We start from the raw sequence: 57,671 nt of genomic DNA on the forward strand, positions 1-57,671 counted from the left end.
ACGCGGTGGAACTCGCCCAGCCAGTCGACAAGGTCCTGCACTCGCGGCCGCTCGTGCAGGGGGCGGGCGACGTACAACTCGACACGGTTGCAGGTCGACAGCAGCAGGAACTCTGCCGCCGGCCATCGTTGGGCAAGCTGCGCTAGTGCGAGGGAGGCTTTGGCGCAGTCAAAGCTGAGCCGCTCTCGCATTGAGACAGCGGCGGTCTTGTGACTGGCGCCCACGCACAGAATTCGCATCACGTCCTCGATTGCGGATTGGGGATTTCGGATTGCGGATTACGTCCCGCCGTCTCAACCCTTCCGCATCAACTTATACGTACTGAACGCACTAAACCCGGCATAGTTCCAGGCATCGCTGACGAAGCGACTTTGCGCCTCCCGCCATGAACAGCTGGTAGCCCCCCTCGCCAGCCAATTGCTTCATGACCGCCTGGCGACGCTGTGGCGGCAGCGGACGGTGTCGAAGCATATGCCGGATGCGTTCCAGGGCGGCGGCAAATCCGGCGATTTTCTGCGGCATCGCGGTGGCCATATGCTTCTTGAGCAGTTTTGCCAGCGCCGGGGCAGTTCCGCCGGTACCTACGGCCACCACAACCTTGCCGCGCTGCAAGACGGCCGGGGCGAGAAAGTCGCAGTCCTCGATCTGGTCTACGGCGTTGACCAGCGCGCCGGCCGCCCGGGCGTCGGCGGCGATACGGGCATTCGTGGCCCGCTCGCCCGTGCAGGCGAAGACCAGCATTGCCCCTTTAAGATCGCTCTTGCGATACGCCCGGGCGACCACCGTCGCTCCGGCGATGTTCGGCCCCGCCGGGTCTATGACGCGCACGGCAGCGCCCGCCGCGATCAGCGAACGGGCCTTTCGCCGTCCGACCGCCCCGCCGCCGACGACAACGGCGAGCTTGCCCCGCATGTCCAGCATGATCGGAAAGGTTTTCATAGTGCTGTCGCGCATGCGACGCGCGCCTCTTCGATAGCCTCGAGCATGGCCCGGGCCTTGTCGGCTGTCTCGTCCAGTTCGCCCTGGGGCTGCGAGTCGGCGACGATGCCCCCGCCGACCTGCATGTGTACGTCGCCGCCGTCGCAGACCAGCGTGCGGATGGCGATGTTCCACTGGCACGAGCCGTCCACGCCGACGTAACCGATGCATCCAGTGTATACGCCGCGGGGCACAGACTCGATCTCGTTGATGATCTCCATCGCCCGGATCTTCGGGGCCCCGGTGATCGAGCCGCCGGGAAACGTCGCCCGCAGCAAGGCCGCCGCGTCGACGCCCGCGCACAATTGCCCCTCGACCGTGCCGACCAGGTGCAGCACCGTCGGATGCACCTCGAGGCGGCGCTTCTCCGAAACGACGACGCTGCCGTAGCGGCAGACGCGCCCCAGGTCGTTGCGCAGCAGGTCGATGATCATCGCCAGTTCGGCGTTGTCCTTGGGGCTGGCCAGCAGCGCCTCGGCGGCGGCAGCGTCGGCGGCGGCGTCGCCGCGGCGCGGGCGCGTGCCCTTGATCGGCCGCGTGACCACCCGCCCGTCGCGGGCGCTGAGGAACAGCTCGGGCGAACTGCTGAGCACGGCGCAGGGCGCGCCGGCGAATTCGAACTGCAGGTACGCCGAATACCACGCCGGGTTTCGCCGCCGCAGCGCCTGGTAGATCGCCGCCGCCGGCGGCCCCTGCCGCACGCTCAGGCGGCGCGAGAGGTTCACCTGGAAGATATCGCCGGCGGCAATGTACTCGACGCACCGCGCGACCGCCTGGCGGTACTGCTCGTCGGTGAAATTGCAGACCGCGCCGGCCACGACCGGGCGGCAGGTGGGGTCGGCCCGTTCGGCCGCTTCCGGCGGCGGCGCCGTCGGAAGGTCGCGCGCCTGGTCGATCATATCCTGCAGCGCCCGCGCGGCGCAGCCGGCGCCGTCGGGCGGATGGTCGAAGACCAGTTCGACCATCTGCCACTGCCGCAGCAGCGCGTCGTAGACCAGCACCGCGTCGTGCAGCGACAGCCTCAGGTCCGGCAGGTGCGTGTCGCCGGCGCGGGGGGCGGGCAGACGCTCGACGAGATTGGCCAGTTCGTAGCCGGCGAATCCGAACCATCCGCCCAGGTACGCCGCGGGCGGGGCTGGGGCAGTCAGCTTGACGCGTCCCAGGGCGGCGCGCAGAGCGGGCCAGAAGTCGCTTCGGCGCGCGGGGGCGATCTCCCGCCCGTCGCGCCGCAGCGCGCCGCGATCAAGCGTGAGCACCTCGATGGGGCGGCAGGTGATGACGGAATAGCGTCCGTACTGGTCGTGCAGGGCGGACGAATCGAGCATGACGGCCCCAGGCTGCCCCTGCAGCAGGGGAACCACCGCCCCCGCGGGGCAGGTGAGATCGATCGGCCGCACCGTGACCCTGGCGGCCATCTCGCCGGGGGATGTATCCATCAGCGCCCGCCGTTGTCGTCAGGCAAGTTTCCCGACCCGACCTGGTTGAACTGCTCGCGCGTGAAGGCCCGGGCCGCCGATGCCGCCGCGGCCAGATACGGGTTGGGGTCCTTCATGTAGCGGTCGAGGACCGCCTCGGCCTCGACCGGGTCGCTCTTGCTGCGATACGCGTATCGCACCAGTCCCAGCGCCAGCAGCCCCTGAGCCCGCCAGGCTGAGTCGGGGTCTTTCTCGACGATGAACAGCACGTCGCCCAGGGCGGGACTGGCCGGCCAGATCGCCTGGAGTTTCCGAATGACCCGCCGCTTGGCGTCGTTGATTTTCAAGACGTACGTGTTGAGCGTCTTGAGTTCATCGTTCTCAGTAGCCGTTTCGCCGTGAATCGCCTTGAGGCCCTCGACGGCCTTGACCTGGATATCCAGCCCGACCTGGGTCATGTTGGCGATGCGTCCTTCGGAAGCCATGTGCCATCCCAGGACGAACTCGGCCTGGGCGCAGGCGATGGCGCGGTCGCGTTTGTTCTGGCGAAGGTAATAGACCCTCAGCGAGTCGAGGGCATCGGCGACATTGAGCAGCTCCGTGGCGGGGCGATATTCGATCGCCACCTGGAACGTCTTGGGCGTGTGCGTGAAGGTGTAGTCCATGGTCTGCTTGGCCGCACCGGCCTTGACGTGCGATTCGATCTGCTCCAGCAAAGCCATGACGGGCGGCGGGGGAATCGCCGCGGCAGCGCCGCTCTCATCTTCGTCCTGGACGTTCCGCACGATTCCGTAATCAAGCCGCCCGCCCGGACCGCTGGGGGCCTCGTCGCCGAGGTAGACGGCCAACTGGGCGTAATTGTCCTTGATGACCTTGACGGCCAGGGCGTAGTCGTCGCCGGCGTTTCCGGAATTGGTGGGCAGGGCGCCGACCACCAGCGCCGGGGGCGCGTCGGGCTTGATCAGAACGATCATGTCATCGGTGGTCCTCTCGCGCCCGGTGGAACATCCGCGAGTCAGCAGGAAGATCCCCGCCACTGCCACCACGGCCAGCACCATCAACCCGCCGACGATCCAACCGTTTTTAGACGCGGGCGGGGCGCCTCGGGTATAGGCGGGTCGCTGGGTGCGGGCCTGCGGCGCGGGGGCGGGCCCTGCGGCGGGGGCGGGCGCCCGCGTCGCCGGCGGCGGCGGGGGGCGTCGCGGCACGGAGGGACGGGGCGGACCACCTGATCCTGGCGTTGATGTCATGGCTGAAACTCCTACGGCTGGGGCGTCGCGCCGCCCGGCGGGCGCAGGTACATCGTACCAAGGTTGCGCGGGTCATAAAAGTGCCGCGCCGCGCCCGACCAACTCGACGACTCGCTGCCGGCGGTGGCAAACCGGGCGAAATTGACGCCCCACAGGCGAGCCGTGCCCGCCTGAGCGAAAGCCGCCAGCGGAATGGCCATCTCCACGCGCCACTGACCGTTCTCGCGCGCCACCGCCGCCTTGTACGCCACCGGCCAGGGGGAACACTTGCCCAGCGGGGGGCGGCACCCCACGCCGCGCTCGGCCACCACCACGCCGGTGGGCTTGATCAGCAGGTGATAGAGATCCTCCGCCGACTGGGCGGTTCGACCCGGGTCCAGGATGATCTCGACGAGGTCCTCGCCGCAGGCCATCAACTGCTCGTAGTGAACCGAGTTGTCGGCCCGGCTGACCAGGGAGGCGATCTGGGGCTCGTCGCAGCGGAAAGCGATGTACAGAAAGTTCTCGTCGCGCAGCACCTGCACGAGCGTCTGCCGCGCCGCCAGCGGGCTCGTGCGCCCGCGACGCCCGACCAGCGTAAACGCGCCGGCGGCGTTGGCCGGGCGGATCGGCCAGTCGCCCAATGCCCCGTCGATCGTCACCGCCGAAGCCGCCGGCAAAGCGATGACGAAGGGCACGCCGGCCGCGAAGTGCCTCTGCCGCCGCCGGTCCACCGTCACGTTCACCGGCAGCGACATCTTGCCGGTGGTTCCCGCCGGCAGCGTCGCGCCTTCGGCTGTCAGTTCGACGACCCCCCTGGTGGCCGCGGGCATGGCCAGGCGGGCGGTTGCCTTGACGTTCGTCCAGCCCGGCGGCAGATCGCCCAGGGCGGCCACGACGCTCACGTCGCGGCGGAACTCGTTGTACAGGTCCAACAGAACGCTGGCGCGCAGGCGTCCGTCGGCCAGTTCGACCACTCGGGTGCGCACCTGCTCGACGCGCACGGAGTAGACCTTCTCCTCAAACTCCTGCCAGTCCATGCGGCGCAGTTGCACGTCATGGTCGCTGGGCGGCACGGGCGCCAGCGCCGCCTCGATCTCGACGGCCATCAACCGCCGCGCCATCTCCCAGGCCGCCGGCTCAGCCACCCACCCGTCCAGTCTCACGTCCTGGTACTGATCGCCGGCGGCAGCCACCCCGGCGTATCGGGCCATCGCCCTGGCCAGCGAGTCGGCCAGGTCCTGGCGCTTGCGTTGGCGGAGCAGCCACAGGTACGCGATGTCCTGCAGCCCGCGGCGCAGTCGCTTGAGCCGCACCGAGGGCAGGACCTCGTCGCCGCGCCCGACGGCGTTTCCGGGATAGAACAGCCTTGCCTCGGCGCCGGCGGCGGTGGCGTACGGATCGGCCGGCCAGTTCATCACCTCGCCGATGAGCAGCCCCGTGCAGTCATATCGCATGGCGAACCAGGGAATCGCCCGCGCGTCGCAGGGCGTCGAGACCACCCCCAAGGCCGGCGTGTAAGGCGGTTGGCCGGGCGTGAACCACAACCCCGCCAGACGCCTGGAGCCCTGGCCCGGCGACACCGGCGCCGGGTCGAAAAACTCGCCGCTGGGACAGTGAATGTCGACCAGCGAGGCGTACTCTTTGGGCGCGGTCCATCCGGTCGGCTGGGGGGGATTGGCCGGCAGCGTCGAGAGGATCGGCAGTTCCGCGCCGGCGGCCCGGACCAGCTTCGCCAGGGAGATGAATTGGTCATAGGCCGCCGCGTCGGCGCCGCCGCGCCGCGGCCAGACGAACAGGCGCCCGCTGTCCTTGGCCAGGGCCTGGGCGTGCTTGCCGCACTGGGCCAGAATCTGCGCGGCCGTCTCGCGGTAGGTGGCGCTGTCCGCTCCGCCATAGGGGCGGCTGGGAGGCCAGGCCTCGCTGAAGGGGATCGGCCAGGCCGCAACAGCGACGCGGTCGTCGAACGCCGTGCCGCTGAGGTAAGGCAGCACCACCGCGTCGTATTCGGTCCAGTCGAGCTTGACCTTTCCGGTCAGGTCGCGCTTGAGCAGCGGCGTCATCGTCGTGTCGAACAGGTCCAGGCGGTGGGCGTGGCCGAGGCGCATCAGTTGACGCATGAGCACCAGCCCGCGCTTGACCTGCGGGTGCTGCAGGTCCATCCGCACCGGGACGAACGGCACGCCGTCGCGCTGGATGAACCGCGAGAACAGGGCCTTGTGGTCGAAGCCCCCCACCGCCGCCAGCGGACGCGCGTCGGGAAGGACGAATCCGTACACCTTAAGTTTGATCGGCCGCACCGCGTCGGCGCGACCTGCCGCCGAGACCGTCAGCGACCCGCTGTAATCGCCCGCACGGGCGCTGCCGGGCACGGCCAAATCCACCCAGACCACCAGCCGCCGCTGCGGGTCCAGCGCCGGACCGATGTCCGGGGCCTCCATCGGCACCAGCGCGTCGTAATGCGTCACCGGCTCGGGAACCTTCTCGGCCAGTCGCAGATACCATGCCGGATAGCTCGTGACGCGCACGGGCAAGGCCTGGAATGCGCTGAATCGCGCCGCAGCGATCCGCGCGCCGCCGGGACCGGACAGCTCGCCCAGGCGGACCTTGATGTCGCGCAGCTCGCCGGCGTCGGCGTCGATGACGACCTGGAAACTGACCGTCTCATTGGCCGCGGCGAATAGATTGACCGACTGCATGTCGGCGTCGACGACGATCGGATCGACGAAGGGCTTGGTCTGATCCGTCAGTGCGGCCATATCGCTGGCGACCCAGACCGCCGGCGCCGTCCCGACACGCCGCCCGCACCCGCCTGCCGCCGCCAGCGCCAAGCCGATCGCCGCCCATACCAGAATGCCCGAGCGTTCTGCTATCACGCCGGCATTGTACCGGTGAAGCCTTGGACGAACCAGTCTGTAGCGGCCGGCCATGGCGACCCGCTTCGCGTGTCGCCATGCCACCCGATACGAATGTGCTGCCCTACGGCCGCGTCGCCGGCGCCGTTGCCGTCGCCGGGCGCGTCTGGGAGTGGGGAATCTGCGGCGCCCAGGGCAGGGCGTAGATCGTCAGCGTCGGCCACTGGGTCGGGAACGGGTACGCCTGCCAGCCGCGCCTGCCTTGGGTGCTCGATGCCGCCGTTGTCGCCGGGGCGGTGGCGGTGGCAGCGGTGGCTGTCGCCGGGCGCGTGGCGCTCTCGGAGCGATATTGTTCCTGTTCCACCCGCAGACCCAGCGGCTTCAATTGGTCCAGCACCACCAGGCCGGCGGGGCGTCCTTTGGCCCAGCGTTCGAAGAGGTCCTCGCTCAAGGGCGAGGGATAGCCGATCGTGACCGCCTGCGACCAGATCTGCTCCCAGTTGACGACGATGTACGAAAGATCCTTCTGCTTCAGAGCCGCCAGCAACTGCGGCCCACTGACGCCGGCGCGGGCCTGCTCGGCCAGCCATTGCCCGTCGAAGGGCGAAGCGTACAGCGACTTCGGCGGATAGGCGAAAACCCGCGGGTCGCCCAGGATGAGCGATCGCCTGTCGGCGGGAGGACCGACCAGCACGATCAGCCCGCCGTCGGTCCGCGCGGGGGTGGGGATCACCACCTCGCTGTGGGCCTCGATCGGCGCGCCCGGACGGGCCGGCACGTCCGCGCTGACAAAGAAGAACACCCCACCTGCCGTCACGAGATTCACCAGCACCGCCATCGCCGTGACCGCCACGGCCGGCGCCATGCCCCAGGGCCCCGTCGAGGGGCGATCGGCACTCTTGTTAAACGGGCTGACCTGAACCTGCGCCAGGCGAGCCAGCACGCCGGCCGCCAGCAGCGACAGCGGCACCATGACCGGCACGATCCGCTCCATCGCCATCGACGGCGTCAGCAGCGCCCAGCAGAGCAATTGAGCCCCAGCGGTGATCGCCAGCAGCCACTCCCAGGCCGGCGATCCGGGCGTGGCGATCACGGCGCACAGCGCCGCCAGCGCCACCACCAGGGTAACCACGCCCAGCAGATCGCTGGAACTGTAAGCGACGAAATTCCTGTAAAAGAGCAGCGCCCGCGACGGGGGCTCCGGCTCGGTCCACCCCGGCGGCGAGGGCACCGGCGCCCCGGGAGGCACGCTATGAGCGCTGAGCCACCGCTGCTGCTGCTCCTGGCTCCAGTGCGATCGGCCGAAGGTCTGCGTCATGCGAGGGAAGAACGGGTTGCTCGTGTAGGCCGCCGCGCGGATCATCCACGGGGCCATCATGATCAGGATGCCCGCCACGGCCAGGCCCGCGTGCCCCGCCCGCCGGCGAACCAGCATGTAGGCCCCCGCCACCGCCAGCGCCGGCAGCACCACGGGCACGAACGCCTCGTGACCGGTCGACCACGCCGCCCCCAGCATCGCGCCGATGCAGACGGCGCCCTGCCACCGGCGTTCCAGCGACCACTGGCGCATCCACAGCACCGCCAGCGTCAGATAACACACGACCGCCAGGTCCGGTCCGCCGGCCCAGCCGAGCATCAGCAGCATCGGCGTCGAGACGATCATCGCCGACGCCAGGCGCCATCGCAGCGTCTCTTCCCCCTTAAGCGCGGCGACGATCCCCGCCACCGCCAGCACGCCGAACCCGCCCTGGATGAACTTGGCCAGGTACATGCCCTCGTGCGCCCCGCCGCGCAGCGCCATCGCCAGCAGCGAAAGCATCTGCGTCGTCAGCGGCTCGTAGCTGAAACTGTTGTGCGCCAACCCGCCGACGTGCTGGGCCAGGTAGTACTCTCGCGGAATCTCAAGGTCGCGCCACAGCGTCTCCATCGCCGCCGGGAAGTTCACCCACAGCGCGTTCTGACGGCACGCCCCGACCAACCACACGCCGCCCGCGGCCGCCAGCGCCAACCACACCATCGCCCGGCTGTCAAAGCTCGACGCCACGCGCCACGTCTCAAGATGCCGCCGCCCCTGCCACGCCGCCAGCAAAACACCCCCGGCCAGCAGCGGCCACCAGATCCACATCTTCATCAGGCCCGGTACGGCCGTCCCCGCCAGCATCATCACCGCCGCGAGCAACCACAGGCCGATCGCCGAAGCCGTCACCACCCGCAGCCCCAGCGGCGCCGATGCGTCGAGCCAGCGGCGGACGATGAGGTATCCGTACCCGCCGGCGGCGACGAACACGACCGCCGCGGCGACCCCCTCCAGCGCCGTCAGCACCACCAGCATCATCAGGGGCTTGGAGAGGCCATAGACCCACATGGGCATGACCAGGGCGGCGATGACGATCAGGGAGATCAGCATCGGCCGCGAGAGCGTCCCGAAAGGCGAAGGTTTTGTTGTCACCGCCGGTGCCCCGAGGAATCGAGAAATTGCGTTTCGTAAAGCTGGCGATAGAGCCCGCACCGCGCCAGCAGTTCTTCATGGCGTCCACTGTCGATCATGCGCCCGCCGTCCATGACGACGATGCGGTCGGCGCTGAGCACCGTGGCGAAGCGGTGGGCGACGATCAGCGTCGTGCGCCCGCGGATGACGTCCTGCATCGCCTGGTGGATGCGCCGTTCGCTGTCGCCGTCGACCTGGCTCATGGCCTCGTCGAAGATCAGGATCGCCGGGTCGCGCAGCACCGCCCGGGCGATGGCGATGCGCTGCTTCTGCCCGCCCGACAGCGTCGTGCCGTGTTCGCCCACGATGGTATCATAGCCGTCCTTCATGTCCCGCACGAACTCGTCGACGAAGGCCTTGCGCGCGGCGGCCTCGATCTGCTCGCGCGTGGCGTCGGGGCGCCCGTAGGCGATATTGTCCGCGATCGTGGCGTGAAAAAGCACCGCGTCCTGCGTGACCACGGCGATCTGTTGGCGCAGCGAGCGGATCTGGACGGCGGCAACGTCCTGTCCGTCGACCGTGATGCGCCCGCTGTCGGGGTCCAGCAACCGAGGCACCATCGACACCAGCGTCGTCTTGCCCGAGCCATTGGGCCCGACAAACGCCACCACGTGCCCGGCGGCGATGTCCAGCTTGATGTTCTCCAACGCCTGCGTGGCCGCCCCGGGATAACGGAACGAGATGTTGTCGAAGGCGAGGCTTCGACCCAGACGAGCCAGCGGTTTGGCGGAGGGAAATTCCTTTTCAACGTTCTGGTCGTGCAGCTCGAAGATGCGCTGCGCCCCGGCGTCGGCGCGGTGAAATCGCGTGGCGATCTTCGAGAGCTTGCGCATCGGGTCGAACATGCCCGTCAGCAGGGCGATCCACAGCGCCAGCTTGTCGGCCGACATCGTCTGGAGCACCAGCACCCAGTATCCCGCCAGGCAGGCGGCGCCCAGACCGGCCAGGAACCCCAGCACCTCGATCATGGGCGAGCTGGCCGAATCGATCCGCGCCATCCGGCGCTGCTGCTTGTAGACCGCCGCGTTGATGTTCTTGAACCGCCCCTCTTCCGCCGGTTCCATCGTGTAGGCCTTGACCACCCGAACGCCCGTGAGCGTTTCCTCCAGGCGACCGAGCATGCGGGACCAGCCCTCCAGCGCCTTGCGGCTGGCACGCTTCATCGCCTTGGCCAGCAGGCGGATCATGCCAAAGACCATCGGGCCGATGATCAGCGACATCAGCGTCAACTTCCAGGAAACCATGAAGGCGCCAATGATGCAGCCGATAGCCTTGAGCGGTTCGACGACGGTGATGCCCAGCAGCGTTTCCTGCCCCTGGGCCACTTCGCTGGTATCGGCGATGAACCGGCTCATGGTGTCGCTGGAGCCGTGCTGTGAGAAATAGGTCATCGGAAGGCGCAGCGTAATGCCATAGTTTTCGCAGCGGATGTCCATGCAGGCGCGAAAGACGCTCGTCTGAACCAGGTAATCCTGGAAAAACCGCAGGACGTTGCGCAGCACGGTGATGGTCAGGCTGGCCATCACCAACCACAGAAACATCTGGTAGCGCCCCTGCTGGATGTCCTGGAACGTCCCGGTCGGCTCGGGAATGGCCTTGGCCACCTCCCCCAGCAGACGCGTACTGGCCTGCTCATGCCCCAGCGTCGCGCGCAGCGTGGACGACTGCCGCCGGTATAGATCGTACACCCGCAGCGACACCGTCTGACCGGGCGGCATGGCCGCCAGTTCCCGCACCAGGCGGTCGGCCCGCATCACGCGGTGGTCGTCCCGGCGGTCTTCAATGCCCACCAACCACACGTTTTCTCTGAGCCCGGCCGCGGCGGCCGCGCCGTCCTTGTTCACCTTCACCACGTCGACGACCATCAGGACGGTCTGCCCGTCGATGGGCGGCATGTCGGGAGGGACCACGTGCTGCACGACCGTGACGCCCAGTCGGTCTTCGACCACCGAGTTCCAGGCCCAACCGTGCAGCCCCTCAGGCGTCATCAGGACCTTGATGCCCGGCGGAATCAGCGCGAACCCGCCGCTCCAGAGCAGCGCGATCAGCGCCGCGCAGAAAATGGACACGCCCACCCGCCAGCGGTAGGGTTTGAGGTAGCCCAGCGATCGAAAGAAATATCTCATGGGGAAGATTGGTTATACGCTCAAAACTCGCCGAAAGCAATCCATCCTCGTTCACCGCGGAGAACGCAGAGAACGCGGAGCAAAGAAGAGACAGGGAAAAGATGGTTCTTGTTTCTTCTTCTTTGTGTCTTCTCTGCGGCCTCTGCGATCTCCGCGGTGAATCTCCCCATCAGCGCGTTCTAGACCCGCAGCGGCGCCGCCGAGGCGCAGGTGATAACCACGTTATCCCAGACGGTCTTGTGATTGACGTTGCGCCACAGCAGTTCCTCGAACTGCGCGAAATGCTCGATGATGCGGCAGAGCTGGTCGCCGCTGAACCGCTGGGCAATCGCCCGCACCGCCTGGGCCTGGTCGGCGTTGATCAGCGGGCGGTCGCTGCCCGCCGACAGCGCCAGGGCGTCCTGGTAGACGCTGGCCGTTATCTCGAGCATCGCCCCGGTCGCCTGGCGAACCGCCAGGTTCTTGCTCATCGTGCTGCCGTCGGCACGCTTGCTGGCCGAGACCGTCGCGTTGGCCAGCTTGTCGACGATCGCCGTGAGCTCCTCGCCCAGCTCGACGTCGCCGCCGGGGCCCAGCGCGGCCAATCGGTCCAGGATGTCACGCTTGACGCCATAGAGCCCCTGGGCCGACATCGCGATCGACCGCCCCAGCGACCCGCCGGTGACGGCCGACCAGAAGCGGGCCTCGTCCGCCTCGATGCCGCTTTCGACCAGGCGCTGGGTGACGAAATCGTGCGGCAGGAGGTTAAACCGGATCAGGCGGCAGCGGCTGAGCGTCGTGGGCAGGAGCTGCTCGGTCTGGCTGGAGATGAGGATGATCGTCACGCCCGGCGGGGGTTCTTCGAGCGTCTTGAGCAGCGAGTTCTGGGCATCCTGGCTCATCAGCTCGGCTTCGAGCACGACAAAGACCTTGCCCCGCCCGCGGGCCGACGCCCGCATCGCCGGCTCAATCAGAAAGCTGTCGATCACGTCGATGCCCAGCTCCTGCATGACGCGGTTGCGAACTTGCACGTCTTCGTGAAAAGCCGCCAGCTCCTTGTAGACCAGGTTGAAGTCCGGATGAGCCCCGGCGTTCATCATCCGACAGCTTGGGCAGGCGTTGCAGGCGGAAAGACACGTCCCTTTTTCTTCGCACAGCAGGACCTTGGCCAGGGCCGTCGCGGTGGTTTGCCTGCCGACGCCCTCGGGGCCTGCAAAGATGAGCCCGTGGGGCAGGCGCTCGGCCGCCATCGCCTGGCGAAGGTCGGCCACCGCTTGTTCCTGAGCCACGATCTGGTCGAGGTCGATCATGCCCACCGCCATCTCGCGATCAGGTCGCGGAGAAGTTGCTGGGTGGCCTCGATGTCGCCCGAGGCGTCGATCATCGCGCAGTGCGCCGGGTCGTCCTGCACCTGGCGCTGGAACATCTGCCGCACCTTGCGATGAAACCCGGCGCCCTTGGATTCCATCCGGTCCAGCTTGCCCTGGCGCTCGGCCGTGCGCCGCAGACCCAGTTCCGCGTCGAGATCGAGAATAATCGTCAGGTCCGGCATGGCGTCGCCCACAGCCGCCCGGGCAACCTGGCGAATCACGTCGACGTCGGCCCCGCCTGCGCCCTGGTAGGCGATGGTCGAGGAGATGTAGCGGTCGCTCAGGACGCACTGCCCCGCCGCCAGCGCGGGGCGGATGACCTCGGCCGCCAGTTGCGCTCGGCTGGCCATGTAGAGCATCAGCTCGCACGGGACGACCATTTCGCCGTGGCGGTTGTCGAGCAGGATCTGGCGGATGCGGTCGCCCACAGCCGTGCCGCCGGGGTCCCGCACGCGACAAAGACTCACGCCCTGGTCCTGCAGGAACTGCCCCAGCAGGCCGATCTGCGTGCCCTTGCCCGCGCCGTCTGGCCCGTCGATGACGATGAAGCGGCCCAAGAGTTTGTCAGCCAACTCGCTCATGATGCTAGTAGTATCGTAAACAAAGGGAGAAAAGAAAATCCGAAATCCAGAACAACAATTCCGAAACAAAGGACAAATAACAAGAGGCAGAAGAACAGAGGAACAAAAGACCTGCTGGCCGGACCGGATTTCTTGTTGTTGTTTGCTTATTGTTGTTTGTTTATTGTTGTTTGTTTCGGATTTCGAATTTGTTGTTTCGGATTTGCTTTTCCCGAGTATCCATGGCTTCCACCGCCACAACCCGATGCCGTTTTGCCGTCACCGGTCAGGTCCAGGGCGTCGGGTTCCGCCCGTTCGTCTACCGGTTGGCCGTCGAGTGCAACCTCACAGGGTGGGTGCGTAACGACGCGCGCGGGGTGACGCTCGAGGTGCAGGGCGCCGTGGGCGATCTGGAGGAGTTCGCCTGGCGACTGGCGGGCGAGCTGCCCCCGCTGGCGGCCATCGCCACATGCGAGCGATCCGAGGCCGAGGTGATGACCGGCGAGCAGCGGTTCGAGATCCGCCCCAGCGAAGAGGGCGAACTGGCCGACGCGCAGATCACCGTCGACGTGGCCGTCTGCCCCGACTGCCTGCGCGAGATGGCCGACCCGGCTGACCCCCGCTACCGCTACCCGTTCATCAACTGCACCAACTGCGGGCCGCGGTACAGCATCGTCGCCCGCGTGCCCTACGACCGCCCCAACACCACCATGAGCGGATTCGAGATGTGCCCGCTCTGCCGGCGCCAGTACGAAGACCCGGCCGACCGGCGGTTCCACGCCCAGCCGGTGGCCTGCCCCGCATGCGGGCCCGCCGTGCGACTGATCGACAACCAGGGGCTGGCCATCGACTGCGACGACCCCATCGCCGCGGCGCGCCTGCGGCTCCAGGCTGGCGACGTCGTCGCCATCAAGGGCCTGGGCGGATACCAGCTCGCGTGCCTGGCGGCCGACGAGCACGCCGTCGGGCGCCTGCGCCGCCGCAAGCAGCGCGACGCCAAACCCTTCGCCCTGATGGTGCGGGACGTGACCGAGGCCGCCGCCCTCTGCCAGGTCAGCCCCGCGGCCGCGGCGCTGCTGGAAGGCCCGCTGCGCCCGATCGTGATCATGCCCCGCCATCCCGGGCGCCGCGTCGCCGCCGAAGTCGCCGCGGACCTGGACACCCTGGGCGTCATGCTTCCCTACACCCCCCTGCACCATCTGCTGCTGGAGCCGCCGCTGGGGGCGCTGGTGGTGACCTCGGGCAACTACTCCGATCAGCCGCTGGTCTGCGACGACGACGAGGCCCTCTCGCACCTGTGCGGTATCGCCGACGTGATGCTCGTACACGACCGCCCCATCGCCCGGCGCGTCGATGACAGCGTCGTCCGGGACGCCGGCGGCGGACGCACGCTCGTCCTGCGCCGCGCACGGGGATACGCGCCCCAACCGCTACGACTGGCCGAGCCCATCGCCCGAGCCATCGACGGCGCCCCGCCGGTGCTGGCCGTCGGCGCCGAACTCAAGAACACCTTCTGCCTGCTCGATCGCGGCCGGGCGCTCGTCAGCGAGCACGTCGGCGACCTCAAAGACGGCCGCACGTTCCGCCACTTCATCGACACCATCAACCACCTCGAGGCCCTGTTCGACATCCGCCCGGAGCTGCTGGCCGCCGACCTGCACCCGCAGTATCTCTCCAGTCAATACGCCCACCGCCGCCACCGCGGCGAGCTGGCGTCTCAGGAAGCATGGCGGCTGGAAAACGCCCGCCATGGCACCGGGAACGACAGTCAAGACGGACTGCCCATCGAGCTCGTCCAGCATCATCACGCGCACATCGTTTCATGCATGGCCGAGAACGGCTGCGCCGAGGGCGTCATCGGCATCGCGTGCGACGGGGTGGGCTATGGCGACGACGGCGCCGTCTGGGGCTGCGAGGTACTCGCCGCCGATCTGCAAAGCTACCGCCGCCTGGGTCACCTGCGCTATCTGCCGCTGATCGGCGGCGACGCGGCGGCGTCGCAGACCTGGCGACCCGCCGTGGCGGCGCTGCACGAGGCGTTTGGCGAAGGGTTCACGCGGCACCTGGGCGCTCTGCCGCTGCGGATCGATGCCGACCAGCTCGTCGCCGCCATCGAGCAGGTGACAATGGACGTCAACTGCCCGCCCAGCAGCTCGCTGGGACGATGGTTCGACGCGGCCGCCTGGCTCTGCGGCCTGACCGCCGAAAACGCCTACGAGGCCCAGGGGCCGATGATGCTCGAGGCGGCGATCACGCCGGATGTCGACGGCGTCTATCCCTTCGCCCTGACATCCACCGGACCCTTCACCATGGAGCTGCAGGCCGCTGTCGAAGGGATCGTGGCTGACCATCGCCGGCAAACCGACGGCGGCGTCATCGCCGCAAAGTTTCACAATACGCTGGCGGCGATGCTCGCCGAGGCGGCCCGGCGGGCACGGGACGAAACCGGCCGAACCATCGTCGCCCTCTCCGGCGGATGCATGGCCAACCGATATCTGTCCGCCAGGCTGCTACACTTGTTGGAGGCCGACGCCTTCACCGTGCTCCTGCACCGCGAGGTGCCCTGCAACGACGCCGGCGTGGCGCTGGGCCAGGCCATCGTCGCCGCCGCGCGCAAACGAACGTAGTAATAAGCAGGGTGCCATGGCGGCCGTTTCTCAGCCGCCATGTCCCTGACGGTTATTCGCGAAGCATGGCGGCTGAACAACGGCCGCCATGGCACCCCGGAGCTCCAGGACCTGGGTGGCATGGCGACACGCGCAGCGGGTCGCCATGGGGCGCCCGCATGAAGCCCGGGAACGCGCGGAGCAAGCTCCGCCGCTAATGTTGTTAAATTGGAAATTGAAAATCGCAAATTGGAAATCCCACTATGTGTCTCGCCGTCCCACTGAAAATTGAATCGATCGACTCCGAGGGGGCCACCGTCACCCTCGACGGCAACAGCCTCGTCGTCTCGCTGGCGGCCGTGCCCGAAGCCCGCGTGGGCGACTGGGTGCTCGTACATGCCGGCCTGGCCATCACCGTGCTCGACGAGCGGGAGGCCCGAGAGACCTTCGAGCTGCTCGCCGAGGCGCTGGGACCGGACCTGCGCGGCGAGGCGCCGCAATCATGAAGAGCGTTTCCCAACTCCGCCAGGAACTGACCGAAGTATGGCCAGCCGCGGCCGCCAGGCTCCCCGGCGGGCGCCTGGTCGTGATGGAAGTTTGCGGCACGCACACGATGGCCATCGCCGCCGGCGGGCTCAAGGGCCTGCTGCCTGAGGGCCTGGAGCTTATCAGCGGGCCCGGCTGTCCGGTCTGCGTGACGGATCAGTCGTACATGGACCAGGCGGTGTGGCTGGCGCGGCAGAGCGGGGTCGTCATCGCCACGTACGGCGACATGGTGCGCGTGCCGGGGCGCGAGGGGTCGCTCGCCCAGGCGCGGGGCCAGGGGGCGCGCGTCGAGGTCGTCTACTCCGCCCGCCAGGGCGTTGAGTTAGCCAAGACAAATCCGCAATCACACGTGGTGTTTCTGGGCGTGGGGTTCGAGACCACCACGCCCGCCACCGCTCTGGCTGTACTCGAGGCCCGCCGCGACGGGGTGAACAACTTCAGCACCTTCACCGCCCACAAGCTCATCATGCCGGCGATGAACGCTCTGATGGCCGCCGGCGACGTGCGCGTCGACGCATTCCTGTGCCCCGGCCACGTCAGCGTGATCCTCGGCTGGAAGGCCTACCAGCAGATCGCCCGCGACCACAAACGCCCGTGCGTCGTCGGCGGGTTCGAGCCGGCCAACATCCTCGCCGCGCTGGTCGAGATCTGCCGCCAGGTCGCCGCCGGCACGGCCGCCGCAGGCAGCGTCTACCCGCCCGTGCGGGCCGACGGCAACGCGGCGGCGCTGAAGCTGATCTTCGACGTCTTCGAACCTGCCGACGCCCCATGGCGGGCCATCGGAGTGATTCCTCTCAGCGGTCTGCGCCTGCGCGACGAGTTCGCCGCCTTCGACACGCAGAAGCGATTCGCCCTGCCGCCGGTCGAAAGCTACGAGATGCCCGGCTGCCGATGCGGCGACGTGATCTGCGGCCGCTGCCGCCCCGCCCAGTGCCCCCTCTTCGCCAAAGCCTGCACCCCCCGCGACCCGGTAGGCCCCTGCATGGTCTCCGCCGAAGGCGCCTGCGCCGCGGCGTTCAAGTACCAGCGGAGATAGATTCACCGCAGAGGCCGCAGAGGAAGAAGAGAGCAAAGGCGAAGAGATCAGAGGGTGCCATGGCGACCGTTGTTCAGCCGCCATGTCCCCCAACGTGAGCATCATCATCCTCGTTAACTCTCAGGGACACGCACAACGGAGTTGTGCGTGGCACCCCCGGCGCGATAGACATTTCTTGCGATTCCTGAAATTCTTCGCGTTGCCAATCGTCTATAATGCGGCCTCGTTCCCTGGCGGCATTTATGAGCACATTACTCCTGAGATTACTTTCGGCAACGGCGATTGCGCTGGCCGCGGGATGTCAGGCGCCGGCCCGCGTTGAGCGATACAATCATCCGCTGGGCGGTCAACCGCTCAACACCATCGTGCTGGAAACTGATTCGCTCTTTTGTGCGGGGCGATGGAGCTTCACTGCCGAGGACGAGGCGTGCGTCAAAGAACTGGCGGAGCAAATCCGCCAGCACTGGCCTAAGGCTCGGATCGTCGTTTTCGGCCACACCGACAGCAACCCGATCACCAAGACTCCCCGCTTCAATAGCTATGAGATGTCGCAATATCGCGCCGAGGCGGTCAAAGCAGTCTTCGTAGCCGCGGGGTTTACGGACGTGTGGGCTTTCGGCATGGGGCCTGATTTCCCGATTGCCACGAATGCGACGGTGCAAGGCAAGCGGGCAAACAGGCGCGTCGAGATTGTCGTGATACAAAAGGAATAGTTCCACCCCAAGTTCACGATCTCGCCTCCGATCTCGATGCGTTCATTACTGAAGGGCGCGTTCGGCGGCGACTGATCACTTTGCCTTCCGCGCGAACCACCCATTCATCCATCCATCCATCCTTCCTTCCATCCATCCTTCCTTCCATCCTTCCATCCTTCCATTATTCCCTCATTCCATCATTCCGTTCCGTCCCCGGTCTGTGGTATGCTCCCGGTCCTTCTTTGGAGAACGATGATGATACGCATACCGGCTGGAACGTACGACGTGGGATCGACCCCGCAGCAGCGGGAGGAGCTCTGCAAGCGGTACACCATGCACCCGAGCATGCTTGTCGACGAACTACCCGCCCAGAAGGTGGAACTTCCCGAGTTCTATATCGACGAGTTCCCCGTCACCAACGCCCAGTACGCCGCGTTCATGGCCGCTACCGGCGCGGGTGAACCGTACGATTGGCCGCTGCACGCCACGGCTGAGCGGGCGCATCATCCCGTCGTCGGCGTCGGCGGCAGCGATGCCGAGGCCTACGCCAAGTGGGCCGGCAAGCGCCTGCCCACGCCGCAGGAATGGGAGGCGGCCTTCAGCGGGTTTGAGCCGATGGCCGACCGCGTCGTGCCCGGCGGGCAGTGGCTGCCGGTGACGTATTCGATCGAGTCCGACCCCACGCAGCGCAGCAAGTTCGGCCTGCACGGGTTCGGCCAGGTGTGCGAGTGGACGTGCGTGGTCAACGCCAAGGGGCAATTCCCCTTCCGCCTGCTCAAGGGCGGCAGTTGGATGAGCCAGGAAAGCTGGGGCCTGCGGCGCCAGACGGCGTTCTACGCCTTCGCCCCCTGGTGCCGCCAGTGGACGGGTCTGCGATGCGTGTCCGACAAGCAGATGCCCGACATGCCCGAGGCCCCGCTGCCGCAGGTCGGCGCGCCCGACTATCACCATAACCCCAGCGCCGCCGGCGACAGCGTCAAGCTGCTCTATCACGGCGGACGCGGCATGGGCGTGGCTTTGCCGCATATCGGCGAGGCGCTGGGCATCGCGGCGCCGGAAGGCTACCTCATCGACGGCGCCGGCCCCAAGGAGTCTGAAGATCTCTACAGTTCCGGTCCGGAAAGCTCGGAGACTGGAACCGTCACGTATCGCTTCCGCATGGACAAGATCGAGAACCAGTTCCAGTTCCGCGCCGGGCCTGATTTCTTCGACATGGATTATTCCTTCAAGAACCTCAGCAACAAAGACGCCACGGTGCAGGCCTCGGCGTGCATGAACGCCGGGTTGATGGACGTGTTCTACGACCTCGAAGGCAGCCGCTCATTCATCTGGCTGGGCAAGGGCGAGTGGATGCCCCTGCGCTCCCTGCCGCGCGTCGAGGGGTGCGGGCGCTGGATCAGCTACGTCACGCTGCCCCAACCGCCGGCCAAGTCCGTCGTGGTGGCCGTGCTGGGCAAGAACTCGCCCATGGTCTTTGCATACTCTCGCCCCAACCTGAGCGGCCCGCTGGCCCTGGCGAATAACTTCTGCTTCTCGTGCCTGCACCTGGACCCTGCCGTCCGGGTGCCCGCCGGCGGCGAAGCCTCCACCCGCGCCCGGGTCTATTGCCTCAAGGGCGGCCTGGACGACATCCGCACGCGATTCGTCAAGGACTTCAGCCTGTAGCTAGCTTCAAGGCGGGCGGGTGGCATGGCGACACGCGTTTTTGTTTTTTGCGGGTCGCCATGGAACTGCTGCAGAACATGGCGACCCGCGTGGCGTGTCGCCATGCCACCCCCGCTATCCTACGCTGACTACCGGTTAGCGATTCAGAGCTTCTTCGGGCGGGCGGACCACGCGGAAGAATACCGGCTTGTCCTGCTGGGGCATTTCGGCCAGGATGCCCCACCGTCGGCCGTCGTGGCAGGCGGAGGCTTCATAAAGGATCAGGCGCCCCGGCCAACCTTTCACGGCCAAACCCTCGCGAGTGTAGATGTACGGCACGCGCGAGACAGGGCAGACCAAAGCCAGACCGGACGCGCCGGACGAACGTTTGTTCAGGTCGGCCAGCGTCGGCGGCAGTTGACCGTGGTCGGCGTAATACGCCAGCAGTTCTCCACAGAGATCGTGGAGCATCTCCGAGCAGGCATCGTTCTGGGGCGCCGCCGCGGCTGGCGCTGCCAGGTCGGCCGACTGGTCCGGCCAGGCGCATCCGCCGGCGGCTGCGGCGGCCAGACCCATCACGACAGTCAGGATTCTAGCGTTGGGGTTCATATCGCACCTTGGGCGCCGCGGGTTTAGCCGGGGGCAGCGGCGCAGAGCCTGCGGGCCTGGCGGCCTCGTTCAGCGGGGCCGTCGGGGGCACGACGGGCTCGGCCATTCCTCGCATGTGGTCCTGGAAGGCGCCGCCCTGGACGGCGTTAGGCAGGATCTTGGTGTTCTTGATTTCGGTGTCGGTGATGGCGTCGAGGTCCTGGGTCTGCTGGGCCACGTGCGGGGTCAGGAAGATCAGCAGTTCGGTCTTGCTCTTCCTTTCGATGGTCCGGCGGAAGAGCACGCCCAGGCCGGGAATATCGCCCAGCCAGGGCACCTTCTGCACGCTCTTGAACTTGCGGTCTTCCATCAGCCCGCCGATGACGATGGTTTGCCCGCTTTGGACGGCCACGCGGCTCTGGGCGGCGCGCTTGGAGATCGTCGGGGCGCGAACGGTGTCGGAGATCGGCACGGTCGAGTCCGTCAGCGTTGAAATCTCCGGATACACGTCCAGCGTCACCAGCCCCTGCGGGTTGATGTGCGGCGTGACATTGAGAATGATGCCGATGTCGTCGTACTCGACGGTGTTGATCGTCTGGCCGGTGTCGGTGATGCGCGTGTTGGTGATGAAGGGCACCTCCTGCCCGACCATGATGGCGGCCTGCTGATTGTCGCCGGTGAGGATGTACGGGCGCGAGAGCACGTCGAGCTTGTCGACGCCGGCGATGGCGCGGATTGTCGCGAGGATATTCTGCTCGTTGAGCTTGAACATGAAGCCGGTGGTCTCGGCGGCAATCTTGAAGTCGGTTCCGGCCGAGAAGCCCTTGCCCGAGGCGCGCAGGTTCATGCCCGAGAACTCCACGCCCAGGTCCAGCGAATTTTCGTGCGTCACTTCGGCGATCAGCACCTTGATGAGCACCTGCGGCACGGCGTGATCGAGGTTGGCGATGATCTCTCGCACGCGGTCGAAATTCTTCGACGAAGTCGTCACCAGCAGCGAGTTGGTGTCTGCCTCGGCGACAATGAACACCTGCCCGATGAGGTCGGAGGCGGCCGTGCCCGTCTGGCCGCTGCGCTGGGCCCCGCGTGCGCCGCCGCCGCGCTGGGTGCTCTGCTGCTGTTGCTGGCGGGTGAAGCTTCCGGGCATCATGCTCTGGTTCTGGCCGGTCCCGCCCGAGCGGGCGGAACTGCCCGTGCGCCCGCTGCCGCCGGTTCTCCCGCTATTGCTCATGCGGTTGGTGAAGGCGCCCGTGCCGGTGTTGCCGCCGTAGATTCGCCCGGCGCTGGTCGTGCCGGAGGCGCCGGTGGCGCCGAAGATGCTGTTGAGCACCGGTTCGAGCGTCGTCGCCCGGGCGTTCTTAAGGCGGTAGACGAACACGTCCTGTTCGAGGGAAGGATTCGAGTCGAGTTCCGTCACCACGCCCTCGATCACCTTGAGGATCTCCGGCGAGGCGCTGACGACCAGCGTGTTGGTGCGGTCGTCGGCCGAGGCGGTCACCTTCACGCCGCGCTTGTCGGCGCTGGAGTCCGCCGCCGGCGCGCCCGGCATCACAAATGCCCGCCGCCCGCGCATCATCGCCGCCAGCGGGTTCTGGCCGCCCTGGGGCTGGTCTTCCTTGAAAATCTCCCCGATGAGTTTGGCCGCGGCGGTGGCGTTGGCGTACTTGAGCTGGAAGACCTTCACCTGGGCCACTTCGGACATATGCACGTCGATGGCGCGGATGATCTCGACGATGCGTTTCACCGTCGCCTCGGTGCCGGTGATGATGATCGTGTTGCTGGAGGCATTGCTCGTCACGTCGGCCGTGGTGGGGATCAGCGCCGCCAGGTCGGCCTTGAGCTTGACGGCGTCGGCGTAGCGGATCGGGATGACCTGCGTGATGATGCGGTCGGTGGGTTGGATCACGCTGGGGTCGTTGCCCGAGCGGACGGGCACCATCTCCTTCTTGGCCTGCTCGAGGGTGACGATCTTGAGCATGCGTCCCTGGCGGATGGCGGCGAAGCCCTTTTCCTTCAGGACGGTGTCTAACAGCGAGACCGCCTCGTCGACCTGGATGTCGCGGCGGCTCATCACCGTGATGCGCCCGCTGATGGGCGCGTCCTGGACGATGACCAGTCCGGCGGCTTCGGAGAGATACTCCAGCACCGTCCGCACGGAAGCGTCGCGGAAGTTCAGCGACAGGGGCCCCTGCCCCGCCGTCGGTCGCGAGGCGGGGCGCGAGACTGCCATCTGCGTGCTCTGGGTCTGCGCGGCGGCCGCTTGCGTCGTCGCCACCGGCTGCGACTGGGCGGGCGCCTCAACCGCGGGCACGTCCACGGGCGAATCCTGTCCCCGCGCCGCCGGCGCCGCGGCCAGCAGTGCGCAGATCGTCACCGCGGCCAGGGCCGCACGAGTCACTGTACAATAGCGTGTTCGTATGTTCATCGTTGGAGATCCTGTAAGCGGCGCAGCCGCAAGCGCTGGAGCACGTCGTTATCATTGGCCGAAGAGGGCGGGGCGGCGGGCGTAGCGGCCGGCGCCGAGGCGCTCTGTGTCGATGTCGATGCCTGCAACAGGACGGCGATGCCTTCGATATCTTCACCGATGGCGATGGTTCGCTCGCGCGCTCCGTTGCGGTACGTCACGCCGTCGAAGGAGATATCGGCGACCGTTCCATGCCCGATCGCCATCCCGGCCTGGACCCAGAGGGTCTGCCCGTCGAGGCTGTCCTCGAAGAAGGCGATGGGGCTTTCGCCCTGCAAGGCCACGCCCGTCAAAACCAGGTGCCGCTGGGGCGCCGGCGGGCTGATCTCGCGCGGCGGGGTATACGCCCGGGCCGCCACCGGCCTGCGGCTTCGGTCGCGCGAGAAGATATTGCGATCGACGATCAGGCGGTAGTCGTCGAGCGACCGCTTGGGCGGCGCCGACGGCGCCGAGGCGCTCTGCGTGGCGGGGCTCTGCCCCGTCGCCGGCAGCCACAGCGCCGCGGTCAACGCCAGGACGATCCATGGGCGAGCCATTATCCACCTCCTGCGCGGGCCGGCGCGGGTTGGCCTTTGGGGGCGTACAGGGTCGAGAGGCGCATCTCGAAGTTCAGGTCATCCTGCCCTTCCTTGCGGCTGGCGATCTGCAACTTCACCACGCGGATGGGAATGCTGGCCGATTCGATCTGCCAGAGCAGTTGCGAGATGCCTCGCATCGTGCCGCTGTAGGAGGTCTGGAACTCGATCTCGCTGAAGCGTCCCTTGCCGGCGATGCGGACGGTCTGCACCTGCCCGCGTCCCAGACCGGCGTCCTGGGCCCACTTGCGCATGGCGTGAAGCACCTGCGCTTCGGCCTCGGCGGGGTCGGTCTTGAGATTGGTGCGTTTCATCTGCTCGAGCGTGGCGGCGCTGCGGTCTCGCTGGGCCATGAGGAGCTGCCCCTCGAGCGATTCGGCAGCGCAGTTCGCCTTGGCCGCGGCGGTGGCGGCGCGGGCATCGAGCAGCGGCGAGACGATCAGCCAGTTGGCCAGCAGCGCGCCGGTCACGACGATCGTGGCAATCAGGATATACCGCTCGCGTCTGGAAAGAACCATCAGTCGACTCCCGCGGCATTGAGTTTGAACGAGAAGGTCACCGCCGGCGAGGCCGACCCGCTGTTGCGCACGTAGAGCGTCTCGATGTTGCTGAGTTTGCGGTTGGCCTTGAGGCGGTCGAGCACGTCCAGCACCGCCGCCTCGGTGAGCGACTTGCCCGTCACGGTGACCTGGCGGTCCTCGCGAATCTCCAGGCTCGTCGCCCAGATGCGCCCTTCGCTGGGAAAGGCCCGCGTCACCTCGCGCATCGGGCCCAGGCAACCGGCTCGGGTGTCGAACCACTGGCGCGCCGAGCGGATATCGGCGTTGAAGATCTTCGCCTCGTCCCGCGCGGGTTTGCTGTCGGCCAGTTCCTTCACCATCGTGGTCACCGCATGCTGCTCGCTGCGCCAATCCACGAACAGAAATATCCCGATCGCCAGCAGCGCCGCGGCCACCACGCCGCCCAGCAGCGCCCGCGGACCCACGCGCGCCCTGGCAGGCTCGGACAGGCGCGAGTGCAGAAAGTCGATCTCGGGCCCCTCGCCTGCGCGGGCCAAAGCCGCGGGGGCGGCCAGCGCCGCGTCGCTGGGAATGTCCGGACCCGAAAGCCCCAGGTCCGACGCCAGGGTGCAGAACCGCACCGGCAGATGCAGCGCCTCCGCCGCGGCCGACAGCGGCGCGTGGCCGACGCCGGCGCAGTCCCAGACCAGCAGCTCGGGCGGCTCAGTGCCCGACGCGCCCAGCAGAGGCAGCAACCGCCGCAGGTGACCGTCGAGAGTCGCCCCCGAGGCGGCGTCTTGCAGCCGCACCGGCAGGTGACGCACCAGGCGCAGGCTCTGACCGCTGATGACGACGGCCTCAATGCCCGTCGCCAGCACGCACAACACGATGCGCCCGCCGGGACCGGCCGGGCCGCACGATCGGGCCAGGGCGACAGACGACGAGGTGACCGCCAAGACCTCCAGCCCCGCCGCCGCGGCAAGAGCTTGCACCTGGTCGACGATCTCCCGCGCGGCGGCGGCGATCAGCACGCTTTGCCCGCCGCCGGGGACGCTGCGGGCGCTGTAGTCGAACGCCAACTCGGCGTTGTCAGAGGCGAAATCCCGCTCGACGGCCAGCGACACGATTCCCCGCAGCGACTGCTCATCGGCCGGGGGCAGCAGCTTCTCGCGGCAGACGATCCAGGAGGCCGCAAGCCCCACCACGCAGCGCGACGCGCCCAGCCCGCCGCGGCGCAAGGCCGCCTTGAGCTCGCGCCCGAGGCGCTGCGGATCGTTGAGGTTGATCTCGGCGTTGAAGCTCACCGCCACGCTGCGCAGGGCGGTCTTGGCGCCGTTGGCGGTCACCTCGACGGCCGTAATGCGCTGCTCGTTGACGACCAGGGCAAGATGTCTGCCTCGGCTGAACATCACTTGGGTGTCTCCTGTATGACGGTCCGCGCCGCGGTCAGGTCATCGAGTGAGCCGCCGCCGCGCAGGTGCGCGAGGGTCTCGCTCGCCAGCGGCCAGCCCAGGTGCGTCAGGTCCTGGCGGTAGATCACGCGCGGCGGGCTGGCGGCGGCGTCGACGACGATCCGGCAGCGGCGCGGGCTGCGCCCGTCGGCGGCGACGCTGACGATGTCGGCGGAAAAGCAATACGTCCGCACAGTGATCAGGGCCCCGATGGCCCGGGCCTTGGCCGGCGTCAGCACCTGCGCGACCCAGGCGATGGTCTGCAGGGCCTCGCCGCCTTCGAGCCGCTTGGCCACCAAGGCCGCGGCGTCATTGTCGTCGAGCCCGGGCAGGCACGCCAGTACCTGTCGCGGCGCGGTGTTGACGTTGATCAGCCCCTGCAGCGGCGTCGCCGGGTCGCTGGTCGTCACACCGTCGGCAATGGCGGCGAACTCTTCGATCTTCAACCCGGCGCGAATGTAGAAGTCCAGGACGTTGTCGAACGGTCGGCCGCTGTACGTGCGGATGAGCACGTCGGTGGCGCGGCTGGCGTCGAGGCCCTTGGTGACGGCGTTGCGGAGCGTATCGCCGCCGGCGGTGTTGATGTTGACGCGCGCCTTGGCGTCGGAGGCGCTGTTGCTCTCGCGGCTGTAGACGGTCACCATCGACAGCAGCCCGCGGCGGAGCTGTCCGTCGCGGTTGTCCGCCGGCAGGGAGGCGTCGCCGTCGTCTTCATAGAGGTCGAGCAAACCGTTGCGGTTGCGATCTTCTCCCAGCAGCAGGTCCTCGGTAGCGCCGCAGACCAGGAACAGTTCCTCGATGGTCTCCAGCGGGGCGTTCTTGCACTGGTAGGGGTCCTTCTGCGTGAGGTAGTATTCGCTCTCGGCGCCGTTGGGCGTCACGTTGCTGTCGCCGTCGCGCCAGTCGACGATAGCCGCGGCCAGTTCGTCGGTCATCTCCGGCAGCTTGATGAGCATGGCGACGGTTGCGGTGTTGAGATTGAGCTTGGCGCACTCGTCGGCGATCCCGAAGGCCCTCTGGCGGTCGTTCTCGAAGTCGGGGCGGATGATCCAGAACATTCCCTGCCCGAGGCGCACGGCCTCGCAGGGCACCTCCGCCTCTTCGGGCATTTTGCCCTTGAGCGAATCGACTGCCGAAAGCACGTACTGGATGGCCCCGGCCTCGACGGCTTGGGCCTGCGCGGCGGAATACTCGTTGCCCGAGCAGACCAGTTCGACGCGCATCGAGTGGCACATCACCATGGCCATTGCGGCCAGCACGATCATGATCCACATCGTCACGATGAGGATGGCCCCGCGGCGGCAGGAGACTGGGTGCCGTGGCGCGAAGGGCCCAAGGCCCGCAGAGCCACGATCTCCGACCGCCGAGAGTACAGGTGCATGCGGGATCGCGCGAAGTCGTGGCTGTCGGGCTTTGCCCTCCCGCCACGGCACCCGGTGCGTCTGTGCCTGCATGGCGTTCATGGGGCGCCTCCCGAGGCCGCGGCGAGGGGCTGCTCCCGCCCGCAGGGCAGCAGCACCGTGCGCGTGAGGCGGCGGGTGGGATCCGTCTGAGCGCCTTCAAGCTCCAGCGTGATTTCGACGGCCTTGGGCAGCAGGTTGCCCATCTCGCTCGAGACCCAGCTCGTCTGCCAGGCCGCTCCGTCATGGTACCGCAGCAGCAGCGACTTGACCTCGCGGCAGATCACTTCTTCCCGGGGCAGGACCTCCGTTTCAGCCAGCAGGTTCGTCGTGATGTATCGGGTGAGGACGGCCGAACTGCTTCCGGGGGGGAGGTCGCAGGCATATTCGATCTTCTTGACGTCGCCGATGCCGGGGGCGGGCGCGATGTCCGTCGCGGCGGCGTAGAACGTCACGCTGTCCAGGCCCGACGAGATGATACCCTCGCTGTCGCCGGCGCCCGTGAAGGACTCCGCCAGGCGCCCGTCGGGCACGCGGGCCGACTGCAGATCTGCCACGATCAGGTCCATCGCGGCGGTCAGCTTGCGGATGGTCTGCGTGGCGCCCTCGGCGCTGCGGCGGGCCTTGAGGGCGACGCCCAGGCAAGTAAACAGCGCCGCGGCCACGAGGATCGTCAGCGTCGAAGCGGCCATCAGCTCCAGCAGCGTGAAGCCCGATCTGTCGCGCCGGGCGGCGGTCATGGCGTCTCCCCCGTTTCGGCGCTGTCCGTCGTTTCGGCGGTCTTCACCAGCGTCGAGAGCGTGATGCTGCGCGGGCGCGACGCGGTAGTCCACGTGACAGTCACATCCAGTTGCCGCAGCGTGCCATCCCAGTCCTGCAGTTGCCCCTGCCAGCGGTAGTCCGGCCGGTCGGGGGCGAAGTCGCCGGCCATCGTCGGCTGCTGCCACTGGTTCTCGGCGAGCAGTTGGGCCATCTTGTCCTGCGCCAGGGCGGTGGCGACCGCCTGCTCGCGGGCGATTCCACCGGCAGACAGGGCGGTGTTGATGCCCATCACCACCGCCGGCAGCATCACCGCCAGCAGGGCGATCGTCGTGAGCAGTTCGACCAGCGTGAAGCCCGGGGCGTAGCGAGTCGTGGCGGTCGGCCTGAAGGCCTCCCGCCATGGCACCGGCACGGCGGATCTCACATTCGAGATCCCGAGTTGCAGATGTGCCGCCGTCATTGCGCCCCCTCCGCCGGTGTGACAACATAAAAACCTTCCGTCGGCGAGTCGCACGTCACCAGGTACAACTCGCCCCCGCGGCCGAGGACTTCGATCGTCTCCACCGCGGACCGGCCGCTGGGCTGGAACTCGACGTAGCTCGCCCCATCGGGTCGCGCGGCCCCGCTGCCGCGAAAGCGGATCGTCACGCCATCAGAGGTGGCGATTCGCGCGCCGGGGTCGCTTTGAGCCTCGACGAACGTGCCGTTTTCGGCAGCGCTGAGCCAGAACTCGCCGGCGGTGCTATCGACATTCACCCGGCACGGTCGCCCGGCGGCGATGGCTTGGCTGCGGGCATATTTCGTCAGCGACAGAAGCTGCGAAGCCGTGTCGGCGGCGCTGCGCGAGGCGGCGAATCCGCGCATGGACGGGGCGACCGCGCCGAGCACGATCGCGATCATCGCCAGCACCAGCACCAGCTCGATCAGGGTAAATGCCCTGACAAGAGCCCTAGTTGGCCGTCCAGTTTCCAATATCGTCCGCCGTGTCAGGCTGCATGTCGGGCCCGCAGGAGAAGACGTCAAAATCCAGCCCGTGAGTGCTGGGGTTGCGGTATTCGTAGACCACGCCCCAGGGATCTATCGGGACTGCGTTGGCGTCAAGACACTTGACCCAACCGTTAAGGTTGCCCGGTTGCTGCACCAGAGCGAGCAGCCCCTCCTGCTGGCTGGGCAGTCTGCCGCAGTTGATTTCGAACGTCTTCAACCCCGTCTTGATGCTGCCGATGGTCGTCTTGGCGGCAGCGATCTGGCCTTTCTGCGTCTGGCCGACAAACCGCGGGACGACGACGGCCGCCAGCAGTCCCAGGATCACCAGCACCAGCATCAGCTCGATCAGCGTGAAGGCCCTGCCCTGCAGCGTGCGTCTCTGTCTGTGCGTATGCATCTCATATCCTCATGGGTTGATGTAATCTGAAAGCGTGAGCATCGGCAGCAGCATGCCGATGACAATGGTTCCGATCAGCGCGGCCATGACGAACAGCATCCCCGGTTCAGCCAGCGCCACGAGCATTCGCAGCTTGCGGTCGAGTTCGCTCTCGTTGGTAGCGGCCAGCCGCAGCAGTTCGTGGTCAAGCCGAGCGCTCTCTTCGGCCACGGCGATCACTTCGACAACCGAGGGCGGAAAGAGCAGCGTGCATGTGCCCAGGCTTCGCGCCAGCGAGGCGCCTCGCTGGACGTCTTCGATCGAGCCGCTGACGGCGTCGCTGAGAATCTGGTTGCCGATGGCCTCGCGAGCGACCTTGAGCGAAGCGATCAGCGGCACGCCCGATTCCAGCAGGGTCCCCAACATGCGGCAGAACCGCACCTGCGCGAACCGCGACAGCACGCCGCCCAGACCCGGGCTCTTGAGCAGCACGCGCTCGTACACCCGCCGGCCGGAAGGGGCTTTGAGCGCGCGGTGGATCAGTACCCCTGCCACCACCGCCACGATCGCCAGCACCAGGCCGTACCGCGTCACCACGTAGCTGCTGATGATGATGCCCCGCGTCAGGGCAGGGAGATTGGGGCTGACGTAGAAGTCGCCCTTGGGGACTTTGGCCGCCGCGGCGTTCTTGTGATCGAACGTGTCGAACAGCGCCGAAAACTTCGGGATAAAGTACGTCAGCAGGAAGATCAGCACGCCCGTGGCCAGCACCGCCAGGACGCTGGGGTAGATCATCGCGCCTTTGACCTTGGCCTTGAGGTCGCGTTCGCGCGTGCGGAAGTCGGCGATCTGGGCCAGCACCACGTCGAGAAACCCTCCGGTCTCGCCGGCGCGGACCATCGCCACCTGAACCGGGGAGAAGGTCCGCGGCCAGTGGCCCATCGCCTCGGCCAGCGACGTGCCCCCCACCACTTCGTCGTGGATGATCTGCCACTGCTTCTTGGCCGCCGGTTGCGAGGCCTCGCGCGCCAGGATGTGCAGCGCCCGGCTCAGCGCCACGCCGCCGGCCAGCAGGTTCGACAACTCGCGGATGAACGCCTCGGCCGCCGCCTGCGGAATGCGCCCGCCGACGGAGGCGTGGGCCTTGGGCGCCGCGGCGGCGGAAGACTGCTCCTCCACCGCCACCGGCGTGAGGCCCTGACGCGTCAGGGTTTCCGAGGCCGCCACTCGCGAGGCGGCCGGAAGGGCGCCGCTGGTGGGCTTTCCGGCAGAATCCAGCGCCGTGTACGTGAAGGTGGGCATCAGGACACAGCCTCGCCGCCCGCGTGAGCGATGCCATTGCCGTTGCCGCCAAAGCCTTCATCCTTGGTGGCCCGGAGCACTTCCTCGGGCGTGGTTCGGCCGCTACGGACCAGGCGCCACCCGTCATGGCGGAGGCTGCGCATGCCTTGCTTTGCGGCCTCCTTGCGGATGTCGCTGGCCGAGGCGCGGTCAAGGATCATCGAGCGGATGCATTCGGTGACGGGCATGAGCTCGAAGATGCCTGTTCGCCCGCGATAGCCCGTGCCTCGGCAGTGGCGACAGCCGGCGCCGTGGTAGAGCACGCCGGCCTTGTCGTCGCCGAAGGCCTCTCGCAGCACCTTGGGGTCTGGGGCGGGGGCTTCCTGGCGGCACTGGGGGCAGATCAGTCGCACCAGGCGTTGGGCGAGCACCATCTCCAGCGACGAGGCAACCAGGTACGGTTCGATGCCCATGTCGACCAGTCGCGTGACGGCCCCGGGGGCGTCGTTGGTATGCAGCGTCGAGAAGACCAGGTGCCCGGTCAGCGAGGCCTGCACGGCGATCTCGGCGGTTTCCTTGTCGCGGATTTCGCCGATGAGGATCACGTCCGGGTCGTGGCGCAGGATCGACCGCAGCCCGCGGGCGAAGGTCAGCCCCGCCTTGGAGGCGACCTGGATCTGGTTGATCCCGTGCAGGTGGTACTCGATGGGGTCTTCGATGGTGATGATCTTGCGCTCGACGTCGTTGATGCGCGAGAGGCCCGCGTAGAGCGTCGTCGTCTTGCCGCTGCCGGTGGGCCCGGTCACCAGCACGATCCCGTGCGGGCGCTCAAGGATCTGCTCCATCTCGCTCTTGTCGCGGCCGTCCATGCCCAGGTGCTCCAGGCCCAGCAGCGTCGTGCCGCGGTCGAGCAGTCGCAGCACGACGGCCTCGCCGTGGAGCATGGGGATGACCGAGACGCGCACGTCCACTTCGCGGGCGGCGACCTTGAGCTTGATTCGCCCGTCCTGGGGCAGGCGCTTTTCGGCGATGTCCAGGTGGCTGAGGATTTTCAGTCGCGAGACGATGGACGGCTGGAACTGCCGCACCTCGGGGGGGATGTTGGCCTCCTGCAGCATGCCGTCGACGCGGTAGCGCACGCGCAGGGCGTGCTCGAAGGGCTCGAAGTGTACGTCCGTCGCCCGCCGATCGATAGCCTCGGCTAGCACCTGGTTGACGAAGGTGATGATCGAGGCGTCTTCGGCCGCTTCGGAAAGGTCGACGTCGTCCTCGTCGCCGGAGTCGACGACCTGGACGCCCTGGTCCTGCGACTCGTTGACCAGCGAGGCCAGCGTGTCGGCCCCGACGCCCAGGAGGCTCTTGAGGCAGCGGTTGATCTCGGAGGCGCTGGCCAGGGCGCCGCGCACGGGGCGCCCGCAGGCCAGGCGCAATTCGTCCAGGCCCGCCGAGTCGAAGACCTTCGCGCAGGCCACCAGCACTTCGCCGCCCTGCTGCTCGATGGGCAGCAGCCCGTGCGTCATCAGGATGCGCGCGGGGAAGCCGGCCAGGAACTCCTTCGACGGCGGCTGGCGCTCCAGGTCGGCCAGCGGCATGGCGAACTCGTCCGCCAGCGCGCGCAGGACGACCTGCTCGTCGGCGCCGCACTTAAGCAGCGCCTCGTCGGGCCAGCAGCCCTGGGCGACAAGCGTCTGGGCCGACTGCAGGGCCTGATCGTCGATGAGGCCCTGGAGTTTCATTCTTGCCAACAGGTCGTTCATGGCGTTTGTTTCTGGTGGCACAGCCTTTCCAGGCTGTGGCCGTTCTCCACTACCGCACAGGCTGGAAAGCCTGTGCCACCTATTCGAGCATTCCCATCGACACGAGCTGGGCCTCTTGGCGCAGCGTCAGGACTTCCTGCAGTTCCTTCTGGGCCTTAGCCAGATCGTCGCGGGCCTTGGCGCGGGCGGCGCGCAGGGCGTCCAGGGCGGTCTTGATCTCCTGGGGTTTGGCGTCGGCGTTCTGCAGAACCTTCTGCAGATCGGCGGAGGCCTTGGCAACGTCGTTCTGGGGTTCGGCGTTGCGGGCATTGTTGTTATTGTCGCCGCCGCGGCGGTTGCCGCGGGTGCGCCCGCCGAATCCCATCGACTGCGCCCTCAGCGCCGTGACCTTCTCAAGCCGCGGCTGAAGGGCCTTCCATTCCTCGTCGTTGGCCACGCCCAGCGACTGCTTGAGGCGGTCGGTGAGCTGCTGGCGGAAGCGCTCCATGCGGGCCTGCCCCTCGTCGGCCGGACGGCTGTCCTGTGACATCACCTCCGCGACGAACCCCAACGCCACCACCGCGCCCAACGCCAGAATCGTCAATCCTTTTCGCGATGCCATGCTCATGCTCCTTTGCTGATGGCCGTGACTGGAAATACTCACTGCTCGCCTTGAACAGCGTTTTGGGTTTGTGTCGCCGCCGTGGCAGGCCGGGAGGCGCTGGTGCGCCGATGCTCCCGGGAGCGGTCCCCGCCGCGCCACTGGCGCGGGTCGCGCTGGCGCATCATCTCTTCATACGTGACCGCCTGCTCGGGCGTGAGGATCTTGCGCGTCTCCTCGACGGCCTTTTCAAACGCCGCCCGGCGCAGGGCCGACTGCTTCTCGATCTGCGCGGCGTAGTCCTTCTGAATCGCGTCGTACTGCTGGCGCTGCGCCGGCGTCAGCAAGGCCACCACCGCTTCGTCTCGCTTGCGGGCCACGTCGCTGCGCCCCGGACTCCGCCGCTCGCCCCGATACCGCAAATCCGTCCAGATCTTGCGCATCTGCTCCTGCTGGGCGGGCGTGAGATTGAGCCGGTTGGTCAGTTCCGAACGGTGGCGCGGGCGCTCCCGCACGATGTTCATCCCCACCAGCACGCCGGCCGCTATCGCCAGCAGGTACGCCACAATCAAAATCAGCTTGATCTTGCTCACGTCAATCCTTTCCCGTCAGGTCTCGCAGGACCCAGGCAGCCGTGGCGTCTTCCGTCGGGGCCTGCGCCGCCTCGGTCGTCGGCGGGGTCAGGGCGTCGGCTTCCCACGCGGCGGGCGTCTCGCCCCGGGCCCCGTTGCCCTGTGCCAGCGCCACCGTGCAGACGACGATAATGCCCGCAGCCGTCGCCGCCAACGCCTGCGCCAAGCGCCGGACGGCCCCGATCTGCGGCAGCGTGTCCACGTGGGCGTGCAGGCGCTCGATCAGTTGCTCCTCGACCGCCGGGGCCTGGACCCCCTGCAGCAGTGCCGTGAGCTGCTGCAGGCGGCCGAGCTGGCGGCTGCACGATTCGCATGCCGCCAGGTGAGCTTCGAAATCGGCTCGCGCCTGGGGCGTCATTTCGCCGTCGTGGTAAGCGCCGGCTCGCTCGCTATGGGGGCATGGGTTCATGGTCTGCACCTCACTGCAAATATTCCTTGAGCAGGTCCTGCAACTGCCGCCGGGCGCGAAACAATCGCGACTCGACCGTTCCCGGCGGAATCTCCAGCACCTGCGAAATTTCCTCGTACGACAGCCCTTCCATCTCCCGCAGCACGATCACCGTGCGGTGGTCGCCGCCGAGGCGCTCGATCGCCGCCTGTACGTCCATCCGCACGTCCGACTGCTCAGAGGCCGCCTCGGTCATCGCAGCGGCCTGGGCGTCCTGCAGCGGCACGACCGCCCGCCGCGTGCGCCGCTGGAGGGCTCGTGCGGCCTGGCGCACCAGGATCCGCGTCAGCCACGTCCGCACCGACGAGCGCTCGCCGAACGAGCCCAGCCCCCGGTGCGCCCCCGATAGCGCCTCCTGAACCGCGTCTTCGGCGTCGCAGGCATTGCCAAGCAACCGCACCGCCAGGCGGTACAGGTAAAGCCCGTGGCGGCTCACCAGTCCGTGAAACGCCGCCATGTCGCCACGGCGGGCCTTGCGGACCAACTCCAAGTCCGTCGGCTGTGCCAGACCATTCTCCGTAATGTGCCAATCTTCATGGCCGCCCATATAGTTGCTTAACGTATCCGATTTCTTCCCCCCGGTTTGACTTTTTTCATGTATTGTTAGCGGCGGAGCTTGCTCCGCGCGGTCTTTCGGAAACCAGACAACCCCTCAAGCAACGTCGGCCGCTAACAAAGCAATACGCTGTGACTTGGAGGCATCCGAACATGGCGAAAGAATCCGTTCTCAAGCACTCCGACGTGGTCTTCATGTACGGCGCCGACGACGAGTCGTATCGCGCCTACGGCACGACGTTTGTCGGCTGGGGCGGGGCCAGCACCCGCAAAGACGTCCGACGCCATCACGCCCTCGGCGTGCAGTGCTCGGGCAGCATGTGGTGCCTGACCGCCGGGGCCGAACTGCTCTACAACCGCCCCGACCTGCGCCAAGCCGTCTCGTGCGACTTCCTGGGCGAGCCCGTCATGCCCCCCTGGCTGTTCGACCACACGTACAAGGACCAGAAGCCTTACTTCGGCTGCACGAACCATCCAACGTTCCGCGCGCTGTGCCGCCAGCGCGTGGCGGAAACCATGTCCGGCGGGGCCGACAGCCTGCACGTCGACGATCATAGCGGCACGGGCGGGTCCGTCTATCATGGCGGAGGCTTCTGCGACCACTGCATGAAGGGCTTCCGCAAGTTCCTCAAGAAACACGCGACGGCGGCCGACTTGCGCGCGGCCGGAGTGAAGCGCGCGGACCTGGACACGTTCGACTATCGCGACATCGTCAAGCGCCACGCCCGCACGCGAAAGCAGTACATCAAGATTCACGCCCGCGTGCCGCTGGACAAGCTGTTCTGGCGGTTCCATTTCGAGTCCGCCGCCGCCCACGTGCGGCAACTTGGCCGCGCCGCCGCTGCGTCGGCCGGGCACGCGGTGCTGCTCTCAGCCAACGCCTGCCTGGATTATCCCTGGCAGGACATGGTGCTGGGCAGCATCACGCACGTGATCGCCGAGCTGGGCCAGCACCCCGCCCTGGGTCCGCGCGGGGCCCTCAAGGCGATCAAGGGCTACGACCTGGCCACGTCGCGCGGCGTCCCGATGGCCGCGACGGGCATGGGCTGGGACTGGACGTTCGTCAAGAATCACCGCACATACGACCTGGTGCGGGTCTGGATCGCCATGGCGTACGCCCACGGCCAGCGGTTCATGTGCCCCCACCCGACGCGCCAGTGGTGCTTCGACAAGAAGATCGGCACGCACTGGTACGCCGCGCCGGTTAAGGAATTCGCCCCGGTTTATCAATTCATCCGCAACAACGCCGACTGTTTTGACGGCCTGGAGGAGATTTCCTCTGCCGCCGTGAAAGCCCCGCCGCAGGTCCACGTGGCGCTCCGCCGCGACGGCAAGACTGGCAGGACGGTCCTGCACGTGATCAATCTGGCGTACGACCGCAACAAGCACCGCTCCAAGCCGCAGAAGAACGTCCGCATCGCCTTGCCGGCGTCGCTGCTGGCACGCGGGCAGTACGAAGTGAAACTGCTGTCATGGGAGAGCTCGGAAAAATCGCTGCCGATCAAATGCCGAGGCGGAAAAGGTTCCATTCTCCTTCCCCAGATAAAGAACTGGGCGATAGTTCTGATCTGCTAGGCCTCGGGACAAGGAAAGCCATGCCTGAAGTACGAAAGCATCCAGTTGTTACACCTGAGCAGGCTACACAAACGCCCTACCCTTACGTCTACGTCAACTATAACGGTACTGTGCGCGAACTGCATAAGGACGAGCGGGAATATCTGGAGCAAGCCTTTTCGCCCTTTGACGGGGGCCGTCCCTATGTGAAAACCAGTTTCGAGGCTAAGGACGGATGCGGCTGCATATCCGGCTTCTGCCATCGATCGGAAATTCCGCCCCACATCGCGATAGGTGACGTCATTCCTCCAATGAGTCTCAAGGGACACCTCGCCACCGCACGAAAGCCTGTCAGGCGAAAACCATGGTGGAAGTTCTGGTAGCAGACTTTTGCTGGTTGCAGCCCGCCGAAGGCTTCTGCAGGATCTTTCGTAGAGAAGAGCTTTCCTATTCTAACAAGCTCAATGATCACCCCTCGTTGTCTCCCAATCCTCCTAATCCCATCAATCTGCGTAATCCCGCTCTCCCCGTCCCCGTCTCTCCGTACTCTCTGTGATCTCTGTGGTAGAGTCTTTTCTCTAACCGGCGGTTCGGGGAAACAACCGCGTCGAGCAAGCTCGACCGCTAACTTTGCGGGCGAGACTTACTTGGGCGGCAGGGTTGCCTTGGCGGTGGTCTGGGCGGTGAATTGTTTTCCGGTCAGGTAGTCGGTGAATGCCACGCGGATGGTGAGGTCGGGGTGCTTGAGCGGGCGGTCTTTGGCCAGCGGGCAGCGGACGCGGTAGAAGTTGGCCATCAGCCCGCTCTTCCACAGCTTGGCCAGTTCGTCCACGTTCCAGTCGCAGCGGCTGACGAGATTCTCCCCCGCCGGCTGGGCCAGGTCGTAGATTTCGACCGTGAGCGATCCGGCGGCCTTGATCTTGTCGCGCTGCTGGTCGAGTGGCGAGATAAAGACGTCGATGGCGTCGTCGCCGGGCTTCTTGTCGGTGTCGACGCCGCCGGTGTAGCGGCCCAGTTCGATGGCGTTGACGTGGTAGATCTTCTCGAGCCGCTTTTCGCCCCCCAGCCCCTGGAGCGTCTGGATCTGCTTTTGCCGCTCGGCGAGGTCGGCCGCGAGCTTCTGGTTCTGGGCCTCGAGCTGCGAGACCTGTTTGGCCAGCGAGTCGGCGTCGGGCGTGGCGGTCACCGTGGCGCTGGGCTGGCACGCCCCCGCCGCGGCTGACATCAACACCGCGATGAGCCATCGCCGGGTCATTTTTCGGTTTCTTTCTTTGCCGGCGGGTCGGGCATGCGCTGCAGCACCTGGTCGACGCAGCCGTAGGCGACGGCTTCTTCGCCGTCGAGCCATTTGTTGCGGTCGCAGTCGCGTTCGACCTTCTCGTACGGTTGGCCGGTGCTGTCGGCGAGGATCTGGTAGAGCTTCTTGCGCAGACGGATGATCTCGCGGGCCTCGATGTCCAGGTCCGTCGCCGGGCCCGTCAGCACGCCGTGCAGCAGGGGCTGGTGAATCAGGACGCGGCTGGAGGGCAGGACGTACCGCTTGCCCTTGGCGCCGGCGGCCAGCAGCACCGCGGCCATGCTGGCGGCCATGCCCACGCAATACGTCGCCACCTGCGGGCGGATGTACTGCATGGTGTCGTAGATGGCCAACCCTGCCGAGACGCTTCCGCCGGGGGAATTAATGTACAGGTTGACGTCGGCGTGAGGGTCTTCGTTGCTCAGGAAGAGCAGTTGGGCGACGATGATGTTGGCCATGCCGTCGTCGATCTCGCCGCCGGCGAAGACGACGCGGTCGCTGAGCAGGCGGCTGAAGATATCGTACGCACGTTCGCCGCGGCCGGTCTTTTCGATGACGATGGGAACCAGGTTCTGATTGACTGGCGCTGCCATGTTGGAGTCCCTTCTCGTTCTCATTTTTTGCGGCTTTGCGCCTGCTGGAGAATCTCGTCGACGATGCCGTACTGGACGGCTTCAGCCGGGCTGAGGTACCGGTCGCGTTCGGTCTCTTCGGAAATCAGGGCCACGTCGCGTCCGGTGTGCTTGGCCATCAGCTCGGTGAGGAGCTTTTTGGCCTTGAGGATTTCCTCGGCCTGGATCTGGATGTCGGCGGCCTGTCCGGTCACGCCGCCCCAGGGCTGGTGGATCATGACCTTGCTGTGGGGCAGGGCGTAGCGTTTGCCCTTGGCGCCGGCGGCGAGGATCATGGCCGCCCCGCTGGCGGCCTGCCCGACGCAGTAGGTGGCCACGTCGCAGTTCATGAACTGCATGGTGTCGTAGATAGCCAGGGTGTCGTCGACGGAGCCGCCGGGGGAATTAATGTACAGGTTGATGTCGCGGTCGGGGTGCTTGGCCATCAGTTCCAGCAGGCGCATGATAAGCCCGCCGGCGCTGTTGGGGTTGATCTCGCCCCAGAGGAACACGATGCGTTCTTCGGCCAGGCGCTCTTCGAGCGTCATTTCGCGGCGGCCTTCGTAGTCGCGGTAGGCGCCGCGGGGGGTAAAGATCGGACGGCTCATGGCGATCTCCTGGGGGCTACTTCTTGCCCTTCTTGGCGGACTTTTTTGCGGCGGGCTTTTGGCCCTCTTCCTTGGCGGGCTTTTCAGCGGCCTCGGCGGCGGTCTCCGGCTCGGCCTCTTTGGCGGGCTTGGCCTTTTTGGCGACCTTGCGGGCCTTGGGCTTTTCCGGCGCGGGGGCGGCCTCTTCGGTAACCGTTGCCTGCTCGAGAATCATCTGGAGCACTTTCTCCTCCCGCAGCGACGACTCGATCTGCCCCAGCGAGCCGTTTTCGGCCAGTTCGTGGCGCATGCGTTCGGGGCGTTTGCCCGCCTGGGCGGCCATCTGGGCGATCCGGGCGTTGACTTCGCCCTCATCGACCTCGATCTTCTCCGCCTCGGCAATTTTATCGGTGATGAACGACAGTTTCAGCATGGTCTTGGCTTCTTCGCCGGCGGCGGCCTGCATCTCGGTCAGATGCTCGTCGATCTTTTCCTTGGGCACTCCCTGGTAGAGCAGGTCGACGTAGCGTCGCTGCAGGACGCTGTAGGTCTGGCGATGGACGAGCCCCTCGGGCAGGTCGAAGCTGGTCTTTTCCAGCAGGTAGTTGCTGATCTGCTCGCGCATGTTCTGCTGGGTCTGCTGGGCGAGGCGCTGCGTCAGGCGGGTGGTGGTGAAGTCGCGCAGCTCCTGGAGCGACTCGAACCCGGCGCTCTTGGCGAACTCCTCGTCGATCTCCGGAAGCACGCGCGTGCGCACTTCGGAAATCGTCACCTTCACCGTCAGGTCCTTGCCCCGCCAGGCCTCGTTGGGATGCGCCTCGGGAACCTTCACGCTCACCTCGACGCTGTCACCGGCCTTGGCGCCTTCGAGCTTGTCGCCCAGGTCGACCAGGGGCAGACCCTCGATCTGGGCCGGCGCCACGCGCAGGTGCAGACCGGGTCGCTCGGTGGCCTCGATGCCTTCGCCGCTGATGACCGCCCCGGCGATGACCACGTCGCCCTTTTCGGCGGCGTCTTCAGCCGTCTCGAACGTGGCGCGGCTCTCGACGATCTGCTGAAGGTATTCATCCACGCGGTCGTCGTTGACCTCGTAGACGTGCTTGGTGACGGCGATGCCCTTGGTTTCGGGCAATTCGAACTGCGGGGCGATCTCGATCTGGAAGTCGTAGGTCATGTCGCCGCTGTCGGGCAGTTCGATCTTCTCCAGGTCCAGGTCCGGCTCGCCGATGGTCTTGAGTTCGGCCTTTTCCAGCGCCGCCGTCAGCGAGTCGCCGATGATGGCGTTGCGGACGTCCTGCCCGACTTCCTTGCCGAATCGCTTCTCGATCAGCCGCCGCGGGGCGTGGCCGACGCGGAAGCCCGGCACCTGGGCCGAGGTGCTCAGTTCGCCAAAGACTTCGTCGTACTTGGCGTCGATGCGCGCCCGGGGCACCGTGACGAGGACTTTCTTCTTCAGGGTTCCGGCGTCTTCCACCGCGACGGTCACTTCAGGCAGGTCGCTCTTTGCCGGTTCTTCCGTTGCGGGGGTCTGTTCGTTCACGTTGCTCTCGTCGGCCATGGGATTTCTCTTTCCGCGTTACGCGCCGCCCATGCCACCGCGCTACGCAGCGCAGCAGCGCACCGGCGGCGCTACCGTCACAAACCCAGGCAAACTCCCGGGCTCATGCCAAGCGCGGCATTGTCACGAAAAATGATCCCCGCGTCAAGCAGTAGCATGGCCTTCTTCCCGTAGCATGGGCGTCTCTGCCGTAGCATGGGCGTCTCGCCCATGAGTAGCACGGGCGTCCCGCCCGTGTCCCCGTCGTGGCATGGGCGTCCCGCCCATGCTCCCCGACCGTGTCGCGGACGTCTCGCCCGCGCGTGTCGCGGGCGTCCCGCCCGCGATCCCCGACTTCAGCGGTCAGGGACACGCACAACGGAGTTGTGCGTGGCACCCGTCCCGCCCATGCTTGCTTCCCCCCCCCCCACGGGCAAGACGCCCGTGCTACTGCTTCAGTTGTTCCAGCCGCTGGCACAACTCCTCGACGCTCTTTGCCGGAGGCAAACACGAGCCGGCCCGGCAAACATATGCCGCCGGACCTTCCGCAGCTTTCACCCCCAACCGCTCCAGCGATGCGGCCTGGCCGGGGTCCACCGACAGCACCAGGTCGCCGGGAACATAGGCTCTTCGCGCCGCCGCCAGCAACTCGCCTGTTCTGGCGTCATCCACCGCCCCGACGACAGTAATCGTCCGCGGGCCGTTGAGGTGCTGATCGACCGCCTGGGCGTAGCCGGCCAGAAACGTGCCAAAGCCTCGCTGCGCCCGTCCGGCAAAGCTGCCCAGCGCCGCGGCGCCGGCCTGCGAATACTCCTGCCGCCCCGTCAGGCGCCCCAGGTCGATCATTGCCTGGGCGGCCACCGAAGCGGCGCTGCGGACCGGGGCGTCTTCCCACGCCCGCTGCGGCGCCACTGCCGCCGGGGACGGCTGGCTCACCGCCGGCGCGCTGAGCAGCCCCCCGTCCTGGGCTGTCAATTCCTTCATGATGTACTGAGCGGCCCGCTGTGCGGCGTCGAGGTATCGCTCGCTGGCGGTAGCGGCATAGGCGCCGATCAGCGCCCGGAGCATCCAGGCCTGGTCCTCCAGCCGCCCGACGCCCTGCAGCCCCTCGTGGTTGCGGAAGTGTCCGAAGACGCCTCGCTCGTCGCGGTGCGTCTCCAGCAGTGCGTCCAGCGCCGCCAAGGCGGTCCGGCGCGGCTCGGTCAGCCCCAGCCGCGCCGCCGCGTGCAGGTGCGCGTCGATCAACATGCCGTTGATGTCGGCGAAGATCGTCTTGTCGATCGCCGGCGCTCGCCGCTGGCGGCGGACGATCTGCAGGGCCGCCTTGCCCTGGGCCACCAGCTCGCGCAGTTCTGCCGCGTCGCGTTGCGTCAGGCGGGCGAACTGATCGAGGGTTCGGGGCTCATGGAGAACGTTGCGGCCGGGTCGGGTATGTACGTCGCCGACTTCGTCCACGTCATACCAGGCGATGATCGTGTCCGCCTGCACCGGCTGGGGCCCGATCGCCTCGTGAATTTCGTCAATGGTCCAGGTGAAGAAGTCACCGTCGTCACCGTCAAGATCGGCGTCCTGGCTGGCGTAGAACCCCGCGACTGCCCCCGTAGCACGGGCATCTTGCCCGTGAGTCGCACGGGCGTCTCGCCCATGCTCTTGCTGTGTAGCACGGGCATCTCGCCCATGCTCTTGCTGTGTGGCATGGGCGTCCCGCCCATGCATCCCTGAACCTGAACGGTCAGGGACACGCACAACGGAGTTGTGCGTGGCACCCGTCGCGCCCATGTTCTTTCCCTCCACGGGCGGGACGCCCGTGGTACTCATGGGCGAGACGCCCATGCTACTATGCTCCCCCGACTCCTGCCAAGCCGTCAGATCCTCCGCCACCCACCCCAGCGTCTCGCGCACCACGCGGGCAAAGTCCTCGCGGCCGGTCAGAGCGTACGCATCGGCATAGACCCGCAGCAGGGCCGCATTGTCGTAGCCCATCTTCTCGAAGTGCGGCACGTGCCAACGTTCATCGACGCTGTAGCGGTGGAACCCCCCGCCGAGCTGGTCGTACACGCCGCCGCGGGCCATCATCGTCAGCGTCCGCTCGACCATCTCCTGCGCCGGATCGTCGCCCGCCCACGCCCGCGCCATCAGCAGCTCCAGCGCCGAGGCCACGAAGAACTTCGGCGCGTCGCCGAACCCTCCATGCCGCGGGTCGTAGCTGTCCTTGATGCCTTCGACGATCTCGTCGACGATCTCGCCGTCGAGCGGGCCCGGGCGGCTGTACGCGTCGTTGAGCTGCTCGATGGTGTACTCGGTAGTCTGTTGCCCGGCCTGGGCAAGCTGCTGACGATTGGCCCGCCAGTACTCGTCAAGCTTTTGCAGCACGTCCACCAGGCCCGCCCCGATCCCGCGATCGCCCGCGCGCGGGGGCAGGAAGGTGGCCTTGAACAGCGCGTGCCCTTCCGGCGTCACCAGCACCGTCAGCGGCCAGCCGGCGCCGGATGATCGCAGGATGGGGTTGGCCCGCTGAAAGTGCGCGTCGACGTCGGGCAGGCGGTCGCGGTCGATCCGAACGGGGATGAACCGCTCGTTGACCAGTTCGATGACCTGTCCGTCCTCGTACGTTTCGCGGTCCATGACATGGCACCAGTGGCACCAGGTGGCCCCGCTGTCGAGCAGGATCAGCTTTCCCTCGCGCGAGGCGCGCTCGAACGCCTCGGGTCCCCAGGGCAGCCATTGAATTTCCGTTGTGGTGGTCGTGTGGGAGGTCATGATGAATCTTAGGCTGCCCCCCGGCCCAAGATGCTGACCCTCTCATTCCCTCAGCGGCAAGCGGGGATGAGGCAGCCGCGATACAGAGCCATCCTCTAACTCGGGCCAAGCACCGGCAGCGGCTTGGGAACCTCCGGGATCACACCCAATTCGACCAACTTTGCGGCAATGGCGCCCATGGCCGGATTGAGGAACTTCAGCAGGTCTCCGTGCTTAGCGGGGTTCCAGCCGTAATCGCACAACTCGGCATACGCATAGCTGGCTGGCATGCGCTGGACCAACATGCGATAGGTGGCCACTATTCCGCCCGTGCGGTGCGTGCCGGCACCGCACTGCACAAGCACCGGTTTGCCTTCGCGCCGGGCCTGGGCGATGGCGGCCACCGCGTCGGCGTACTTGGCAATACCCTGACTTTGATCGGCTTCGCCGGGCGTGCCATCGCCTTGCATGGGGAACCGTTTCAGGTCGATCGCAAGTTCCTTCACGGCCCGCTCCAAGGCGATCTGCTCTGGGTCCTGCGGGTCCTGAGCGACCAGCGTGATCAAGACCTTGATCTTGTTCTCAGCGAGTGCGTCGCGAATCAGACCGCTGGGCATTTCCCCACTGCGATAGATCCAACCTTCTTCCACCACGCCCCAATTGCGGGGCAGATAGTGATGTTCGATTGGCTGCCATATGCCGTAATAGCCCCCCGCAACCAAGGCCCCCAGTGCAACGGGCAACCACAGCCAGACGGGCACAGCCTTTGCGAACGCACGGAAAGTCAGCATTCTGTCCATCATCCTTTCTTGCCCCACGCGTTTCTGAGACTCTCTTGTTAACCCCCAGCCGGGCATCGAGGTTCACTGACACTTGGAACTTACATCGTGCCGCGCCCGCTTGCCCCGCGCGCACGGGGTTTGGTTCGACGTACGGAACGGCCACCAGCAGGTGCTCATGAGCGGCGAACTGCCGGCAGGCGCACCGACACAACGGTTCCCTCCGACGGCGACGAGGTCATTTGAATGTCGCCGCCATGGCGTTTGGCGATCTCGTTGGCGATGGACAGTCCCAGCCCACAGCCGCCGGTGGCGCTGGAACGCGACGCGTCGGGGCGGTAGAAGCGGTCGAACAGCTTGCCGATTTGATCGGCAGGAATCTGTCCGCCCTCGTCTTTGACCGCAACCAGAATGGCCCCGGGCTCGGCACCGGCGGTGATTGTGACCCGTCCGCTCCGGGGACCGTGCTTGAGCGCGTTATCGATAAGGTTTCCGAACAGACTTTCCAGTTCCGCCGCATGGGCCTTGATCGGCGGCAAAGGGCTCTGGATGTGCAGAACGATCCGGTCCGCGGCCTGATCTTGTCGGGCACGGATCTGGGGCAGACCCTGAAGGAGCGGCTCGATCTCGACGTCCTGCAGAGGCGGCGGCGTGTTTTCGTCCATCCGGGCCAGGTCCAGGAGTTGTCCCACCAGGCGATTGAGGCGGTCGACGTCCGTCAGCAATTCATCCAGCGCAGCGTCATATTCCTCGGCCGTGCGGCGCTTCATGCGCACGGTCTGGATCGTGCTCTTGGCCAGCGCCAGCGGCGTGCGCAGCTCGTGCGAGGCGTCGGCGATGAACCGCTTTTGCGCCTTGACCCCGTCGTTGATTCTCGCCAGCATCCCCTGGACCGCGCTGACGAAAGGCACCAGTTCGGCCGGGACGGCCAGATGGTCCAGATGCTCGCCCCCGAGGTTGCGGTGGGTGACGCCGTGCAGGCGGTCCGCCGTCATGCGGATGGGACGCATGGTCCACCAGACGGAGGCGGCCGTCAGGACGGCGGCCGCCAGCAGCAGGCTGGAGCCCAGGATCCACAGCAGTCGCAGGAACTCATCCATTTCATGCAGGGCATGTTTGAGCAGGAGGGGGCTGGAGATCCGGATCAGCGACTCGCGAAGCTCGCGATACGCCACGATCGACAGGACGGCGATGACGATGATCAGAATGCTGATCGTCAGCAGCGTCAGGCGCGTTCGCAGGGACAGCGGCTTCATGGCGTCGGATCCTCCAGCACGTACCCCTGCCCGCGCAAGGTCTTGATGATCGTGCTGCCGAACCGCTTGCGCAGCGAACAGATGTAGACCTCGATGACGTTGGAAAACCGCTCGGCGTCAAAATCATAAAGATGATCGAGGATCTCTTCTTTCGAGACGATCTGGCCCGACCGCATTGCCAGAAGTTCCAGCAGGCGGTACTCCATGGCCGGCAGCAGGTGGGCCGCATCCTGCTGTTTCACGGCGTGGCTGCGGGAGTCGATCTCGAGGCCGCCGGCGCGGAGCACGGGGTCCGGGCGGTCATAGGAGCGGCGGATCAGCGCCCGGCAGCGAGCGAGCAACTCGGCCATTTCGAACGGTTTGGTCAGGTAGTCGTCGCTGCCGACATCCAGACCCTGCACGACGTTCTCGGCGCCGCTCCTGGCCGTCAGGATCAGCACGGGAACTCGCAGACCCTCGCGGCGAATATGTCGCAGCAGCGCCAGGCCGTCGAGCTTGGGGAGCATCAGGTCCAGGATAATCAGGTCGTACGGATTCCCGCGGGCCTGGTGCAGGCCGTCCTGCCCGTCGTAGGAGATGTCCACGGCAAAGCCGGCCTTCTCGCGAAGGACCGAGGCGATATTCCTCGCCAGCCGGGCCTCGTCTTCAACAATCAGCAGTCGCACGTCGCACCTCTGGCATCGGGCTCCAGTATATCGTCCCGCGCCGGCGGCGCGGCGGGGGTTTTGCGCCGGCGTCGCCCGGTGCTACCGCTGGCAGCTCTTGGAGAGACTCCACAAGTAGGCGATATACGCCGGATCCATGTTCGGTTTATATCGCCGGGATTCCCGGACCGCTTCATCGGCCGACCAATGCTGCGCGGCGATGCGGTACGCCGCCACGACCACGCCCGTGCGAGCCTTACCCAGTTCGCAGTGAACCAGCACCGGACGGCACTTGGGATCGGCAATGATCTGCAGAAGGGCTTGTAGCTGATCGCCATCCACGTGCTCGGGGCCGATCGACATGTTCACGTAGCGGATACCGTTTGCGGCGCAAAAATCCCGTTCAAGTTTGCACCAGTCCTGGTCGGGCTCTTCCTCCCGCAGATTGATGACGGTGTGAATTTTATAGCCGTCCCACAACCGCCGCCAACCTTCCTCGGTAGGTTGCCCGCTGCGATACAGCACACCCTTTTCGACGACGCCAAACTGCCTGACGGGATAGTCCTCGATCCAGACTTCCCAGCAGATCACCGCGGCCACCACGGCCGCGACAGGGACAGCCCAGAACCAGAAATGTCGGTCGAGCTTCATTTTTCACTCCTGATCCCAATAATCCACCGCGCAGGCCACGAAGCCGTCGTCCTCCCACCCGGGGAGAATCCTTCTACAGACGCCGCAGCTACGTCGATTATGCTTCACGAAGGATGAAGCCAAGCTGAATTGACCGACCCGCGTAATCCCTCCGTCAGCGGGAGACAAACGCCTGCTGTTTCTGCTACAATGCCGCAACTGCTGGCTTCAGGAAGGAGTTCCCATGCGCATGCCCGCCGTCGCGCTTGCGACAATGTTGATGATCTCATGGTCCGCCCCGGCGGCAGAACCGGCGTCGGCCCCGGCTGTCGTGGGGGGGAAGGTCTTTCAGGACGCCAACGGCAACGGCAAGGCTGATGCAGGCGAACCAGGCATCGCCGGCGTGCGCGTCACCGACGGCGTGCAGTTCGTCACCACCGGGGGCGACGGATCGTACTCGATCCGCATCGCCGACGATCCGACCTTCCGCCACAAGCCCGCCCAGACGGTCGGCGTGTGCTGGCCCAGCGGCACGTGGCCGACCAACCCGTGGTGGGTCCGCCTGAGCGACATCAAAGACGCCTCGGCCGTCAACTTCGCCCTGCGCCAGGTGGAGCAGAAAGTTCCGTTCGTCTTCCTGCACATGACCGACCCGCACGAGTTCTTCAACCAGGGCAACCCGGACTTCCTGGAGTGGATGAACGCCATGGCGCCGGACGTGAAGTTCATGATCGACACCGGCGACAGCTATCGCCCCAAGGACATCGAGAAGCCCTACCGGCTCACGTTCATCACGACCGTGGGCAACCACGACACGTGGGAGTCGGCCACGCCCAACCCCAACCCGGACGAGGACGGCTATGGACCGTTCACCAAGCGCCTTGGTCCGGTGCGTTGGAGCTTCGACTGCGCGGGCGTCCACTTCGTCGGCGTCGACGTGATCGAGGATCACAAGCCCGCGGCGATGATCGACTGGCTGACCAAGGACCTTGCCGCTATCAAGAAGGGTACGCGAGTTGTACTGTCGTATCATTACCCCGACCCCGGCGGGGACGCTCGGTTCGTCAAGCTCCTGCGCGACTACAAGGTCGAGCTCATCCTCGGCGGGCACAGCCACACCTATGCCTTCTCCACCCAAGGCCCCGCGCCGCTGCTGGCGGCGTATCACTGGCAGCCGCCGGGCACCTGCAATGTACTGGCCGTCTCCGAAAAGAGCATCGACCACGCCGTCTACTGCCTGGGCTGCCGGTGGAAGGCCAAGCAGATAGGCGTCCACTCGCGCCGCTGCCCGATCGTCGACCGCACGGCCCTGTCCGCCGTCAAGGCACAATTGGGGACAGAGCACGCCGTCGCGTCCGGGCCGCTCGATGCCGTCAAGACAATCCCGCTGACCCATCCGCACGTCTACGTGCAGGCCAAGATCGCCCTAAGCAGCGCCAAGCGAATCACCCTGCGCCTGGGCGCCGCGGACAAGCCGGTCGAGATCGTCTACACGGGCGACCGCCTGATCGTCGACGGGGCGGATTACCCCTTCTCCCCGCGGCCGCCGCAGAAGACGCTGGATGTGATCTTCGTCACGCAGGACAACATGCTGACGCTCTGGGCCAACAACTTCTTCTTCATTCCCAAGCGCACCGAGATGACGCAGGCGACTGCCCTGACGCTCCAGGCCGACGGCGGCGCCGCCAGTATCGAGTCGATGAGCGTGCAGGAGATCAAGCCCGCCGGCGCCGCTGCGGGCGCCGGTCAGTAGACCCGGACGGTTTCATATTGCGTCGTGCGCTGGACGGGCGTCATGCCCGTCTCGCCGATCAAGGCCGCAATGTCTTCCACCGAGACATGGTAACCGGCTCCCGTGGCGGCAATGACTCGCTCCTCCATCAGCACGCCGCCGAAATCGTCTGCCCCGTACGACAGCGCCAACTGGGCCACCTCCGGCCCCTCGGTCAGCGTTCCGGCCTGGAGGTGCGGGATGTTGTCCAGCACCAGCCGCGCCAGGGCGACGATCCTGAGGTAATCTACCGCCGTCGGCGCCGGAAGGGGCAGGCGTGTGGCGTGGGGCTGAAAGCTCCAGGGGATGAACGCCGTGAAACCGCCGGTGCGGTCCTGCAGGTCGCGTAGGGCGATAAGGTGCTCGACGCGCTGGGCGGTGGTCTCGCCCAGTCCGTAGACCATCGTGGCAGTGGTCTTCATGCCCAGTTCGTGTGCGGCGGACATCACGGCGAGCCAGTCGGCCGCGGAGATCTTGCCCGGACTGACGCGTTGGCGCACGGCCTGGGAGAGGATCTCGGCGCCGCCGCCGGGCAGGGAGTCCAGCCCGGCGGCCCGCAGGCGCTGCAGCGCCTCGCGCAGGCTGACGCCCGCGCGCCCGGCGGCGTAGTGGACCTCGGCGGGGGAGAGGCAGTGCAGCCAGACGTCGTGGCGGGCCTTGATCGCCGCCAGCATCCGCTCGTAGAACGCCAGGTCGAGATCGGGATTGAGGCCGCCCTGGAGCAGAATCTGCGTGGCGCCGCGCGCGCGGGCCTGGGCGACTTTCTCGACGATCTGCTCGATCGTCAACGTGAAGCTCCCGGGCGAGCCCGGCGCGACGTGGAAGGCGCAGAACCGGCAGGCGGCCTGGCAGACGTTGCTGAAGGAGATGTTGCGGTCGAGCACGAACGTGACGGCGTTGCCGGGGACCCTCTGCCTGCGTCTGCGGTCGGCCAGCAGCCCCAGTTGCTGCACGGGCGCGTGGTCGTGCAATAGAACGGCATCGGCGGCCGAGAGGCGCTGGCCGGCGCGGGCGCGGTCCAGGGCCTGGTGCACGAGGGTTGGCACTGGGCGGTGAACCGGCGCGATGGGTCCGCGCGGCGCTGTTTCGCCGACGGTCGTGTAGGCGCTGTTGGTCAGGACCATCTCGAGGCCCAACTCCGCCAGGGCGCCGGCCATTTCAGCCGGCGTGGTACACCGGCGGTCCGTGGGCGCGCCGGCGGCGCGGACGATGCGTTCGTCCAGGCTCGTGCCGCCGACGTCGTCGACGCCCCCGGCCTGTGCCAGGACCGCCAGCAGGCGGCGGTCCATGTAGTTGGCCAGCACGCGCAGGTGAGGGATGTTGTCCAGAAAGAGCCTCGCCACGGCCACCACCCGGGCGACAGCATGCCCTCCGGGCCCGCGCGACACGTCCAGGTGAGTCCGTGCCGGATGAAACGGCAGAGCGATAAACGCCTTGAATCCGCCGGTGCGGTCCTGCAGGTCCCGCACGCGCTGAAGGTGATCGATAATGTCGGCGGGGCTTTCCAGGTGCCCCAGGAGCATCGTGACGTTGGTGGGCATGGACAGGCGATGGGCGGCCTCGTGGACGGCTAACCATTCGTCGGCCGAAATCTTCTGCGAGCAGATCTTCCGGCGGACATGGGGGGCGAAGATTTCGGCCCCGCCGCCGGGCAGCGCCGCCAGCCCCGCCTGCCGCAGGGTCTCGAGCACCTCCGTCACGCAAAGGCGTTCGAGGCGGGCGAGATACTGCACTTCCACAGCCGTCAGGCCCTGCACGATCGCCCGTGGCAGCACGCGCCGCGACAGGGCGATCAGCGAGCGGTAGTATTCCAGGTTCAACTCCGCCCTGACGCCGCCGACGATGTGTACCTCGGTCAGGCCCAGCCCGGCGGCGGCGCGGAGAATCTGCCCGGCCTGGTCCAGGCTCAACAGGTAGGCGTCGGGGGCGTCCTTCTCTCGCCAGAAGGCGCAGAGCTCGCAATGGTTTTCACAGACGTTGGTGGGGTTGAGGTTGAGGCTGTGGACGAAAAACGTCCTGCGCCCGTGAAGGTGGCGCCGGACGGCATCGGCACGGGCCATCAGGTCGGCGGTCCGGCCGTTCTCGAGCAGGTTCAGGGCTTCGGCGCGATCCAGGCGCTGGCCGGCGGGGCTCATGAGAGGACTTTCTGCCGCCCGGCGAGCAGTTGCCGGAACTGCTCCATGCCCTGCGCCTCGCGCGGACCCAGGTCGTAGCGGATGACGGAGGTGAGATACTGGCGGCAGCGCTGCAGCGGCAGGCGAAGCGCCCGCGCCCGAAGGGCGGCGACGTGCTCGATGTTGCGGCGGCCGATGGTCAGGGCGGCGGTCGCGATCTCTGTCAGGGCGGCTGCGTCTTCATGATCGGCGCGATACGCCCAGACGGCGAAGACGAACGGCAGAGCGGTCATGGCGTGCCAGCATTCGCCCAGGTCCAGGTCGCCGCGGGGGGCGGGCGGTTCGCACAAGGCGCGGTCGCCGATGACGACGGCCGCGTCCGTCTCGGCGCCGGCGATCATCTCGACGCGCCGGCCGAAATGCTCTTCCAGAAGCAGCCAGGCCAGGGCGTTGGAGGTGGTCGACGCCGGGTCCGGGGCTACGGTGCGGATTTCTTCCAGTGAGCGATTGCACTTGAGCAGGACGCTCCAGACCGCCCCCTCGGCGCAGATGCCCATGCCGTCGATCATGCGCACGTGCGGCGTGGCGAAATACGCCGCCACGGGAAGCATCGCCACGTCGACCTCGCCGGCGACGAGGCGCGCCGCCAGCGTCGACGGATGACCGTACACCACGCGCACCCCCTCACGCACCTGGGGCAGAAAATGCGACAGCGGCGCGGCGTTGGCGTACGGCACCGACGCAAACACAATCTGACCGGCATGATCTGGCATGGGTTCTCGCGCGGCCGCATCTGGGCCGCATGCGGTATTCTATTCTCCAGCGTTACCGCGCCTGTCCCCAGAGCACGACGACTGCGCCGAGGCTCAGTGTCGCGACGCGCACGGCGGCGAAGCCGCCGGCGGTCATCTGGGCCTGCAGATCGCCCGGCGGGGGAAACTGCAGGATCGAATCGACCAGGTAGCGGTACGCCCCGCCGCTTCGGGCGATCAGCGCCCCGGCCAGCGGGATCGCCCAGCGGCTGTAGAGATAATGACCAGCCGCGGCGAATCGGCGTCGCGGGACGGACAGTTCCAGGATGACGGCCGTCGCGCCGCGCTTGAGCACCCGCCGCATCTGGCCAAACGCCCTGGCCCGGTCGGTCATGTTGCGGATGCAGAAAGCGCAGACCAGTCCGTCAAAGGCGCCGTCGGGAAAGGGCATGTTCAATCCGTCGCCCCTGTGGAAGCTGATGCACCCGCCCAGGCCCGCGCGGTGGATCTTGGCAGCGGCCTCCGCCAGCATGTCGGCGGAGGGGTCGATCCCGACGATGCAGGCCCCCGGCGCCTGCCGGGCGATCTCGATGGCCATCTCGCCGGTTCCGCAGCCGACGTCGAGATAGCGTCCCTCGGCGCGCGGGGCGAGAGTCTGCACGCCCCTGCGCCGCCAGCGGCGGTCCTGGCCCAGCGACAGCAAGGCGTTCATGCGATCGTAGCGCCGGGCGATGCGGTCGAACATCCGGCGGTTCTCCCGGGCGTCCAGCAGCGAATCTCGCGGGGCCTGGCTCACGCGGGACGTCCTTTCTGGAAGTCGCTTTCGCGGCGGTGAGGCTCTTGCGCGCGGGTCTGCCAGTTCGTCCGGGCGGGCCGGCCCAGAACCGACAGGATGCGGTCGGCGAAGATTTCCAGCAGATCGGCCATGGTGACCTCCGACGCGGGGCGGTCGTCCACCATGTAGTAAGGCGGCGAGAGGGGCATGATACAGGCCCCGGCGGCAGCGACGCGCCGGGCGTTCTCCAGGTCGATCAGCGACCAGGGCGTCTCGCGGATGCACAGCACGAGCTTGCGCTGTTCCTTGAGGTGGCAGTGGGCCGCCCGGCAGATCAGCGTGTCGGCGATGCCCGAGGCGATCTTGCCCAGCGTGTTGGCGGTGCAGGGCAGAATCACCATCCCCGCCGTCGGCACCGAGCCCGAAGAGATCGCCGCCGACAGGTCATCGTCGTCCAGCACTTGAGCGGCCCCGGCGGTGAGGCTCGTGATCCGCCCGTTCTCCCGCGCGCAGACGTCTTTGCCCCACTCGCTGACGACGAGAGTGACCGGCCAGGGGGACTTGTCGATGAGGATCGCCGCCGCCGCGGCGCCGGTGGCGCCGGTGATGCCCAGCACGAGATTCATGCGCCGCCTCCGAGTATGGGGATCATCGCTCCGCCCAGTCCACTGATGACCGAGACGGGAAAGAATCGCGTCCGAAGGTCGAGGCGCGGCCAGTACGCAAGCGCCAGCCCCGCGACGGTTACGCCCAGGGCGGCTGCGCCGGCGAGGGTTCGCCCGCCCAGCAGCCACATCCCCCCCGCCGCCGCCGCGGCCAGCAGATGCACCGCGCCGGCGACAACCTGCGCCCCCGCGGACCCCATGCGGGCGGGGAGGCTGCAGACGCCCGTGGTCCGATCAGACTGCATATCTTGCAGGGCGTAGATGATGTCGAACCCGCTGATCCACAGCAGCGCGAACGCCGCCAGCAGCCACGCCGCGGCAGTGAGCTCGACCGAGCCCGAGGCCGCGACGAACGCCCCCAGCGGTCCGACGGCCATGCAGGCCCCGATCCCGAAGTGGCAGAGGTTCGTGAACCGCTTGCCCAGCGGGTACAGCACCATCAGCAGCGCCGGGATGGGCGAGAGTTTCAGGCACCACGGGCCCAGAGCCGCCGCCGCGGCCAGATACACCGCCAGGGCCGCCGCCGCCACGGCCAGGGCGGCCCAGGGCGACATCCGCCCGCTGGGCAGTTCGCGAGCGGCAGTGCGGGCGTTGAGGGCATCGAGCTTGCGGTCCAGAATCCGGTTGGCCGCCATGCCCAGGATCCTCGCGCCGGTTCCGGCTGCGATAATCAACATCAGCGTGCCCGCGCGCGGCCAGGCGCCGGCGGCGCCGAGGTACGCCCCGGCCAGCAGCAGCGGCAGGCTGAAGAGTCCGTGCTCGACCTTGGCGAAGCGCGCCAGGGCGGCCAAGGAAGTCCGCCGGCGGGGCAGCCGAGCCAGGCCGGCGACGACGGTCCGGGCAAGTTGGCGCGACACGTGAGCGATGTTGTCCTGGATATCACGGCGTCCGGCGGCGTCGGCCTGATCGGTGACGCCCTTGACCAGATGCACCGTCACGCCGCGGCGCAGGCAGGCGCGGGCGATGGCGGCGCCTTCCATGTCGACGATGTCCGCGCGGGCAGCGAAGGCGCCGCGGCGTGCGTCGCCGAACAGCGCCTTGGCGACGCTCACCAGTCGAGCCGGCGGCAGGGCCTGCCACGGCCCGGCCGGGCAGAGCAGCGGTTCGCCCGTAGCGGCGTCGCCGTCGAGGGCGGCGCAGACCGCCACCGCGTCGCCGCGCCGAAGACCCGCCGACAACGCCCCACAGACCCCGACATTGACCACCGCCGCCGGCGACCAGCGCCGCAGCAGGTGTTCGGTCGCCGCCGCGGCGGCCGCAGGACCCATCCCGCTGACCAGGAGCACGCCCGCGCGCCGGCCCGGGGCCGCGTCAAAGCGGTACGTGTCGTACGGTTCGCCGGCAGTCTTGCGGGCGTGCAACTGCTCCAGAAGCGGGGCCGCTTCGGTCGTCGTGGCGACCAGCAGGGCGATCATCGGGGGCGTCCTTTCAAATGTTTATCGTTTAAGCTTATGCCTGCGCGGCGTGCCTGACTAAGAATACCAGCAGGCAGGGCGGAGCAGTTCCCCGCGCGAACCGATGTTCTTGCGGGCGGCGGGCGGGCTTGTTACGGTTACAGAGGTGACGGATGCTGGACGTAAGCGTATTGTACGGCGGATTGCAGACGGCGAGCACGCCGCATCGGTACGGCCGGGCGGTCGCGCAGATCGATCCGCCGGCCCACCAGCGGATGGCGCTGGCCCGCAGCGCCAGCCAGCGCCGTCCCATTGTCGTCTGGAACATCACCCGAAGCTGCAACCTCAAGTGCGTTCATTGCTACACCGACTCCCAGTCGCAACGCTATGAAGGCGAACTCAGCACCGCCCAGTGCAAGGGCGTCCTGGACGACCTGGCGGCCTATCAGGTCCCGGCGGTTCTGTTTTCCGGCGGCGAGCCACTGGTGCGGCCGGACCTGCTGGAGTTGGCCGCCCACGCACGGCAGCGGGGCCTGCACGTGGTGCTCTCGACCAACGGGACGATGATCGACCGCCAGGCAGCGCGGGCGTTCAAGGACCTCGAGTTGTCCTACGTGGGCATCAGCCTGGACAGCGCCCGGCCCGAGGTGCATGACCGCTTCCGCGGGATGAGCGGCGCTTTCGAGCGGACGCTGGCGGGGCTGCGGCACTGCGTCGAAGCCGGACAGAAAGTCGGTCTGCGCCTGACGCTGACGCCCCAGACCTGCGGCGACCTTCCGGCGGTGTTCGCCCTGATCGAGCGCGAGCGGATCAACCGCGTGTGCTTCTATCACCTGGTTCCCGCGGGGCGCGGGCAGGGGCTTGCGGCGCTGTCGGCGGAGCAGTCGCGATCGGCGGTCGACACCATCTTCGATTTCGCCGGCGACCTGGCGGCCCGGGGCTGCGGCGTGGAGATCCTGACGGTGGACAATCATTGCGACGGGGCGTACCTGTATCTGCGGATGCTGCGCGAGGGGCACCCGCGGGCGCGGCAGGTGCTGGAGATGCTCACCTGGAACGGCGGGGCGCGGTTCTCCAGCGGCGTGGGCATCGGAAATATCGACTTCCACGGCAACGTCCACGCCGACCAGTTCTCGACGTTCCACAGCTTCGGCAACGTGCTCGATCGCCCGTTCTCGCAGATCTGGCAGGACACATCCGACCCGATCATGCGAGGGCTCAAGGACCGCCTGGACCTGCTCAAGGACCCGTGCGGGCACTGCCGCTTCAAGATCATCTGCGGCGGGTCCTCCCGCGCGCGGGCCCAGGCCCTCACCGGCGACCCCTGGGCGGCCGACCCGGGATGCTATCTGACGGCCGCGGAAATCTCCGGTGGCACGGCCTTTCCAGGCCGTGAATCATCCGGTGGCACGGCCTTTCCAGGCCGTGAATCACAGGCTGGAAAGCCTGTGCCACCGGATATGCCTGAAGCGGAGGGTGGTTCGTGAAGAAGGGATGCATCTATCTTGTCGGCGCCGGTCCGGGCGACCCGGGTCTCATGACCGTTCGCGGGCTGGAGCTGCTGGGCGGGGCGGACGTGGTGGTGTACGACTACCTGGCCTCGCCGCGTCTGCTGCGGCACGCGCGGGCGGATGCCGAACTGGTTTACGTGGGCAAGCAGGCCGGTCGTCACGCGATGGCGCAGGAGCAGATCAACGAGTTGCTCGTCGCGCGGGCCCGCGCCGGGGCGGCGGTGGTGCGCCTCAAAGGCGGCGACCCCTACGTGTTCGGGCGCGGGGGCGAAGAGGCCCTGGCGGCGGTCGAGGCGGGCGTGCCTTTCGAGGAGGTCCCCGGCGTTACAGCCGGGATCGCCGCGCCGGCGTATGCGGGCATTCCCGTGACGCACCGCATAACGGCCGCCGGCGTCGCCTTTGTGACCGGGCACGAGACGCCGGACAAGGAAGGCTCGGACCTGGACTACGAGGTCCTGGCGCACTGGAAGGGCACGCTCGTGTTCTACATGGGCGTGGCGAATGTCGAGAGCATCTGCGGGCAACTGGTGGCCCACGGGCTCGACGCCGCCACGCCGGCGGCGATCGTCCGATGGGGCACAACCCCACAGCAGCAGGTGGTCGCCGCCACCGTCGCGACGCTGGCGGCTGCGGCGCGCCAGGCGAATCTGTCGCCGCCGGCGATGATCGTCGTGGGGCAGGTGGTGCGCCTGCGAGAGCGGCTTGACTGGTTCGAGCGCCGCCCTCTGCACGGGCGCCGGATCGTCGTGACGCGAAGCCGCGAGCAGGCATCGAGCCTGACCGACGCACTGACCGAACTGGGCGCCGACGTGATCGAGATGCCCGCCATCCGGATCGCCCCGCCCCAGGACGACGCGCCGCTGCGCGAGGCGGCGGCCCGGCCGGCGGACTTTGACTGGATCGTCTTCACCAGCGCCAATGCCGTCGAGGGATTCTTCAACGCCCTTGGCGCCGCCGGACTGGACAGCCGCGCCCTGGCGCCGTGCCGCCTGGCCGTGATAGGCCCGGTCACCGCCCGGCGGTTGGCCGCCTGTGGTCTGCGGGCCGACGTCCAACCGTCCTCCTTCGACGGCGCACACGTGACCGGCGCCCTGGCCGCGGCTGACGACCTGCGCGGCAAAAAGATCCTCTGCCCGCGCAGCGACATCGCCCCGCGCGATCTGATCGACGCCCTGACTGCCGCCGGGGCCGACGTGCGCGACGTCGTCGCCTACCGCACCGAGCCGGACTGCCGCGGCGCCCAGCAGGTGCGCGAGCTTCTGCAGGAGCGACAGGTACACTGGATCACCTTCACCAGCTCTTCGACGGTCAGGAACTTTTTCGATGCCGTCGAGCCCGAGGCGGTGCGGTCGGCCGCGGCGCGCCTGGCCAGCATCGGCCCGATGACCACGCGCACGCTGGAGCAATCGGGCGTCGCGCCGGCCGTCGAGGCGAAGGTCCACACGATCGAGGGCCTCGTCGAGTGCATCCTCGAGCACGAGCGTGCGGGAGGGGGTCGCTGATGCCTCACGCCGGCCATGGCGGCGGCAGCGGGACCCAGCGGCACCTGCCGCGGCTGATCGCCTGGGAGGTCACGCGCAGTTGCCTTCTGGCGTGCAAGCACTGCCGCGCCGCCGCCCAGCGCGGGCCCTACGAAGGCGAACTGTCGACGCAGGAGTGCAGGCAACTGCTGGACAACATCGCCTCCTTCGCCAAGCCGATCATCATCCTCACCGGCGGCGAGCCGATGCTGCGCGAAGACATCTACGACATCGCCGCGTACGCCTGCAGCCTGGGCCTGCGAACGGTGATGGCCCCGTGCGGGGCGCTGCTGGACGACGCGTCGGCGCGGCGCATCCTCGACTGCGGCGTGCGGCACATCTCGATCTCCCTCGACGGCGCCACCGCGCAAAGCCACGACGCATTCCGCGGAATCCCCGGCGCCTTCGACAGCGCCCTGCGCGGAGCCGCAGCCGCCAGGCGACAGGGCTTGGCCTTCCAGATCAACACCACCATCACCCAGCACAACCTGCGCGAGTTGCCACAGATCCTCGACCTGGCCGTCAGCCTGGGCGCCGAGGTCTTCAACCCGTTCCTGCTGGTGCCCACCGGCCGGGGCAAGGCACTGGCGGCGATGGAGATCACGCCCGAGGACTACGAGCGGACGCTGCACTGGCTGGCCCGGCGGCAGCGCAGCGACATCGCGATCCGCGTCACCTGCGCGCCGCACTACCAGCGGATCGTCCGCCAGTTGGGGCTGCACCAGGGCGGGGCCCACGCGGCCAAGGGGTGCATGGGCGGCCAGCAGTTCGCGTTCATCTCGCATCGCGGCAAGGTGCAGATCTGCGGATTCCTCGACGTGGAATGCGGCGACGTCCGCGCCGAGGGGTTCGACTTCCGCAGGATCTGGCAGACCTCGCCGGTCTTCCTGCAGATGCGCGACCCGCACGCGTATCACGGGCGGTGCGGCGCGTGCGAGTTCGCCAATGTCTGCGGCGGCTGTCGCGCCAGAGCCCACGCCATCTCCGGCGACTACCTCGGCGAGGAGCCCTTCTGCACGCACCAGCCCCAAGCCCGCCCGCCAGCCGCGCGCGACGCGATCGATGACGCGCTGCTGGACCTGATCCAGACCGACTTGCCCATCGCGCCTCGACCGTACGACGTGCTGGGCGACAGCCTTGGGCTTGACGGCCGCGAGGTGCTGCGCCGCGTGGAGGCTTTACAGACTTCCGGCGCGATCCGGCGCCTCGGGGCGGTCTTCGACTCGCGAAGCCTGGGATACGTCTCGACGCTCGTGGCCGCCCGCGTGCCGCCGCCGCGCCTGGACGACGTCGCCGCCGAGGTGAACCTGCTGCCCGGCGTGACGCACAACTATCAGCGGCAACATGACTACAACCTGTGGTTCACGCTGACGAGCCCCTCGCCGGCCGACCAGGAGAAGACGCTGCGGGACCTGGCCGATCGCACCGGCGTCGAGGCCTTCTATCCCCTGCCGGCGCTGACGCTGTACAAGATCCGCGTGGACTTCCGCATGGTCGAGGCCGCTTCAGAGCACCCGCCCGCGCCCGCCCCGCCGGCCGCGGCGCCGGCGGCATTGGACGAACCCCGCAGGCGCCTGGTGCGGCTACTCCAGGAGTCGCTGCCGATGACGGCAGAGCCTTTCGCGCACCTCGCCGAGGCGATGGGTTGGCCG

50 protein-coding genes (2 of these 50 cut by a window edge) are annotated in these 57,671 nt (G+C 67.4%); 11 read left to right on the forward strand and 39 right to left on the reverse strand.

Annotated elements, in window-relative coordinates:
- From hemA to tmk, 9 genes are all read right to left on the reverse strand, one after another.
- On the reverse strand, positions 1-239 hold the 5' end (the start) of the coding sequence (gene hemA, locus ABFD92_05840) for a glutamyl-tRNA reductase (GenBank protein ID MEN6504040.1). 1,072 nt of this gene lie to the left of the window's left edge; only the first 239 of its 1,311 coding nucleotides appear in the window; the start codon lies at positions 237-239; its stop codon lies beyond the left edge, outside the window.
- A 91-nt stretch (positions 240-330) separates the two neighbouring features.
- The gene (locus tag ABFD92_05845; protein MEN6504041.1) at positions 331-954 is read right to left on the reverse strand and encodes a bifunctional precorrin-2 dehydrogenase/sirohydrochlorin ferrochelatase; all 624 of its coding nucleotides are present in this window, start codon (positions 952-954) and stop codon (positions 331-333) included.
- Positions 936-2,414: an anthranilate synthase component I family protein gene (locus ABFD92_05850; protein ID MEN6504042.1), complete on the reverse strand. Its 1,479-nt coding sequence runs from the start codon at positions 2,412-2,414 to the stop codon at positions 936-938. Before ABFD92_05850 ends, ABFD92_05845 begins: the two co-directional genes overlap by 19 nt.
- Positions 2,414-3,643, reverse strand: coding sequence for a hypothetical protein (locus ABFD92_05855; protein ID MEN6504043.1), 1,230 nt, complete (start codon positions 3,641-3,643; stop codon positions 2,414-2,416). Before ABFD92_05855 ends, ABFD92_05850 begins: the two co-directional genes overlap by 1 nt.
- 11 nt (positions 3,644-3,654) lie before the next feature.
- Positions 3,655-6,498, reverse strand: coding sequence for a hypothetical protein (locus ABFD92_05860; GenBank protein ID MEN6504044.1), 2,844 nt, complete (start codon positions 6,496-6,498; stop codon positions 3,655-3,657).
- Positions 6,499-6,601: 103 nt separating this feature from the next.
- Entirely contained in the window at positions 6,602-8,926 is a 2,325-nt protein-coding gene (locus tag ABFD92_05865; GenBank protein ID MEN6504045.1) for a hypothetical protein, read from the reverse strand.
- Positions 8,923-11,091 carry an ABC transporter ATP-binding protein gene (locus tag ABFD92_05870; GenBank protein ID MEN6504046.1) on the reverse strand — a complete coding sequence of 723 codons (2,169 nt, stop codon included), beginning with the start codon at positions 11,089-11,091 and terminating at the stop codon, positions 8,923-8,925. The genes ABFD92_05865 and ABFD92_05870 overlap by 4 nt, the downstream gene beginning before the upstream one ends.
- A gap of 179 nt (positions 11,092-11,270) precedes the next feature.
- Positions 11,271-12,380 carry a DNA polymerase III subunit delta' C-terminal domain-containing protein gene (locus ABFD92_05875; GenBank protein MEN6504047.1) on the reverse strand — a complete coding sequence of 370 codons (1,110 nt, stop codon included), beginning with the start codon at positions 12,378-12,380 and terminating at the stop codon, positions 11,271-11,273.
- Entirely contained in the window at positions 12,377-13,021 is a 645-nt protein-coding gene (gene tmk / locus ABFD92_05880) for a dTMP kinase (GenBank protein ID MEN6504048.1), read from the reverse strand. Before tmk ends, ABFD92_05875 begins: the two co-directional genes overlap by 4 nt.
- 221 nt (positions 13,022-13,242) lie before the next feature.
- On the opposite strand from tmk, the gene hypF reads away from it, so the two are divergent.
- The 5 genes from hypF (at position 13,243) to ABFD92_05905 (ending at position 19,548) form a co-directional block, all read left to right on the forward strand.
- Entirely contained in the window at positions 13,243-15,627 is a 2,385-nt protein-coding gene (hypF, locus tag ABFD92_05885; protein MEN6504049.1) for a carbamoyltransferase HypF, read from the forward strand.
- 242 nt (positions 15,628-15,869) lie between these two features.
- On the forward strand, positions 15,870-16,112 hold the full coding sequence (locus ABFD92_05890) for a HypC/HybG/HupF family hydrogenase formation chaperone (GenBank protein MEN6504050.1): 243 nt from the start codon (positions 15,870-15,872) through the stop codon (positions 16,110-16,112).
- Positions 16,109-17,188, forward strand: coding sequence for a hydrogenase formation protein HypD (hypD, locus tag ABFD92_05895; GenBank protein MEN6504051.1), 1,080 nt, complete (start codon positions 16,109-16,111; stop codon positions 17,186-17,188). The genes ABFD92_05890 and hypD overlap by 4 nt, the downstream gene beginning before the upstream one ends.
- A 242-nt stretch (positions 17,189-17,430) precedes the next feature.
- Entirely contained in the window at positions 17,431-17,901 is a 471-nt protein-coding gene (locus ABFD92_05900; GenBank protein ID MEN6504052.1) for an OmpA family protein, read from the forward strand.
- A 234-nt stretch (positions 17,902-18,135) separates the two neighbouring features.
- Entirely contained in the window at positions 18,136-19,548 is a 1,413-nt protein-coding gene (locus ABFD92_05905; GenBank protein MEN6504053.1) for an SUMF1/EgtB/PvdO family nonheme iron enzyme, read from the forward strand.
- Positions 19,549-19,683: 135 nt separating this feature from the next.
- Here ABFD92_05905 and ABFD92_05910 read toward each other — a convergent pair whose 3' ends face one another.
- The 16 genes from ABFD92_05910 to ABFD92_05985 all read right to left on the reverse strand — a co-directional run bounded on the left by ABFD92_05910 (position 19,684) and on the right by ABFD92_05985 (position 33,875).
- Positions 19,684-20,136: a hypothetical protein gene (locus tag ABFD92_05910; GenBank protein MEN6504054.1), complete on the reverse strand. Its 453-nt coding sequence runs from the start codon at positions 20,134-20,136 to the stop codon at positions 19,684-19,686.
- The gene (gspD, locus tag ABFD92_05915) at positions 20,120-22,540 is read right to left on the reverse strand and encodes a type II secretion system secretin GspD (protein ID MEN6504055.1); all 2,421 of its coding nucleotides are present in this window, start codon (positions 22,538-22,540) and stop codon (positions 20,120-20,122) included. Before gspD ends, ABFD92_05910 begins: the two co-directional genes overlap by 17 nt.
- Positions 22,537-23,115, reverse strand: a complete 579-nt coding sequence (locus ABFD92_05920) for a hypothetical protein (protein MEN6504056.1) — start codon at positions 23,113-23,115, stop codon at positions 22,537-22,539. Before ABFD92_05920 ends, gspD begins: the two co-directional genes overlap by 4 nt.
- Positions 23,115-23,672 carry a GspMb/PilO family protein gene (locus tag ABFD92_05925; GenBank protein MEN6504057.1) on the reverse strand — a complete coding sequence of 186 codons (558 nt, stop codon included), beginning with the start codon at positions 23,670-23,672 and terminating at the stop codon, positions 23,115-23,117. Before ABFD92_05925 ends, ABFD92_05920 begins: the two co-directional genes overlap by 1 nt.
- Positions 23,672-25,066, reverse strand: a complete 1,395-nt coding sequence (locus tag ABFD92_05930) for a hypothetical protein (GenBank protein MEN6504058.1) — start codon at positions 25,064-25,066, stop codon at positions 23,672-23,674. The genes ABFD92_05925 and ABFD92_05930 overlap by 1 nt, the downstream gene beginning before the upstream one ends.
- Positions 25,063-26,370: a type II secretion system protein GspK gene (locus ABFD92_05935; GenBank protein ID MEN6504059.1), complete on the reverse strand. Its 1,308-nt coding sequence runs from the start codon at positions 26,368-26,370 to the stop codon at positions 25,063-25,065. The genes ABFD92_05930 and ABFD92_05935 overlap by 4 nt, the downstream gene beginning before the upstream one ends.
- A 194-nt stretch (positions 26,371-26,564) precedes the next feature.
- Positions 26,565-27,245, reverse strand: a complete 681-nt coding sequence (locus ABFD92_05940) for a type II secretion system protein GspJ (protein ID MEN6504060.1) — start codon at positions 27,243-27,245, stop codon at positions 26,565-26,567.
- Positions 27,242-27,691 (reverse strand): type II secretion system protein, encoded by a 450-nt coding sequence (locus ABFD92_05945; protein MEN6504061.1) that lies wholly within the window; start codon positions 27,689-27,691, stop codon positions 27,242-27,244. Before ABFD92_05945 ends, ABFD92_05940 begins: the two co-directional genes overlap by 4 nt.
- A gap of 32 nt (positions 27,692-27,723) precedes the next feature.
- A complete protein-coding gene (locus ABFD92_05950) occupies positions 27,724-28,239 on the reverse strand; it encodes a GspH/FimT family pseudopilin (GenBank protein MEN6504062.1) in 516 nt (171 codons plus the stop codon).
- Positions 28,217-28,651 (reverse strand): type II secretion system major pseudopilin GspG, encoded by a 435-nt coding sequence (gspG, locus tag ABFD92_05955; GenBank protein MEN6504063.1) that lies wholly within the window; start codon positions 28,649-28,651, stop codon positions 28,217-28,219. Before gspG ends, ABFD92_05950 begins: the two co-directional genes overlap by 23 nt.
- A gap of 9 nt (positions 28,652-28,660) precedes the next feature.
- On the reverse strand, positions 28,661-29,932 hold the full coding sequence (locus tag ABFD92_05960) for a type II secretion system F family protein (protein ID MEN6504064.1): 1,272 nt from the start codon (positions 29,930-29,932) through the stop codon (positions 28,661-28,663).
- Positions 29,932-31,668: a GspE/PulE family protein gene (locus ABFD92_05965; GenBank protein ID MEN6504065.1), complete on the reverse strand. Its 1,737-nt coding sequence runs from the start codon at positions 31,666-31,668 to the stop codon at positions 29,932-29,934. The genes ABFD92_05960 and ABFD92_05965 overlap by 1 nt, the downstream gene beginning before the upstream one ends.
- A 79-nt stretch (positions 31,669-31,747) precedes the next feature.
- On the reverse strand, positions 31,748-32,269 hold the full coding sequence (locus ABFD92_05970; protein MEN6504066.1) for a hypothetical protein: 522 nt from the start codon (positions 32,267-32,269) through the stop codon (positions 31,748-31,750).
- A 38-nt stretch (positions 32,270-32,307) separates the two neighbouring features.
- Entirely contained in the window at positions 32,308-32,841 is a 534-nt protein-coding gene (locus ABFD92_05975; GenBank protein MEN6504067.1) for a hypothetical protein, read from the reverse strand.
- Between the two features lies 1 nt (position 32,842).
- A complete protein-coding gene (locus ABFD92_05980; protein MEN6504068.1) occupies positions 32,843-33,289 on the reverse strand; it encodes a zf-HC2 domain-containing protein in 447 nt (148 codons plus the stop codon).
- A gap of 10 nt (positions 33,290-33,299) precedes the next feature.
- Entirely contained in the window at positions 33,300-33,875 is a 576-nt protein-coding gene (locus tag ABFD92_05985) for a sigma-70 family RNA polymerase sigma factor (protein MEN6504069.1), read from the reverse strand.
- A 161-nt stretch (positions 33,876-34,036) separates the two neighbouring features.
- On the opposite strand from ABFD92_05985, the gene ABFD92_05990 reads away from it, so the two are divergent.
- Positions 34,037-35,458 carry a hypothetical protein gene (locus ABFD92_05990; GenBank protein ID MEN6504070.1) on the forward strand — a complete coding sequence of 474 codons (1,422 nt, stop codon included), beginning with the start codon at positions 34,037-34,039 and terminating at the stop codon, positions 35,456-35,458.
- Between the two features lie 20 nt (positions 35,459-35,478).
- Positions 35,479-35,820 (forward strand): hypothetical protein, encoded by a 342-nt coding sequence (locus tag ABFD92_05995; GenBank protein ID MEN6504071.1) that lies wholly within the window; start codon positions 35,479-35,481, stop codon positions 35,818-35,820.
- Positions 35,821-36,080: 260 nt separating this feature from the next.
- Here ABFD92_05995 and ABFD92_06000 read toward each other — a convergent pair whose 3' ends face one another.
- The 9 genes from ABFD92_06000 to ABFD92_06040 all read right to left on the reverse strand — a co-directional run bounded on the left by ABFD92_06000 (position 36,081) and on the right by ABFD92_06040 (position 45,538).
- A complete protein-coding gene (locus ABFD92_06000; GenBank protein ID MEN6504072.1) occupies positions 36,081-36,692 on the reverse strand; it encodes a hypothetical protein in 612 nt (203 codons plus the stop codon).
- Positions 36,689-37,327 carry an ATP-dependent Clp protease proteolytic subunit gene (locus tag ABFD92_06005; protein ID MEN6504073.1) on the reverse strand — a complete coding sequence of 213 codons (639 nt, stop codon included), beginning with the start codon at positions 37,325-37,327 and terminating at the stop codon, positions 36,689-36,691. Before ABFD92_06005 ends, ABFD92_06000 begins: the two co-directional genes overlap by 4 nt.
- 20 nt (positions 37,328-37,347) lie before the next feature.
- Positions 37,348-37,953, reverse strand: a complete 606-nt coding sequence (locus ABFD92_06010) for an ATP-dependent Clp protease proteolytic subunit (protein MEN6504074.1) — start codon at positions 37,951-37,953, stop codon at positions 37,348-37,350.
- A 16-nt stretch (positions 37,954-37,969) separates the two neighbouring features.
- Positions 37,970-39,490, reverse strand: coding sequence for a trigger factor (tig, locus tag ABFD92_06015; GenBank protein MEN6504075.1), 1,521 nt, complete (start codon positions 39,488-39,490; stop codon positions 37,970-37,972).
- A 426-nt stretch (positions 39,491-39,916) separates the two neighbouring features.
- On the reverse strand, positions 39,917-42,229 hold the full coding sequence (locus ABFD92_06020) for a thioredoxin domain-containing protein (GenBank protein MEN6504076.1): 2,313 nt from the start codon (positions 42,227-42,229) through the stop codon (positions 39,917-39,919).
- A 95-nt stretch (positions 42,230-42,324) separates the two neighbouring features.
- Positions 42,325-42,999, reverse strand: a complete 675-nt coding sequence (locus ABFD92_06025; protein MEN6504077.1) for a dual specificity protein phosphatase family protein — start codon at positions 42,997-42,999, stop codon at positions 42,325-42,327.
- A 164-nt stretch (positions 43,000-43,163) separates the two neighbouring features.
- Entirely contained in the window at positions 43,164-44,243 is a 1,080-nt protein-coding gene (locus ABFD92_06030) for a HAMP domain-containing sensor histidine kinase (GenBank protein MEN6504078.1), read from the reverse strand.
- Positions 44,240-44,908, reverse strand: coding sequence for a response regulator transcription factor (locus ABFD92_06035; protein MEN6504079.1), 669 nt, complete (start codon positions 44,906-44,908; stop codon positions 44,240-44,242). Before ABFD92_06035 ends, ABFD92_06030 begins: the two co-directional genes overlap by 4 nt.
- Before the next feature lie 81 nt (positions 44,909-44,989).
- Positions 44,990-45,538 carry a tyrosine-protein phosphatase gene (locus ABFD92_06040; protein MEN6504080.1) on the reverse strand — a complete coding sequence of 183 codons (549 nt, stop codon included), beginning with the start codon at positions 45,536-45,538 and terminating at the stop codon, positions 44,990-44,992.
- Between the two features lie 223 nt (positions 45,539-45,761).
- Between ABFD92_06040 and ABFD92_06045 the strand changes: the two genes are divergently transcribed.
- Positions 45,762-47,270, forward strand: coding sequence for a metallophosphoesterase (locus ABFD92_06045; protein ID MEN6504081.1), 1,509 nt, complete (start codon positions 45,762-45,764; stop codon positions 47,268-47,270).
- On the opposite strand, the gene mqnC is transcribed toward ABFD92_06045, so the two are convergent.
- Genes mqnC through ABFD92_06070 form a run of 5 tightly spaced genes read right to left on the reverse strand, consistent with a single transcriptional unit; the run spans position 47,264 to position 53,009 of the window.
- Entirely contained in the window at positions 47,264-49,423 is a 2,160-nt protein-coding gene (gene mqnC, locus ABFD92_06050; GenBank protein ID MEN6504082.1) for a cyclic dehypoxanthinyl futalosine synthase, read from the reverse strand. The genes ABFD92_06045 and mqnC overlap by 7 nt on opposite strands.
- Positions 49,420-50,175 carry a menaquinone biosynthesis protein gene (locus tag ABFD92_06055; protein ID MEN6504083.1) on the reverse strand — a complete coding sequence of 252 codons (756 nt, stop codon included), beginning with the start codon at positions 50,173-50,175 and terminating at the stop codon, positions 49,420-49,422. Before ABFD92_06055 ends, mqnC begins: the two co-directional genes overlap by 4 nt.
- A gap of 52 nt (positions 50,176-50,227) precedes the next feature.
- Positions 50,228-50,950 (reverse strand): ubiquinone/menaquinone biosynthesis methyltransferase, encoded by a 723-nt coding sequence (locus ABFD92_06060; GenBank protein ID MEN6504084.1) that lies wholly within the window; start codon positions 50,948-50,950, stop codon positions 50,228-50,230.
- Positions 50,947-51,555, reverse strand: a complete 609-nt coding sequence (locus ABFD92_06065) for a UbiX family flavin prenyltransferase (GenBank protein MEN6504085.1) — start codon at positions 51,553-51,555, stop codon at positions 50,947-50,949. The genes ABFD92_06060 and ABFD92_06065 overlap by 4 nt, the downstream gene beginning before the upstream one ends.
- On the reverse strand, positions 51,552-53,009 hold the full coding sequence (locus tag ABFD92_06070) for a UbiA-like polyprenyltransferase (GenBank protein MEN6504086.1): 1,458 nt from the start codon (positions 53,007-53,009) through the stop codon (positions 51,552-51,554). The genes ABFD92_06065 and ABFD92_06070 overlap by 4 nt, the downstream gene beginning before the upstream one ends.
- Positions 53,010-53,161: 152 nt before the next feature.
- Here ABFD92_06070 and ABFD92_06075 point away from each other — a divergent pair, with 152 nt between their 5' ends.
- The 3 genes in view from ABFD92_06075 to ABFD92_06085 are tightly spaced (each overlapping or abutting the next) and all read left to right on the forward strand, a layout consistent with a single transcriptional unit that may run on beyond the window.
- Entirely contained in the window at positions 53,162-54,475 is a 1,314-nt protein-coding gene (locus ABFD92_06075; protein MEN6504087.1) for a radical SAM protein, read from the forward strand.
- On the forward strand, positions 54,472-56,001 hold the full coding sequence (gene cobA, locus ABFD92_06080; GenBank protein ID MEN6504088.1) for a uroporphyrinogen-III C-methyltransferase: 1,530 nt from the start codon (positions 54,472-54,474) through the stop codon (positions 55,999-56,001). The genes ABFD92_06075 and cobA overlap by 4 nt, the downstream gene beginning before the upstream one ends.
- Positions 56,001-57,671: the 5' portion of a radical SAM protein gene (locus ABFD92_06085; protein ID MEN6504089.1), read on the forward strand. 366 nt of this gene lie beyond the right edge of the window; the window shows 1,671 of its 2,037 coding nt (coding positions 1-1,671); its start codon is at positions 56,001-56,003; its stop codon lies beyond the right edge, outside the window. Before cobA ends, ABFD92_06085 begins: the two co-directional genes overlap by 1 nt.

It is taken from the genome of Planctomycetaceae bacterium, from assembly GCA_039680605.1.
Lineage (GTDB): Bacteria > Planctomycetota > Phycisphaerae > SM23-33 > SM23-33 > JAJFUU01.

What these genes read in the sequence shown, in the direction of transcription:
- tig (MEN6504075.1), bottom strand. Translation starts at nt 39,490, where the DNA reads ATGGCCGACGAGAGCAACGTGAACGAACAGACCCCCGCAACGGAAGAA.
- ABFD92_05985 (MEN6504069.1), bottom strand. Translation starts at nt 33,875, where the DNA reads ATGGGCGGCCATGAAGATTGGCACATTACGGAGAATGGTCTGGCACAG.
- ABFD92_05990 (MEN6504070.1), top strand. Translation starts at nt 34,037, where the DNA reads ATGGCGAAAGAATCCGTTCTCAAGCACTCCGACGTGGTCTTCATGTAC.
- ABFD92_05875 (MEN6504047.1), bottom strand. Translation starts at nt 12,380, where the DNA reads ATGATCGACCTCGACCAGATCGTGGCTCAGGAACAAGCGGTGGCCGAC.
- ABFD92_06070 (MEN6504086.1), bottom strand. Translation starts at nt 53,009, where the DNA reads ATGATCGCCCTGCTGGTCGCCACGACGACCGAAGCGGCCCCGCTTCTG.
- ABFD92_06075 (MEN6504087.1), top strand. Translation starts at nt 53,162, where the DNA reads ATGCTGGACGTAAGCGTATTGTACGGCGGATTGCAGACGGCGAGCACG.
- ABFD92_05935 (MEN6504059.1), bottom strand. Translation starts at nt 26,370, where the DNA reads ATGATCGTGCTGGCCGCAATGGCCATGGTGATGTGCCACTCGATGCGC.
- ABFD92_06020 (MEN6504076.1), bottom strand. Translation starts at nt 42,229, where the DNA reads ATGACCTCCCACACGACCACCACAACGGAAATTCAATGGCTGCCCTGG.
- ABFD92_05925 (MEN6504057.1), bottom strand. Translation starts at nt 23,672, where the DNA reads ATGGTTCTTTCCAGACGCGAGCGGTATATCCTGATTGCCACGATCGTC.
- ABFD92_06010 (MEN6504074.1), bottom strand. Translation starts at nt 37,953, where the DNA reads ATGAGCCGTCCGATCTTTACCCCCCGCGGCGCCTACCGCGACTACGAA.
- hypD (MEN6504051.1), top strand. Translation starts at nt 16,109, where the DNA reads ATGAAGAGCGTTTCCCAACTCCGCCAGGAACTGACCGAAGTATGGCCA.
- ABFD92_05905 (MEN6504053.1), top strand. Translation starts at nt 18,136, where the DNA reads ATGATGATACGCATACCGGCTGGAACGTACGACGTGGGATCGACCCCG.
- tmk (MEN6504048.1), bottom strand. Translation starts at nt 13,021, where the DNA reads ATGAGCGAGTTGGCTGACAAACTCTTGGGCCGCTTCATCGTCATCGAC.
- ABFD92_05965 (MEN6504065.1), bottom strand. Translation starts at nt 31,668, where the DNA reads ATGAACGACCTGTTGGCAAGAATGAAACTCCAGGGCCTCATCGACGAT.
- mqnC (MEN6504082.1), bottom strand. Translation starts at nt 49,423, where the DNA reads ATGAGCCCCGCCGGCCAGCGCCTGGATCGCGCCGAAGCCCTGAACCTG.
- ABFD92_05855 (MEN6504043.1), bottom strand. Translation starts at nt 3,643, where the DNA reads ATGACATCAACGCCAGGATCAGGTGGTCCGCCCCGTCCCTCCGTGCCG.
- gspD (MEN6504055.1), bottom strand. Translation starts at nt 22,540, where the DNA reads ATGAACATACGAACACGCTATTGTACAGTGACTCGTGCGGCCCTGGCC.
- ABFD92_05890 (MEN6504050.1), top strand. Translation starts at nt 15,870, where the DNA reads ATGTGTCTCGCCGTCCCACTGAAAATTGAATCGATCGACTCCGAGGGG.
- ABFD92_05850 (MEN6504042.1), bottom strand. Translation starts at nt 2,414, where the DNA reads ATGGATACATCCCCCGGCGAGATGGCCGCCAGGGTCACGGTGCGGCCG.
- ABFD92_06055 (MEN6504083.1), bottom strand. Translation starts at nt 50,175, where the DNA reads ATGCCAGATCATGCCGGTCAGATTGTGTTTGCGTCGGTGCCGTACGCC.
- hypF (MEN6504049.1), top strand. Translation starts at nt 13,243, where the DNA reads ATGGCTTCCACCGCCACAACCCGATGCCGTTTTGCCGTCACCGGTCAG.
- ABFD92_05910 (MEN6504054.1), bottom strand. Translation starts at nt 20,136, where the DNA reads ATGAACCCCAACGCTAGAATCCTGACTGTCGTGATGGGTCTGGCCGCC.
- ABFD92_06025 (MEN6504077.1), bottom strand. Translation starts at nt 42,999, where the DNA reads ATGCTGACTTTCCGTGCGTTCGCAAAGGCTGTGCCCGTCTGGCTGTGG.
- ABFD92_05970 (MEN6504066.1), bottom strand. Translation starts at nt 32,269, where the DNA reads ATGGCATCGCGAAAAGGATTGACGATTCTGGCGTTGGGCGCGGTGGTG.
- ABFD92_05900 (MEN6504052.1), top strand. Translation starts at nt 17,431, where the DNA reads ATGAGCACATTACTCCTGAGATTACTTTCGGCAACGGCGATTGCGCTG.
- ABFD92_06030 (MEN6504078.1), bottom strand. Translation starts at nt 44,243, where the DNA reads ATGAAGCCGCTGTCCCTGCGAACGCGCCTGACGCTGCTGACGATCAGC.
- ABFD92_05960 (MEN6504064.1), bottom strand. Translation starts at nt 29,932, where the DNA reads ATGCCCACCTTCACGTACACGGCGCTGGATTCTGCCGGAAAGCCCACC.
- gspG (MEN6504063.1), bottom strand. Translation starts at nt 28,651, where the DNA reads ATGCATACGCACAGACAGAGACGCACGCTGCAGGGCAGGGCCTTCACG.
- ABFD92_06000 (MEN6504072.1), bottom strand. Translation starts at nt 36,692, where the DNA reads ATGACCCGGCGATGGCTCATCGCGGTGTTGATGTCAGCCGCGGCGGGG.
- ABFD92_06065 (MEN6504085.1), bottom strand. Translation starts at nt 51,555, where the DNA reads ATGAATCTCGTGCTGGGCATCACCGGCGCCACCGGCGCCGCGGCGGCG.
- ABFD92_06040 (MEN6504080.1), bottom strand. Translation starts at nt 45,538, where the DNA reads ATGAAGCTCGACCGACATTTCTGGTTCTGGGCTGTCCCTGTCGCGGCC.
- ABFD92_05870 (MEN6504046.1), bottom strand. Translation starts at nt 11,091, where the DNA reads ATGAGATATTTCTTTCGATCGCTGGGCTACCTCAAACCCTACCGCTGG.
- ABFD92_05940 (MEN6504060.1), bottom strand. Translation starts at nt 27,245, where the DNA reads ATGACCGCCGCCCGGCGCGACAGATCGGGCTTCACGCTGCTGGAGCTG.
- ABFD92_05980 (MEN6504068.1), bottom strand. Translation starts at nt 33,289, where the DNA reads ATGAACCCATGCCCCCATAGCGAGCGAGCCGGCGCTTACCACGACGGC.
- ABFD92_05920 (MEN6504056.1), bottom strand. Translation starts at nt 23,115, where the DNA reads ATGGCTCGCCCATGGATCGTCCTGGCGTTGACCGCGGCGCTGTGGCTG.
- ABFD92_06005 (MEN6504073.1), bottom strand. Translation starts at nt 37,327, where the DNA reads ATGGCAGCGCCAGTCAATCAGAACCTGGTTCCCATCGTCATCGAAAAG.
- ABFD92_05845 (MEN6504041.1), bottom strand. Translation starts at nt 954, where the DNA reads ATGCGCGACAGCACTATGAAAACCTTTCCGATCATGCTGGACATGCGG.
- ABFD92_05995 (MEN6504071.1), top strand. Translation starts at nt 35,479, where the DNA reads ATGCCTGAAGTACGAAAGCATCCAGTTGTTACACCTGAGCAGGCTACA.
- ABFD92_06045 (MEN6504081.1), top strand. Translation starts at nt 45,762, where the DNA reads ATGCGCATGCCCGCCGTCGCGCTTGCGACAATGTTGATGATCTCATGG.